This window comes from Paeniglutamicibacter terrestris (assembly GCF_012271785.1).
Lineage (GTDB): Bacteria > Actinomycetota > Actinomycetes > Actinomycetales > Micrococcaceae > Paeniglutamicibacter > Paeniglutamicibacter terrestris.
In genome coordinates this window covers 1-57,055 of record NZ_JAAWVT010000013.1, presented here as the reverse complement: position 1 = coordinate 57,055, position 57,055 = coordinate 1, and the positions used below count along the sequence as shown (strand labels likewise).

Annotated in this window: 52 protein-coding genes and 5 tRNA genes; 34 read left to right on the top strand and 23 right to left on the bottom strand. The window is 60.8% G+C overall.

Annotation, left to right across the window (positions count from 1 at the left end; genetic code table 11):
- Window positions 1-6: 6 nt before the first annotated feature.
- Entirely contained in the window at window positions 7-1,026 is a 1,020-nt protein-coding gene (locus tag HED64_RS18300) for a lactonase family protein (RefSeq protein ID WP_168153396.1), read from the top strand.
- A 305-nt stretch (window positions 1,027-1,331) separates the two neighbouring features.
- Entirely contained in the window at window positions 1,332-1,790 is a 459-nt protein-coding gene (locus tag HED64_RS18295; protein ID WP_168153395.1) for a hypothetical protein, read from the top strand.
- A gap of 105 nt (window positions 1,791-1,895) precedes the next feature.
- Here the strand turns inward: HED64_RS18295 and HED64_RS18290 are convergent.
- Window positions 1,896-1,972, bottom strand: a tRNA-Arg gene (locus HED64_RS18290).
- A 403-nt stretch (window positions 1,973-2,375) separates the two neighbouring features.
- Here HED64_RS18290 and HED64_RS18285 point away from each other — a divergent pair.
- From HED64_RS18285 to HED64_RS18255, 7 genes are all read left to right on the top strand, one after another.
- Entirely contained in the window at window positions 2,376-3,701 is a 1,326-nt protein-coding gene (locus tag HED64_RS18285; protein ID WP_168153394.1) for an ABC transporter substrate-binding protein, read from the top strand.
- A gap of 70 nt (window positions 3,702-3,771) precedes the next feature.
- The gene (locus tag HED64_RS18280; RefSeq protein WP_168153393.1) at window positions 3,772-4,887 is read left to right on the top strand and encodes a carbohydrate ABC transporter permease; all 1,116 of its coding nucleotides are present in this window, start codon (window positions 3,772-3,774) and stop codon (window positions 4,885-4,887) included.
- Window positions 4,884-5,780 carry a carbohydrate ABC transporter permease gene (locus HED64_RS18275; protein WP_168153392.1) on the top strand — a complete coding sequence of 299 codons (897 nt, stop codon included), beginning with the start codon at window positions 4,884-4,886 and terminating at the stop codon, window positions 5,778-5,780. The genes HED64_RS18280 and HED64_RS18275 overlap by 4 nt, the downstream gene beginning before the upstream one ends.
- Window positions 5,780-7,198 carry a GH1 family beta-glucosidase gene (locus HED64_RS18270; protein WP_168153391.1) on the top strand — a complete coding sequence of 473 codons (1,419 nt, stop codon included), beginning with the start codon at window positions 5,780-5,782 and terminating at the stop codon, window positions 7,196-7,198. The genes HED64_RS18275 and HED64_RS18270 overlap by 1 nt, the downstream gene beginning before the upstream one ends.
- Before the next feature lie 97 nt (window positions 7,199-7,295).
- The gene (locus tag HED64_RS18265; protein ID WP_168153390.1) at window positions 7,296-8,309 is read left to right on the top strand and encodes a LacI family DNA-binding transcriptional regulator; all 1,014 of its coding nucleotides are present in this window, start codon (window positions 7,296-7,298) and stop codon (window positions 8,307-8,309) included.
- 152 nt (window positions 8,310-8,461) lie between these two features.
- Window positions 8,462-9,475 carry a DUF2804 domain-containing protein gene (locus HED64_RS18260; RefSeq protein ID WP_210149965.1) on the top strand — a complete coding sequence of 338 codons (1,014 nt, stop codon included), beginning with the start codon at window positions 8,462-8,464 and terminating at the stop codon, window positions 9,473-9,475.
- A gap of 241 nt (window positions 9,476-9,716) precedes the next feature.
- The gene (locus tag HED64_RS18255; RefSeq protein ID WP_210149963.1) at window positions 9,717-10,133 is read left to right on the top strand and encodes a hypothetical protein; all 417 of its coding nucleotides are present in this window, start codon (window positions 9,717-9,719) and stop codon (window positions 10,131-10,133) included.
- A 145-nt stretch (window positions 10,134-10,278) separates the two neighbouring features.
- Here the strand turns inward: HED64_RS18255 and HED64_RS18250 are convergent, their stop codons facing one another.
- The 3 genes from HED64_RS18250 to HED64_RS18240 form a co-directional block, all read right to left on the bottom strand.
- Window positions 10,279-10,962 (bottom strand): DUF4166 domain-containing protein, encoded by a 684-nt coding sequence (locus HED64_RS18250; protein WP_168153388.1) that lies wholly within the window; start codon window positions 10,960-10,962, stop codon window positions 10,279-10,281.
- A 56-nt stretch (window positions 10,963-11,018) separates the two neighbouring features.
- Entirely contained in the window at window positions 11,019-11,489 is a 471-nt protein-coding gene (locus HED64_RS18245) for a GNAT family N-acetyltransferase (RefSeq protein ID WP_168153387.1), read from the bottom strand.
- Window positions 11,490-11,642: 153 nt separating this feature from the next.
- A tRNA-Arg gene (locus HED64_RS18240) sits at window positions 11,643-11,719 on the bottom strand.
- Window positions 11,720-12,028: 309 nt separating this feature from the next.
- Between HED64_RS18240 and HED64_RS18235 the strand changes: the two genes are divergently transcribed.
- The 3 genes from HED64_RS18235 to HED64_RS18225 all read left to right on the top strand — a co-directional run bounded on the left by HED64_RS18235 (window position 12,029) and on the right by HED64_RS18225 (window position 15,863).
- Window positions 12,029-13,858: a phosphoenolpyruvate carboxykinase (GTP) gene (locus tag HED64_RS18235; protein WP_168153386.1), complete on the top strand. Its 1,830-nt coding sequence runs from the start codon at window positions 12,029-12,031 to the stop codon at window positions 13,856-13,858.
- Between the two features lie 227 nt (window positions 13,859-14,085).
- Window positions 14,086-14,613: a PadR family transcriptional regulator gene (locus tag HED64_RS18230; RefSeq protein WP_168153385.1), complete on the top strand. Its 528-nt coding sequence runs from the start codon at window positions 14,086-14,088 to the stop codon at window positions 14,611-14,613.
- The gene (locus HED64_RS18225) at window positions 14,610-15,863 is read left to right on the top strand and encodes an alpha/beta fold hydrolase (protein ID WP_168153384.1); all 1,254 of its coding nucleotides are present in this window, start codon (window positions 14,610-14,612) and stop codon (window positions 15,861-15,863) included. The genes HED64_RS18230 and HED64_RS18225 overlap by 4 nt, the downstream gene beginning before the upstream one ends.
- A gap of 116 nt (window positions 15,864-15,979) precedes the next feature.
- Here HED64_RS18225 and HED64_RS18220 read toward each other — a convergent pair whose 3' ends face one another.
- The 4 genes from HED64_RS18220 to HED64_RS18205 form a co-directional block, all read right to left on the bottom strand.
- Window positions 15,980-17,161, bottom strand: coding sequence for a globin domain-containing protein (locus tag HED64_RS18220; protein ID WP_168153383.1), 1,182 nt, complete (start codon window positions 17,159-17,161; stop codon window positions 15,980-15,982).
- A 211-nt stretch (window positions 17,162-17,372) separates the two neighbouring features.
- Entirely contained in the window at window positions 17,373-17,810 is a 438-nt protein-coding gene (locus HED64_RS18215) for an RrF2 family transcriptional regulator (protein ID WP_168153382.1), read from the bottom strand.
- A gap of 151 nt (window positions 17,811-17,961) precedes the next feature.
- On the bottom strand, window positions 17,962-18,444 hold the full coding sequence (locus HED64_RS18210; protein WP_168153381.1) for a hypothetical protein: 483 nt from the start codon (window positions 18,442-18,444) through the stop codon (window positions 17,962-17,964).
- Window positions 18,441-19,856: a phosphomannomutase/phosphoglucomutase gene (locus tag HED64_RS18205; protein WP_168153380.1), complete on the bottom strand. Its 1,416-nt coding sequence runs from the start codon at window positions 19,854-19,856 to the stop codon at window positions 18,441-18,443. Before HED64_RS18205 ends, HED64_RS18210 begins: the two co-directional genes overlap by 4 nt.
- A 125-nt stretch (window positions 19,857-19,981) precedes the next feature.
- Here HED64_RS18205 and HED64_RS18200 point away from each other — a divergent pair, with 125 nt between their 5' ends.
- From HED64_RS18200 to HED64_RS18190, 3 genes are all read left to right on the top strand, one after another.
- Window positions 19,982-22,117, top strand: coding sequence for a RecQ family ATP-dependent DNA helicase (locus tag HED64_RS18200; protein WP_168153379.1), 2,136 nt, complete (start codon window positions 19,982-19,984; stop codon window positions 22,115-22,117).
- Between the two features lie 136 nt (window positions 22,118-22,253).
- Window positions 22,254-22,502 carry an SCO4226 family nickel-binding protein gene (locus HED64_RS18195; protein WP_132365203.1) on the top strand — a complete coding sequence of 83 codons (249 nt, stop codon included), beginning with the start codon at window positions 22,254-22,256 and terminating at the stop codon, window positions 22,500-22,502.
- 263 nt (window positions 22,503-22,765) lie between these two features.
- On the top strand, window positions 22,766-23,755 hold the full coding sequence (locus HED64_RS18190; protein ID WP_168153378.1) for a hypothetical protein: 990 nt from the start codon (window positions 22,766-22,768) through the stop codon (window positions 23,753-23,755).
- Between the two features lie 170 nt (window positions 23,756-23,925).
- Here the strand turns inward: HED64_RS18190 and HED64_RS18185 are convergent.
- Window positions 23,926-24,014, bottom strand: a tRNA-Ser gene (locus HED64_RS18185).
- A gap of 137 nt (window positions 24,015-24,151) precedes the next feature.
- On the opposite strand from HED64_RS18185, the gene HED64_RS18180 reads away from it, so the two are divergent.
- Window positions 24,152-24,544, top strand: coding sequence for a hypothetical protein (locus HED64_RS18180; protein ID WP_168153377.1), 393 nt, complete (start codon window positions 24,152-24,154; stop codon window positions 24,542-24,544).
- 37 nt (window positions 24,545-24,581) lie between these two features.
- Here HED64_RS18180 and HED64_RS18175 read toward each other — a convergent pair whose 3' ends face one another.
- Window positions 24,582-26,783 carry a prolyl oligopeptidase family serine peptidase gene (locus HED64_RS18175; RefSeq protein WP_168153376.1) on the bottom strand — a complete coding sequence of 734 codons (2,202 nt, stop codon included), beginning with the start codon at window positions 26,781-26,783 and terminating at the stop codon, window positions 24,582-24,584.
- Between the two features lie 83 nt (window positions 26,784-26,866).
- On the opposite strand from HED64_RS18175, the gene HED64_RS18170 reads away from it, so the two are divergent.
- Complete coding sequence (locus tag HED64_RS18170) at window positions 26,867-28,879, top strand: FAD/NAD(P)-binding protein (protein WP_342590773.1); 2,013 nt, start codon at window positions 26,867-26,869, stop codon at window positions 28,877-28,879.
- A gap of 83 nt (window positions 28,880-28,962) precedes the next feature.
- On the opposite strand, the gene HED64_RS18165 is transcribed toward HED64_RS18170, so the two are convergent.
- Together HED64_RS18165 and HED64_RS18160 are read right to left on the bottom strand one after the other, a co-directional pair.
- On the bottom strand, window positions 28,963-29,745 hold the full coding sequence (locus HED64_RS18165; RefSeq protein ID WP_168153375.1) for a VOC family protein: 783 nt from the start codon (window positions 29,743-29,745) through the stop codon (window positions 28,963-28,965).
- Window positions 29,746-29,910: 165 nt separating this feature from the next.
- A tRNA-Ser gene (locus tag HED64_RS18160) sits at window positions 29,911-29,998 on the bottom strand.
- A 200-nt stretch (window positions 29,999-30,198) separates the two neighbouring features.
- On the opposite strand from HED64_RS18160, the gene HED64_RS18155 reads away from it, so the two are divergent.
- From HED64_RS18155 to HED64_RS18130, 6 genes are all read left to right on the top strand, one after another.
- Window positions 30,199-31,176 (top strand): NAD(P)H-quinone oxidoreductase, encoded by a 978-nt coding sequence (locus HED64_RS18155; RefSeq protein WP_168153420.1) that lies wholly within the window; start codon window positions 30,199-30,201, stop codon window positions 31,174-31,176.
- A 121-nt stretch (window positions 31,177-31,297) separates the two neighbouring features.
- Window positions 31,298-33,544 carry a carbon starvation CstA family protein gene (locus HED64_RS18150; protein WP_168153374.1) on the top strand — a complete coding sequence of 749 codons (2,247 nt, stop codon included), beginning with the start codon at window positions 31,298-31,300 and terminating at the stop codon, window positions 33,542-33,544.
- Between the two features lie 2 nt (window positions 33,545-33,546).
- Window positions 33,547-33,756 (top strand): YbdD/YjiX family protein, encoded by a 210-nt coding sequence (locus HED64_RS18145; RefSeq protein ID WP_168153373.1) that lies wholly within the window; start codon window positions 33,547-33,549, stop codon window positions 33,754-33,756.
- Window positions 33,757-33,960: 204 nt separating this feature from the next.
- Window positions 33,961-34,674, top strand: coding sequence for a proteasome activator (locus tag HED64_RS18140; RefSeq protein WP_168153372.1), 714 nt, complete (start codon window positions 33,961-33,963; stop codon window positions 34,672-34,674).
- A 91-nt stretch (window positions 34,675-34,765) separates the two neighbouring features.
- Window positions 34,766-35,218 (top strand): hypothetical protein, encoded by a 453-nt coding sequence (locus HED64_RS18135; RefSeq protein WP_168153371.1) that lies wholly within the window; start codon window positions 34,766-34,768, stop codon window positions 35,216-35,218.
- A 119-nt stretch (window positions 35,219-35,337) separates the two neighbouring features.
- Window positions 35,338-36,192, top strand: coding sequence for an aldo/keto reductase (locus tag HED64_RS18130; RefSeq protein ID WP_425351815.1), 855 nt, complete (start codon window positions 35,338-35,340; stop codon window positions 36,190-36,192).
- An 88-nt stretch (window positions 36,193-36,280) separates the two neighbouring features.
- On the opposite strand, the gene HED64_RS18125 is transcribed toward HED64_RS18130, so the two are convergent.
- The 6 genes from HED64_RS18125 to tmk all read right to left on the bottom strand — a co-directional run bounded on the left by HED64_RS18125 (window position 36,281) and on the right by tmk (window position 41,020).
- On the bottom strand, window positions 36,281-36,850 hold the full coding sequence (locus HED64_RS18125) for a GNAT family N-acetyltransferase (RefSeq protein ID WP_168153369.1): 570 nt from the start codon (window positions 36,848-36,850) through the stop codon (window positions 36,281-36,283).
- A gap of 9 nt (window positions 36,851-36,859) precedes the next feature.
- The gene (locus HED64_RS18120) at window positions 36,860-37,363 is read right to left on the bottom strand and encodes a MepB family protein (RefSeq protein WP_168153368.1); all 504 of its coding nucleotides are present in this window, start codon (window positions 37,361-37,363) and stop codon (window positions 36,860-36,862) included.
- A 102-nt stretch (window positions 37,364-37,465) separates the two neighbouring features.
- Window positions 37,466-37,538: transfer RNA gene (locus HED64_RS18115), tRNA-Thr, on the bottom strand.
- An 80-nt stretch (window positions 37,539-37,618) separates the two neighbouring features.
- Window positions 37,619-39,148 (bottom strand): alpha/beta hydrolase, encoded by a 1,530-nt coding sequence (locus tag HED64_RS18110; RefSeq protein WP_168153367.1) that lies wholly within the window; start codon window positions 39,146-39,148, stop codon window positions 37,619-37,621.
- Window positions 39,149-39,194: 46 nt separating this feature from the next.
- On the bottom strand, window positions 39,195-40,343 hold the full coding sequence (locus HED64_RS18105) for a DNA polymerase III subunit delta' (RefSeq protein ID WP_168153366.1): 1,149 nt from the start codon (window positions 40,341-40,343) through the stop codon (window positions 39,195-39,197).
- 2 nt (window positions 40,344-40,345) lie between these two features.
- Window positions 40,346-41,020 (bottom strand): dTMP kinase, encoded by a 675-nt coding sequence (gene tmk, locus HED64_RS18100; protein WP_342590772.1) that lies wholly within the window; start codon window positions 41,018-41,020, stop codon window positions 40,346-40,348.
- A 116-nt stretch (window positions 41,021-41,136) separates the two neighbouring features.
- On the opposite strand from tmk, the gene HED64_RS18095 reads away from it, so the two are divergent.
- Both HED64_RS18095 and HED64_RS18090 read left to right on the top strand, forming a co-directional pair.
- The gene (locus HED64_RS18095) at window positions 41,137-42,282 is read left to right on the top strand and encodes a trans-sulfuration enzyme family protein (protein WP_168153364.1); all 1,146 of its coding nucleotides are present in this window, start codon (window positions 41,137-41,139) and stop codon (window positions 42,280-42,282) included.
- A gap of 9 nt (window positions 42,283-42,291) precedes the next feature.
- Entirely contained in the window at window positions 42,292-42,597 is a 306-nt protein-coding gene (locus HED64_RS18090) for a DUF2516 family protein (RefSeq protein ID WP_168153363.1), read from the top strand.
- Window positions 42,598-42,816: 219 nt separating this feature from the next.
- Here the strand turns inward: HED64_RS18090 and HED64_RS18085 are convergent, their stop codons facing one another.
- The 3 genes from HED64_RS18085 to HED64_RS18075 form a co-directional block, all read right to left on the bottom strand.
- Window positions 42,817-44,490: a DUF5671 domain-containing protein gene (locus tag HED64_RS18085; RefSeq protein WP_168153362.1), complete on the bottom strand. Its 1,674-nt coding sequence runs from the start codon at window positions 44,488-44,490 to the stop codon at window positions 42,817-42,819.
- Window positions 44,487-44,915 (bottom strand): LpqB family beta-propeller domain-containing protein, encoded by a 429-nt coding sequence (locus HED64_RS18080; RefSeq protein WP_245326087.1) that lies wholly within the window; start codon window positions 44,913-44,915, stop codon window positions 44,487-44,489. The genes HED64_RS18085 and HED64_RS18080 overlap by 4 nt, the downstream gene beginning before the upstream one ends.
- Before the next feature lie 105 nt (window positions 44,916-45,020).
- Window positions 45,021-45,878 carry a class I SAM-dependent methyltransferase gene (locus HED64_RS18075; RefSeq protein WP_168153360.1) on the bottom strand — a complete coding sequence of 286 codons (858 nt, stop codon included), beginning with the start codon at window positions 45,876-45,878 and terminating at the stop codon, window positions 45,021-45,023.
- A gap of 86 nt (window positions 45,879-45,964) precedes the next feature.
- On the opposite strand from HED64_RS18075, the gene HED64_RS18070 reads away from it, so the two are divergent.
- Both HED64_RS18070 and HED64_RS18065 read left to right on the top strand, forming a co-directional pair.
- Window positions 45,965-46,708 (top strand): phosphoglyceromutase, encoded by a 744-nt coding sequence (locus tag HED64_RS18070; RefSeq protein ID WP_168153359.1) that lies wholly within the window; start codon window positions 45,965-45,967, stop codon window positions 46,706-46,708.
- Between the two features lie 356 nt (window positions 46,709-47,064).
- Window positions 47,065-47,367, top strand: coding sequence for a DUF4193 domain-containing protein (locus HED64_RS18065; RefSeq protein ID WP_132365181.1), 303 nt, complete (start codon window positions 47,065-47,067; stop codon window positions 47,365-47,367).
- 204 nt (window positions 47,368-47,571) lie between these two features.
- Here the strand turns inward: HED64_RS18065 and phoU are convergent, their stop codons facing one another.
- The gene (phoU, locus tag HED64_RS18060) at window positions 47,572-48,231 is read right to left on the bottom strand and encodes a phosphate signaling complex protein PhoU (protein ID WP_168153358.1); all 660 of its coding nucleotides are present in this window, start codon (window positions 48,229-48,231) and stop codon (window positions 47,572-47,574) included.
- A gap of 181 nt (window positions 48,232-48,412) precedes the next feature.
- Between phoU and HED64_RS18055 the strand changes: the two genes are divergently transcribed.
- Window positions 48,413-49,630, top strand: coding sequence for an ATP-binding protein (locus tag HED64_RS18055; RefSeq protein WP_168153357.1), 1,218 nt, complete (start codon window positions 48,413-48,415; stop codon window positions 49,628-49,630).
- Window positions 49,627-50,307 carry a response regulator transcription factor gene (locus tag HED64_RS18050; protein WP_132365178.1) on the top strand — a complete coding sequence of 227 codons (681 nt, stop codon included), beginning with the start codon at window positions 49,627-49,629 and terminating at the stop codon, window positions 50,305-50,307. The genes HED64_RS18055 and HED64_RS18050 overlap by 4 nt, the downstream gene beginning before the upstream one ends.
- A 192-nt stretch (window positions 50,308-50,499) precedes the next feature.
- Here the strand turns inward: HED64_RS18050 and HED64_RS18045 are convergent, their stop codons facing one another.
- Entirely contained in the window at window positions 50,500-51,024 is a 525-nt protein-coding gene (locus tag HED64_RS18045) for a hypothetical protein (RefSeq protein ID WP_168153356.1), read from the bottom strand.
- Between the two features lie 312 nt (window positions 51,025-51,336).
- On the opposite strand from HED64_RS18045, the gene HED64_RS18040 reads away from it, so the two are divergent.
- The 5 genes from HED64_RS18040 to HED64_RS18020 all read left to right on the top strand — a co-directional run bounded on the left by HED64_RS18040 (window position 51,337) and on the right by HED64_RS18020 (window position 56,888).
- Window positions 51,337-51,819 carry a CarD family transcriptional regulator gene (locus HED64_RS18040; RefSeq protein ID WP_105551679.1) on the top strand — a complete coding sequence of 161 codons (483 nt, stop codon included), beginning with the start codon at window positions 51,337-51,339 and terminating at the stop codon, window positions 51,817-51,819.
- 147 nt (window positions 51,820-51,966) lie between these two features.
- Window positions 51,967-53,241: a 2-C-methyl-D-erythritol 4-phosphate cytidylyltransferase gene (ispD, locus tag HED64_RS18035; protein WP_342590771.1), complete on the top strand. Its 1,275-nt coding sequence runs from the start codon at window positions 51,967-51,969 to the stop codon at window positions 53,239-53,241.
- A gap of 53 nt (window positions 53,242-53,294) precedes the next feature.
- The gene (gene cysS / locus HED64_RS18030; protein WP_168153355.1) at window positions 53,295-54,764 is read left to right on the top strand and encodes a cysteine--tRNA ligase; all 1,470 of its coding nucleotides are present in this window, start codon (window positions 53,295-53,297) and stop codon (window positions 54,762-54,764) included.
- Between the two features lie 105 nt (window positions 54,765-54,869).
- The gene (rlmB, locus tag HED64_RS18025; protein ID WP_168153354.1) at window positions 54,870-55,880 is read left to right on the top strand and encodes a 23S rRNA (guanosine(2251)-2'-O)-methyltransferase RlmB; all 1,011 of its coding nucleotides are present in this window, start codon (window positions 54,870-54,872) and stop codon (window positions 55,878-55,880) included.
- A gap of 252 nt (window positions 55,881-56,132) precedes the next feature.
- The gene (locus HED64_RS18020; RefSeq protein ID WP_168153353.1) at window positions 56,133-56,888 is read left to right on the top strand and encodes a GlgB N-terminal domain-containing protein; all 756 of its coding nucleotides are present in this window, start codon (window positions 56,133-56,135) and stop codon (window positions 56,886-56,888) included.
- The last annotated feature ends 167 nt before the right edge of the window (window positions 56,889-57,055 follow it).

Below are 57,055 nucleotides of genomic sequence, written 5' to 3'. Positions count from 1 at the left end.
GGGGACATGATCAAGAGGTTTTGGGTTGGCGGATATTCGCCAGATGGTGGCGGTACCAGTCAGGGCATTCGAACGATGGGTATCAATAATGGGGTACTCACGGACCTCGGGTTGGCCCACGCCGCAGATTCCCCCTCGTGGTTGACCGTCCACCCGACACTGCCGGTGCTCTATGCGGCCCTCGAGCATCGGGGTGAGGTGGCTGCCTATACGATCGTGGGCACCGACCGGCTTGAACCTTTGGGGCATCCGGTTCCCGCCGGAGCGCTGGTATGTCACCTGGCCTTGACCGGAAGTCATCTCATCGCCAGCTGCTACGGCGACGGGAAGATCCTGATCTACCCGTTAGCCACCGATGGTTCGCTGGGACTGCCCAGCCTGGCGCCGGCCTCCAGGGATCCCTTTGCGGTCCCCGGTCATGAGGGGCGGGCATCGCATTCTCATCAAGCCACTGTGTTGCGTTCGGGAAGGATCATTACCACCGATCTTGGACATGATTCACTGCGCCTGTGGGAACTACATGATGGCCAATTACTGCTGCAACAAGTCATCGTCTTGCACAAGGGCGACGGCCCGCGACATCTGGTGGAGCATCCCTCGGGGTTCATTTATGTCGCTACCGAGCATGGCGCTGAAGTCATCACGCTGAGCCCCGACGCTTCGGGTGAATATCGTGAGGTGGCACGAACCGGCCTCGGTGAAGAGATTTTGCCCGGCGAGCATTTTCCTGCCGAATTGTCCTTGGACAAGTACCGAGACCGTCTTTACGTCGGTGTTCGTGGTGCCCAGAAGGTAGTGGTGCTTGGACTCAAGGCGGGAATTCCGGTGCTCGTGGGTAGTTCGGCCTGTGAAGGGGAGTGGCCGCGGCATCACCTGCAGGTGGGTGACTCGATGCTGGTGGCCAATCAGCTGTCCAATACGGTCGAGGCCTTTGAGCTGGACGCCGGGGATGGGATTCCTTCTGTACGTCTGGACTCCCTGGTGATGGAAAGTCCCACCTGCATCACCGCCCAAGTGGCACGCTGAGCCGGTCGCTTGTAGGGACTTCGTTCCTCGCCTGTGTCGATGGTTGTCTGTTGCGCTCGCGCGATGGCTGCTGCCCGGGTGTTGATCTTCGCGGTGCGGATCGGCCCTTGTGCCGTCGAAAGCTGGCCATCCAAAATCACGATCATCTGCCGTTGCTTCAATCCGCGGCAGAATCTAGCTTCTCGGGCCCGGCCTGATCCTGCTTCGCCTGCGGTGTCCCATCACGCGCGAAGCCCTAGAGCGTCAAAATAACATCTGTTATATTCGAGAAGTAGGACAAGTAATTTCGCGCTTTGGAGGTTGCCGTGAGCCAGAATATTGATCCACCACGTGACGCGGCTGTGGCGGCGCAGCTGTTGCGCTCCAGGGAACTTGCAGAAGTCGCTTTGCTTGACTACAAGCGGACCCTTAAAGCTGCGCGCCAGCAGATGACACAGGTTCAGATGGCCAAAGTGTTGCGCTTATCGCAGCCGGCGGTGGCCAAGGCGTTGCAACGTGCCGCGAAAGTGCCAGATGTCGTGGCGGGTTTTAATGCAGCCTCGCCGCATGAGCTCTGCCAGCGGTTTGCCGCGGGCATGATTGGCCGTGAAGAGGTGATCCTCGAGTTGGCAGCGTGGCCGTACCGCAGTGCCCCGAAGTTCAATGAATTTGGTGAGTTAGAAAGTGACATTGCCGGAACGTTCATCGACGTGGAAAATGCGGTATCTTTCGGATTGATCGATGAATCGATCTACGAGGATGTTCTTAATCGGCTCACCGCGTGAGGTTAATCCAGGAGAGTTCTCGTGGGGAGCAGTGACGAGATGGTTTCGCATGGCGATTCGGTCGTAGACCACAAAAAAGCCGCGATTTCTCGCGGCTTTTTCACTTGGTGCGCCCAAAGGGATTCGAACCCCTGACCTTCTGTTCCGTAGACAGATGCTCTATCCAGCTGAGCTATGGGCGCATATTTTATTGTTGATCCAGCCTCACGGCTCGACCTCGAACAACTATACATAGCTTTTGCCCGGCGGTCGATTCCATCCTCAGAATCGTGCCCGAACTCACCTTCTGATCTGTCGCGAGCAGGGTGTTAGGTATCGCCAGCGGGTGAACTTCACCTGTTTTGAGCGGTGGCGCTCGGCTCAAAGCCGGGAGGTGTTCGGTGTTGACATTTGTTGAAAGCCGTGGAATCTTGTATCTAGCGATCTTGTGAGAGCGCTCACACTTCTGGGTGAGAGCGCTCTCAGTATTCGACGAATCCCTGGTATGGCTTGCGAAGGGTGCTCGTCGGCATGAAATGAGAGCGCTCTCATTTTGATCTAACTCCATTCACACGCAGCACCACCGACGCATACAAAGGAGTGAACGTGAAGAATTCACGCCACACTAAGACCGCCGCGGCCCTCGCAGGAGCGGCAGCCTTCGCACTTTTGGCAGTGGGGTGCTCTTCCGGAGCCTCCTCGGCCGAGCCGGCATCAAGCGATAACCCGGTGACACTGACCGTCACCACGTTCGGAACCATGGGACTCGACGGCCTGTACAAGCAGTACGAAGCCGATCACCCGGGCATCACCATCAAGGCCACCAACATCGACACCGGCGGAAACGCGCTGACCGATTGGAAGACGAAGCAGGCCGCCGGGGCCGGGCTGCCGGATGTCCAGGCCGTTGAAGAAGGCTGGCTCGGTCAGGTCATGGCCGTCTCGGACTCCTTCACCGACCTCGGCCAGTACGGTGCGGCAGACATCAAGGACCGCTGGGTTTCATGGAAGACCGAACAAGCCACCGACTCAAAGGACCGCGTGATCGCCTACGGCACCGATATCGGTCCGGTCGGCCTGTGCTACAACAAGAAACTCTTCAAGGAAGCAGGGCTTCCCACCGATCGCACCGAGGTTGCTGCCGCGCTGGGCGGGGACGACGCCACCTGGGCCAACTACTTCGAGACCGGCAAGAAATACAAGGCAGCCACCGGCAAATCCTGGTACGACCAGTCCGGCTTCGTCTGGAACTCGATGGTCAATCAGCTGCCCGAGGGCTACTACAAGGCAGATGGCTCGTTGAACATCGAGGGAAATACCGCACTGGCAGAACGCTGGGATGAACTGGCCGGCGGCGCAGCAGCGGGTCTCTCCTCGGGTCAGACTCAGTGGGACTGGGGCAAGGGCAAGGCCTTTGTCGACGGATCCTTCGCCACCTCCGTCTGCCCGGGATGGATGCTCGGTGTCGTCCAAGGTCAGATCGAAGCTGCCGGTGGCAACGCCGACTCAGGATGGGACTTTGCCGATGTCTTCCCCGGTGGTCCCACCAACTGGGGCGGAACCTTCCTGACGGTACCCACTACATCCAAGCACCCGGCCGAAGCTGCCGAACTTGCCACGTACCTGACCGACGCAAAGTCACAGGTCGCAGCCTTCCAAGCAGCGGGAACCTTCCCGAGTGTGACAGCTGCCCAAACCGATCCGGGCGTCACCGGCAGCAATGAATTGAGCAAGTTCTTCAACGATGCACCGGTCGGCGAGATTCTGGCCTCGCGTTCGGAAGGAGTCAAGGCCCAATTCAAGGGAGCCAACGACTCGGTCATTCAGGAGCAGGTCTTCGGCCCGGCAACCATCGCGCTGGATAAGGGAACCGACGGAAAGAGCGCATGGAATGACGCGTTGACCACCTTGAAGAACCTCGACCTCAAATAATCCACCACGCAGTTCGGAGGCTCGGCATACACGTTGTGCCGAGCCTCCGTCCCACTGGGAGAAGAATCTCATGACCAGCATCATCAGCCCGCCTTCGGCGCCGCAGCAAAAGCATGGCAGGCCCGACGCGGAAAGCACCGGTGCCCCCAGCTCCGGAAACAGCCCGCGTCCCTCGCTTCGAGCAAAGTTTGGCGCACTCGACGTTAAGGTATCGCCCTACCTCTACATCGCCCCGTTCTTTATCCTCTTCGCCTTGGTGGGACTTTTCCCGCTGGTCTATACCTTTATCGTTTCCATTAACGACTGGGATCTGCTCTCGGGCGCGGGGGACTGGGTCGGCCTGGAGAACTACGTCACCGAACTCACGGATCCGTACTTCTGGAACTCGCTGTTTAACACCTTCAGCATCTTCCTACTCTCGGCCATCCCGCAGCTCATCGCGGCAACGTTCATCGCCGCCATCTTGGATCAGAATTTACGAGCCAAGACCTTCTGGCGCATGAGTATCCTCCTGCCCTACGTTGTTACTCCGGTGGCGGTGACGTTGATTTTCTCGAGCGCTTTCGACGAAAAATACGGTCTCATCAACAACATCCTGCAACTGCTCAACCTTGATCCCGTCGCGTGGAAGTCCGAGGTTTTCCCCTCCCATATCGCCATCGCCTCGATGGTGAACTGGCGCTGGACGGGCTACAACGCGCTGATCCTCCTGGCAGCCATGCAGGCCGTTCCGCGTGAACTCCACGAATCGGCCGCTCTAGATGGTGCCGGAGCCTTCCGGCGCTTCTTCTCCATCACGTTGCCGGGTATCCGCCCGTCCATGATCTTCGTGATCATCACCGCGACGGTCGGCGGTCTGCAGATCTTCACCGAGCCGAAACTCTTTAATCCCAGCAGCTCGACGCTGGGCGGACCCAACCGTGAATACCAGACCACCGTTTTGTACCTCTGGGACTTGGCCTTCAACCGCGGGGACTTCGGCAAAGCGTCCGCCGTGGCTTGGCTGCTCTTCCTGATCATCATCCTGGTCGGGCTACTGAACTTCCTCATTTCCCGCTCCATTGCCTCCTCCGGTGGCGGTAGGGGCGAGAAAATCGGCCGCGCGGCACGACGTTCAGCACGAAAAAACGCTCAGCTACTCGCCCGCGAAGCCGCGCAGGAAAACTTGAAGGAGCATCGGTCATGAGCCTAAAAACCGCGATACCCCCGGCTAAAAATAGCAACGTTGTACCGGCCAAACCGGGACGCAAGCGTTCCTTCGGTCTGGACCGGCGGCCAGGCTTTCTCACCTATGGCTTGTTGCTCGCCTTCTTCCTCGGCGGGGCATACCCGTTGTGGTGGTCATTTGTCACAGGATCCAGCTCCGGCGGCGCCTTTGAAGGTTCGTTGCCGCCCATCTTCCCCGGCGAGGCCTTCTTGTCCAACGTCTCGGAGGTCTTCACGACCATCGACTTCTGGTCAGCCCTGGGCAACAGCATTATCGTTTCGAGCATCATCACGATTTCGGTTGTCGGATTCTCCACGCTCGCCGGCTACTCCTTCGCGAAACTGCGCTTTCGCGGCAAACAGGGACTGATGGTCTTTGTGATCGCGACCCTGGCCGTGCCAACACAGCTGGGCATCATCCCGCTGTTCATGATGATGAAGCAGTTCGGCTGGACTGGATCTCTGGGGGCCATCATGGTTCCGACGCTGGTCACCGCGTTCGGCGTGTTCTTTATGCGCCAGTATTTAGTGGATGTCATCCCGGACGAATTGATCGAGGCGGCGCGTGTTGACGGAGCCAGCATGATCCAGACCTTCTGGCATGTGGGCGTCCCCGCGGCACGTCCGGCGATGGCGATCCTGGGTCTGTTCACCTTCATGACGGCCTGGACCGACTACCTCTGGCCACTGCTGGTAGCACCGCAAAATCCAACGTTGCAGGTGGCCCTGAGCCAACTGCAATCAGCCAAGTACGTTGACCACACCATCGTGATGGCAGGTGCCGTGATGGCCACCATCCCGCTGTTGCTGCTCTTCGTAGTGGCCGGCAAACAACTTGTTTCGGGAATCATGGCAGGAGCAGTAAAAGGCTAATGAGCATCAACAAATTGCACGACTTTTCATGGCCCTCGGGATTCCTTTGGGGATCCGCAACGGCCGCAGCGCAGATCGAAGGCGCGGCACACCTTGACGGCAAGGAGGATTCCATTTGGGATGCCTTCGCCCGCGTACCCAACGCCATTGCCGGTGGTGATCATCTGGAAGTGGCGGTTGACCACTACCACCGGTACACCGAAGACGTGGGCATCATGAAGAACCTGGGGCTGGATTCTTACCGGTTCTCCACATCGTGGGCTCGAGTGGTTCCCGGCGGCGGAAGCGTTAATGCCAAGGGGCTGGATTTCTACAGCCGCCTCGTTGATGAGCTGTTGGAAGCCAACATCCTGCCGTGGCTGACCCTCTATCACTGGGATCTTCCACAGGCTTTGGAGGAGCGTGGTGGCTGGGCCCACCGCGACACCGCCTATCGCTTTGTGGAATATGCTCAGGCGGTCCACGGCGTGCTCGGGGACCGCGTCACGCACTGGACGACATTTAATGAACCGCTTTGTTCCTCACTGATCGGCTATGCGGCAGGTGAACATGCGCCGGGTCGCCGCGAACCACGTGCAGCACTGGCAGCGATGCATCATCAGCATTTGGCCCATGGCCTTGCCACGTCCGAGTTGCGCGGGCTCGGGGTGGAAAAGATCGGCATTACATTGAACCTGACTAACGCCGTGCCGAATGATCCGAACGATCCGGTGGATCTGGATGCCGCCCGGCGCATCGATGCCCTGTGGAACCGCATGTACCTTGACCCGATTCTGCGTGGTTCCTACCCCGCGGACTTGCTCGAGGACGTGAAAGAGTACGGTCTGGCCGAACTCATTAAGCCCGGTGATTTGGCTGCCATTCACCAACCCATCGATTTCTTGGGTGTGAATCACTATCACGATGACAGTGTCAGCGGTCACCCTGTCTCGGCACAGGCTGCCCCGGCAGTCGTTCCCACCAATAGTCCCAAGAGCTCGCCGTTTGTCGGCAGCGAACATGTCTCCTTCCCCGCCCGGGACCTGCCGCTGACCGCCATGGGCTGGGAAGTGAACCCCGCGGGACTGCGCACCTTGCTGAACCGGTTGAAGGCCGACTATTCAAATCTGCCCCCGCTGTACATCACCGAAAATGGGGCGGCCTATGAGGACACCGTGGAAGCGGACGGTTCCGTGGCAGATAACGAGCGCGCGGCCTACATCCTTGACCACATTGGAGCCGTTGCCGAGGCCATCGAAGACGGGGTGGATGTCCGTGGCTACTTCGTCTGGTCGCTGCTGGATAACTTCGAGTGGGCGTGGGGATACGCCAAACGCTTCGGCATTGTCAGGGTGGACTATGACACGCAGGAGAGAACCATTAAGGACAGTGGGCTTGCCTACGGCAAGCTGATCGCGGCGAGTCGTACACTGGCATAAACCGGATGCCGCGGAATACTTCGTGTTCCGCGGCATTTCTCCGTCGCCGTGACGGAAGAGTCGAGCCGGTAGTTGACAGCGAAAGTGGGAAAAGCGAATGGGCGAGAGCGCTAAACCACAGCCAACGCTGGAATTGGTGGCTGCCCGGGCGGGGGTCTCGCGCGCCACGGTGTCTCGCGTCGTAAATGGCTCCACCAAGGTCAGCGCCGAGGTCAACGAGCAGGTCAATAAGGCCATTGCCGAACTCAAGTACGTTCCCAATAGGGCCGCGCGCTCACTGGCCAATGGGCGAACCAATTCCATTGCCCTAGTCATCCCGGAAAACGCGGCCAAGTTCTTCTCGGACCCCTATTTCGCCACCGTCATTCAAGGCGCTGCCATGTACCTGGCCGACACCGAGTTCACTCTCACCTTGTTGATTGCCACCGAGGCCGACCCCGCCAAGACCGGACGCTACCTTCGCGGAGGCAATGTGGATGGCGCGCTGATCCTTTCGCACCACAGTGATGACCGTTCCTATGTGGAACTTGCCGGCTCACTGCCGATGGTCTTTGGTGGCAGGCCCATGAGTAATGAAAGCGGCGAACTGCACGTGGTTGACGTGGACAATGTCGCCGCTGCCACCACCGCAACACGCACCATCCTGGAATCCGGACGCAGCAGGGTCGCCACGATTGCTGGTCCGCAAAACATGGGTGCCGGGCAGGACCGGCTCCAGGGTTGGCGGGAAGCTTTGGAGCCCGTGGGACTGGCAACGGATCTGATTGAATATGGCGACTTCACCCCACCGGGTGGTGAAGCGGCGATGATTTCCCTGCTCGAGCGGGGAGTGGATATTGACGGGATTTTCATTGCCAGCGCTCAGATGGCCTTTGGAGCGCTGAAGATCCTCCATGAGCGCGGTATCCGGGTGCCGGAAGACATTTCGATCACCACTGTCGATAACGACTCGTATGCGCAAAGTGCTTCACCGCCGCTGACCACCATCGAGCAACCGGCCGAGCGCCAGGGCGCCATGATGGCCCAGCTACTGGTCACGCTGATCGCCGGCGGCCAAGTCCCCGAGCGCACCATCATTAACACGGTGCTGATCAAGCGCGGTTCGCACTAGTCGAAGGCAAGGGGCTGTTGACCTATGGCGGAAGCGTATTCATGACTTGCGTCTTGCTAATGCGCAAGGCCAATAACGAAAATGGCCGCCGCTTTGCCGCGTTAAACGGGACCACTAGCTCCTCAGCACGTGCTTCAAAAGACGAGGAACCCATGAGCAAAATGTTGGTGGAACGGGAAATTACCGAGCCCGTCGTCCTACTGCGAGCCGACGGAACACTGAACCCGGACGCCGTCGGATTCAGCCGAACACCGCTTCACGATACCTCCGGCATTGGTGCCGGCCGTATCGCGTGGGGGAGGAACAAGCGCTGGGAGTATTGGGCAGTTACGACGCCCGAGTACATCATTGCCCTCACGGTCTCATCGCTCGACTATGCGGCAGTGCATGCGGTCATGGTGTACGAACGGTCAACAGGCAAGGTCCTGGAACGCGATGCCGTCGCTCCACTGGCCGGTACCGCCAAGCTTCCTGCCTCGGCCGGGGCAGGCCCCGCCCGGGCGACCACTAAGAAATTGCGGATCGCCATCGACGAGGTGCCCGGCGGCACTCAGTTGCGTGCGAATGCTTCAGGGGTCTCATTTGAGATGATGGCGCATCGTCCGGCAGGCCACCAAGCCTTGGGCGTGGTGGTTCCCTTCTCCAAAAACCGCTTTCAATACACGCTCAAAGATGTAGCAAGACCCGCCACGGGTTGGCTTGAGATAGCGGGTACCCGCCACGAGATCCCCGAGGGCGAGAGCTGGGCAGTGCTCGATCACGGGCGTGGACGCTGGCCCTACAAAATGACATGGAACTGGGGTGCCGCGTCCGGGAAGCTGAACGGCGAAACGCTCGGTCTTCAAATAGGTGGCAAATGGACCGATGGCAGCGGATCCACGGAGAATTCCCTCCTTATCGACGGAACGCTTCACAAGATCAGCGAAGAACTCGATTGGCAGTACAACACCTCCGACTGGTTGGCACCGTGGAGCATTACCGGGGAGAGCGTCCAGCTGAAATTTGAACCATTCTGGGACAGAAGCAGTAGCACCGAGCTGGTGGTGTTCGGAAGTCGTGGTCACCAATGCTTTGGCCACTACTCCGGGTGGGTGCAGGTGGGGGAGCGCCGGATCCAGATCGCGGGGCTGCTCGGCTGGGCCGAGGAGATGCGCAACAGATGGTAGAGCTGAAGCGGCTCTCAGGAGCCCCAGGAATCAAAAAACGTGGCGGCGCTCGCCGGGTGTCCAACCGAACTGTTACCAACGTCGTTAGTGGTCATCTTTACCTAAGAGACCAAACCCGGATGCGGGTTGACGCTCCCCGCGCCGAGCACGCCCTGTCCAGGTTGAGCAGGATTCAAGAAGCAGTCCCGGGCCCTGTGCGCCTAGAGTGAATCTCAAGAGCAAACCAATGAAAGGAAACACCATGAGCACCACCTTCAGTAAAGAGGAAAAGGCAGCGATGCGTGCCGCAGCGGCAGAAGCAAAGGCCGCAAAGCTAGGTGCAGATCTGGAGGCGGCCTGCCTCGGCGCGATTGCCGAGATGACCGGCACGGACAAAGAACTGGCCGAGACCCTGCACCAGATGGTCCAGAAGAACACCGATTTGGGTGCGAAGACGTGGTACGGAATGCCTGCCTATGCCAACGCAGAGGGCAAGGTTGTGGTGTTTTTCCAAAGCGCCGCCAAGTTCAAGGTGCGCTATGCGACCATTGGTTTCCAGCCCGACGCCATGCTGGACGAAGGCAACTTGTGGCCGACCTCCTTCGCCGTCACCGAGCTGAGCGCAGCGGATCAGGACCGCCTTGTGGAACTGCTCAAGAAGGCAGTGAACAGGGCTTAGCCTCCCGACGGTACATCAGCGCCCCTATTAGAACCGGGTGCTGATGTATTGAGCCTGAACTTTCAGCGGAAACATTAGCCCGACTCATGGTGCACAGGAGTTGCTGGACTGTAACGGCAAGACACTGGAGTGAGGGGAACGGCGGCTAGTCGCGCAGTTCTTCCCTCAGCGGTTTTAGCGCCTGCGGGATGGGTGCCTCGACTAGCGAGGGAAACGTGCAGGTGAACTCGCCGCGGTAGCCGAAAAGGAATCCGAAGTGAGGATTACGTACCTGCATCTGTACGGTGAAGACGCCTCGTTGATCATCAAAGCTCTCGTATAAATCTGCCGTGCCGGTGAAAGCGGCAGGAAACGTGAATGCCAGAGGACCCTCATAGAAGCGCTGGGCAGTGGTCTGTAAGTGAAGAGTTCCATCTGCCAGGACGTCGAGCATGAGATCGGTGGCCAGATGCTGGTGTGTGCCAAGGTAGTCAACAATCCGGCCCCGTTGCGGGCTGTACACCATCGTGGCATCGAAGCGGCGCTTTTTGGAACGTGAAACGTTGAGGGTCCGAACAAAAGTAACGGTAGGTCGGGAAAACCCGTCGAGGTAGGGATAGTTTTCGATGGTGAAGCGGATGTTATTTCCCTGATCCGGAAACAAGATGTTGCGGTAGGCGCCTAGTGCCAGAAAGGGCAACGTCCACCAAGCCCCGCGCCGTACCTCCGTAAAGACTCCGCTGCCAATACAGGCATAACCGGATTCCACATCAACGCCGAAACGCTTCTGGAGCATCGGATGCAGACGATGAAAGTCGTCGCCTAATGCCAATTCAAAAATTGAGGCCATTGCTCATCCCGTTTCTTCGTTTGATGACCATGATGCCATCCTCGCACCCCGTCGTATCAACAGGTGGGCGTTACGGGTCTTCGCGGAGTGAGTCCACGGGCAACCATGAAAACGTCTATGGGGTCCGAGGTATCAACAACAAAACCGTGGCGTAGATAAAGCCGCTGTGCCGGGCTTCCTGCCAGCACGTTGAGGCGGAAGGGGCGAGTATCGGCATGCCGCCGCATGAGGTCGGCCAGTACCGAACCGCCCAGTCCCTTGCCCTGATGCTGCGGATCGATGTAGAAGTGTTCGAGCCATTGACTATCTGAGGTTGGCCGCAGGGCGAGGCTTCCCGCAGCAAGTCCATCCAATGTGATGATCTTCGTGTGCTCGGGCCGGAATTCGTTGAGAAAGCGTTGGCGCACACGCACGGGATCGTAGCGATCGAGGCGTTCAAGATCATTTTTCAGCACGACCGCACGTAACTCAGCAATCCATTGTGCGTCGGATTCTGTGGCTGCCCTGAGCTCGAATGGGGTCTGCATGAATCAAGTCAAGTAGAGAATAAGCGGGCGTGCAAGTTGTGGCGATTAACGCGCCAGCGGGTCGTTTCACCCCAAACACCGCTTTCAGATTCGCGCTGTTGAGTTGGTCTACGTGACATGCAAAAAGCCACGATTTCTCGTGGCTTTTTCATTTGGTGCGCCCAAAGGGATTCGAACCCCTGACCTTCTGTTCCGTAGACAGATGCTCTATCCAGCTGAGCTATGGGCGCATATTCTTATTTTGGTAGCAACCTTGCGGTTCGACCTCGAATAACTATACAGACGAATGGGCCTCGTGCAAAATCCGTTGGCACTTCGTGCGGTGTGTCGTTAGGTCACGTTCCATGAAGTATACCGGTCTACGTGTCCTTCGTCACTTAAGGCCTCGGTGAACTCCTGCCCGAAGCCCGAAAAGTCGGGCTTTTTGTTGAAACTAAATCACAAAAGAGGAAATTGGGCGATCTGGATCACAGGAGGCCGCGACCTTGGCCCCCGTAGCATCGACATATTGCAAATTCAGCCCAATGGAGGGAATGGACATGAGCGAGAGCTCGGACCAGAAGGTCATCGACGCAGCACCGACCACGCACGCAAAGCTAGCCGCTTGGGTGCAGGAAGTCGCGGAACTGACGAAGCCTGACCATGTCTATTGGGTAGACGGCTCGCAGGAGGAGAATGATCGCCTCACCGCCGAGCTGGTTAAGTCCGGCACGCTGCAGAAGCTCACGGATCCTACGTTCCCGAATTCCTTCGCTGCCTTCTCGGACCCCAAAGATGTGGCCCGCGTTGAGGAGCGTACCTTCATCTGCTCCGAAGACAAGAAGGATGCAGGCTTCACCAATAACTGGGAAGAACCAGTCAAGATGAAGTCCATGCTGACCGGGATCTTCGACGGTGCCATGCGTGGTCGCACCATGTACGTCATCCCGTTTGTCATGGGTCCGCTTGATGCCGAAGCGCCGCAGTACGGCGTGGAGCTTACTGACTCCGCCTACGTGGTCACCTCCATGCGCATCATGGCTCGCATTGGCGATGATGTGTTGCGCAAGATGGAAACCGAAGACGCGTTCTTCGTTCCGGCACTGCACTCCGTTGGCGCCCCACTGGCTGATGGCCAGGAAGATGTCGCATGGCCGTGCAACGCGGAGAAGTGGATTGTTCACTTCCCCGAGGAGCGCTCCATCTGGTCCTACGGCTCGGGCTACGGCGGAAACGCATTGCTGGGCAAGAAGTGCTACGCGCTGCGCATCGCCTCGGTGATGGCTCGCGACGAGGGCTGGCTGGCCGAGCACATGCTCATCCTTAAGCTCACCAACCCGGAAGGCAAGAGCTACAACGTAGCAGCGGCCTTCCCGTCGGCCTGTGGCAAGACCAACCTGGCTCTCTTGGACCCGACCATTGATGGTTGGAAGGCAGAGACCCTGGGCGATGACATTAACTGGATGCGCATCGGCAAGGAAGGCGAGCTTCGCGGCGTTAACCCGGAATACGGCCTCTTCGGCGTCGCACCGGGTACCGGCTGGTCCACCAACCCCAACGCCATGCGCGCTATCACCAAGGGCAACTCGATCTTCACCAACGTGGCACTCACCGACGAAGGTGGCGTGTGGTGGGAAGGTATGACGGATGAAGCTCCGGCACACCTGACCGACTGGTTGGGCAATGACTGGACCCCGGATTCGGGCCGCCCCGCCGCACACCCGAACTCGCGTTTCTGCACGCCGATCTCACAGGTCGATATGCTGGCCCAGGAGTACTACAGCCCGGATGGCGTAGAGATCCACGCGATTCTCTTCGGCGGACGTCGCAAGACCACCATTCCTTTGGTGACTCAGGCACGTAGCTGGACCAACGGCATCTTCATGGGTTCCACCCTGTCCTCGGAAACCACTGCAGCAGCAGCCGGTGCCGTTGGCGTGGTTCGCCGCGACCCGATGGCCATGCTTCCGTTCATTGGCTACAACGCCGGTGACTACCTCAACCACTGGGATTCGATCGAGTCCAAGGCCAACCCGGAACGCCTGCCCAAGATCTTCTTGGTCAACTGGTTCCGACGTAATGCCGAAGGCGGCTTCGCTTGGCCCGGATTCGGGGACAACTCCCGCGTGCTGAAGTGGGCCATCGATCGCATCGAGGGCAAGGCAGACGCCGTGGAGACCCCGATCGGCTTCGTACCGACCGGCGATTCGATTGACCTGACCGGACTGGATATGACCCCAGCCGAGGTTGAAGCGGCAGTGGCCGTGGACAAGGACGAATGGGACACCGAGCTGGCCAGCATCGAGGAGTGGTACGCCAAGTTCGGCGAGGCACTGCCCGTATCGCTGCGCGGCGAGCTTGACGGTCTGAAGGAGCGCTTGGGCGCCTAATAGCCTCCCAACGCTAACAGTAGACAGTTTAAGGGCTCCGTCATCACCACCTTCACCCGAATTCGGGAATACGAAGGAAGTGCTGACGGGGCCCTGTCTTTATGTCCTACATTGCTTCAAAGGGCAGCCTCATCACCAGCGTTCAGGGCGGAGTGGCCACGACCGCGTCGGAGGTTTAACGCGTGGCTGCTGGAACAATCCTCTAGTGGATGTGTCAGGATGAAAGCATGATTCTTGCGCGTTTGATCCTCGGGCTCTTGAGTTTGTCACCGATGACAGGGTACGAGTTGAAGAAGCACTTCGACTCGTCAATCAATCATTTCTGGAATGCCGACAAGGCCCAGATCTATCGCACCCTGTCGCAGCTGGTGAAGGATGGACACGCCACCGTCACCACCATCGCCCAGGACAACTACCCGGATCGCCAAGAACACCACATCACCGAGTCCGGGCGCCAAGCGCTGGTGGAATGGCTGGGCGGTGACGTTACTGCGCACACCCCGCGGGAACCCTTTCTGGCCCGCGTGTTTTTCGCCGCGGAACTGGACCGCGAAGAGGTGTTGGAATTGATCCAGTCCCGCCGCGGTGCAACACAAGAAGTACTCGACGACTACCTCTCCCAGCGTGAGGATATTGATATGCGAGCAGCAGCTGACCGCCGCAGTTTCCTGATGGCGGCAACCCTCGACAACGGCATCCGCCATGCCGAGGCAGAACTTGAATGGCTTGATGCCGTGGCGGAGTACCTGCCATGAGCCAGAACGAAAACATGTCCGGCAACGATGCGGGAACCGACGAAGAATTTGTTGACCCGATCGAGCCGGATCAGCCAGATACCCAGCCTCCAGCCCCGAAGTCGGGCAAGCCAGCCCGAGCTCCGAAGGTGACTAATCCGAAGCGGGTGCCCAAGGAGAGTAAGGCTCACACCGAGAATCGCCCCGAGGATCCCGCAGCGGTGGGCCAGAGCTGGGAAAAGGACGCGTCGGCGGTTCCCGGCCAGCAGGCGCCCGTCAAGGAGAGCCCGGCACAGAGCGGTGCTGGTGCCAAGGACAAGCGCTCGCCGCATCAAAAGCAGGCGAGGCCCATTAAATCGCCCAAGCAATCTCGGCCCACCGAGCCGCAGCCACCAGCCGCGTCCCACCGCCCAGCCGTGCCGGCCACGGGCACAGTCGGCGCCTCAGTTGAGGCCAAGACTCCACGTGACCCCGGTGGATACCCCGAATTCCATGCGCCGACCCGTGCCCGCAAGGACGGAAAAAGAGCGCAAACGATCGTCTTCCTCCACGGTGGAAACGTGGCGAACTGGAGCTGGGATCCGCAGGTTCGCGCCTTTGGTGACTATGAGGTTCTCACCCCGCACCTTCCAGGGTTCGGAGCGAGGTCGCAGGAAGACTGGGCGGGACTTGATAGTGCCGCCGACGATGTTGCAGCGGTCATCGCTGACGAGGTGTCCAACGGAGGCGCTCACTTGGTGGGCATTTCCTTGGGTGGTGTCATCGCCCTGCGTGTTCTGGCCAGGCACCCCGAACTCGTCGAATCGGTGCTCATTTCCGGTGTGCCGGCGGCCGGGGTCTCTGCCTCGATGCGCACCATGAGCCGCATGCAATTGCGGCTCTTCGGCAGTGAGTGGTATTGGCGCTTCCAGGCCGGCGCCTACGGTATGGTCGCCGATGAAAAGGAACTGTTCACCGAGCATGGCACCCAACTGCGGGCGGATAATATGCGTGCCATCATGGACGAGGTTGATCCGGGTGGCGTTCCCTCCAAGCTCGGGGCCTATCAGGGACCGGCGCTGGTGATTGCCGGTGGCAAGGAACCCAAGTTGGTGGCAAAGTCTTTCCCGGCGCTGGCCAAGGCCCTGCCCCAGGCGCAATTCCGTACCGCGGCCGGAATGCACCACCAGTGGAACATCGAGGACCCGATCCTCTTCAACGCCACCGTGCGCGCCTGGGTCGAAAAGGGCACCGCACACCCGCGGTTGCAGGAGCAGACTACACAGCAGTAGGGAACGTGAAGGCGCATGAGTCGTAAATCTTGCACCGATATGACCCTGTTTACCCAAGAAAGTGGGCGGCCACCGAACATCGGTAGCCGCCCACTTTTTGGGTTTCTGATTCCTCGTTAAGCAGCAAGCCACAGGTCGGGGCCGAAGACCTCGTAGTGGATGTTGGTGGCAGGAATTCCCGCATCGATCGCCTGCGAGCGGACGGCGCGCATGAACGGCAGTGGGCCACACAGGTACAGGCGCGCATTTGCCGGCAGATCGAGGTTGGCCAGGGACATGTAGCCCTCTGTGGCTTCGGTGCCTTCGGCCTTCGCGTTGATGTCCTCGAGCCACAGCTTCAGCTCGGCGTTGGGCAGGGAATCGACCGACTCGAGCATCTGTTTCTTGAGTGCCCAAGCGTCCTCGGTGGCTTCGGCGTGCAGGACCAGGACCTGACGGTCCGAGCCTGCGGCTACCAGGGTGGCCAGTGCGGAGGCGCTGGGGGTGCAGCCAATACCCGCGGTGGCCAAGATGATGGGAGCGCCGGTGGTGTCGATGGTCAGATCGCCGTAGGGGTTGGAGAGCTCAATGACATCTCCGACATTCAGGTGCTGGTGCATGAACGGGGAGACCTCGCCGCCGCCGTCGAACTTGGTGGTGATCACGCGCTCGGTCGTGGAGGTGACCGAATCGCTGAGGGTGTACTGGCGGCACTGGCGCAGTCCGTCCAGCAGCGGGACCCGCACCGAGACGAACTGGCCGGCCTTAGCCACCGTCACCGGGGTGTCATCCGCCGGGACGAAGCGGAAGGTGACCGAACCGGTCCCGGCGGCTTCCTTGGCCACAAGCTTCCAGTTGGTCCAGATCTTGTCGTTGGCCTGCTGCTTGTAGAGACCCTTTTCGATCTTGACCAAGGCATCGGCCATGAGCCAGTAGACCTCACTCCAGGCCTCGGCGACCTCGGGGGTCACGGCCTCGCCCAGATCCTCGACGATGGCGGCGAAAAGGTGCTCGTAGACGATGGCGTACTGTTCCTCAACGATGCCCAATGAGGTGTGCTTGTGGGCGATGCGGGAGAGCACTGCCTCGGGGAGGGTTCCGGGGTTGTTGACCAGGTGGGTGGCGAAGGCGGCGATGGATCCGGCCAGGGCCTGCTGCTGTGTGCCGTTCTTCTGGTTGGAGCGGGAGAAGAGTCCGTCAAGGAGTTCCGGGCGGGCCGCGAACATCCGGTCGTAGAACTTCGGGGTGATGTGGGAGATCCGCTCGCCAATGATTGGCAGCGTGGCTTCGATGACCGGGCGGGACTTGTCGGAAAGCATCTTGTGGCTCCTTGACGAAGGGTGACTCTTATCTTGCATCTGTAATGCAAGATTGATATTTCATTTCTACCGTTAGTAGAACTCGGATGCAAATCGAGTGGCTTCGTGACCGAGACGTGGGGGAGTCTCGGGCGTCTAGAAACCGGGAGGAGTCATCGTTGGGCGGAGCCAAGAACGCCAGGACTGTGAGGTGAAACGCGCCTTTCAGAAACTACGGAAAGAGCGGGAAGGGCAATGACGTGCTTCCCTGCTGCGAGGTGAGGTCTTGGACACGTAGCGCGTCCAACTCCGCATAGAACGCCTCGCGGGCCCGGCGCAGAGCACCACGTAACTTGCACGTGGCCAGCAAGGGACAAGGGATCCCTGCCTCGGAAACGCATTCAACAACGTCCTCACGGACATCCAGATCGCGCATGAGTGCGCCTACTCGTAATTCCAAGCCCACGTTGGTGATTTGTGAACCACCATAACGTCCGCGGGTCACATCGAGGGCTCCGCGATTGCGTAATTCCACGATGGCCTTCGCGACGTGGTTGTAGGGCACACCGATCGCCTCGGCGATATCTTTGGTGGTGACCTGCTGGTCGCGACGGGAGCCGAGAAACATCAAGGTGCGCAGACATACGTCGGCAAAGGCGCTGAGTTTCACGCTTCCATTCTCGCAGGTGTTTGGTCCGAGCGAGATGAGCTCAAGCCCAGCCGCCTAGAATTCGCCCCTCGCCAACATTGCCAATTAAAGACCTGTGGCCCGAAAACGCGTGCTGCGTTACCGGGCCACGGGCCAAATACCAGCGAAGAAACTAGCCCCAGACTTGAATCTGGCCGCCCTCGGCGCTGGGCTCGGAGAACTCCCAGATCCCGGTTTCCGGATCGGGTGCGGTGTACGGCTGCACGATGGCAATCGAAGCCCCATCACGGTGCTCGGCCAAAACGTGGACGGCATCCTTGCCGTCATCAAGCAAGGTGACATCCGAAACGAAGGCCACGGCGTTGAAGGAATCGCGCTGGTCGCTCAGTAGCTGGACCAGGTCCTGCATCATGACTTCGGCATCGATGTCGGCTTCCGGGTCATCCAGGTCCTCGGTCGGCTGAACGGCCAGCAGGCGCAGTTCCGGCTCGGCGTTTTCCTCGGTGGCCGGCTCAACGGCGATGGCGAAGGGCAGGAATACGCCCTGCTCTTCGAGCTGTTCGCGGGCCACACCTAGCGCGGTGCCTAGGACCTTGTTCAGCTCCGCCTGTGCGGCGGCGTCGAGTTCGGTGATCTTGTTTTCTGGGGTGCTCATGCGTTGCTCCTGACGATCTTCAGAACTCCGTCACGGACGAGTTCCATGGTCTTACGGTCGACTGCTTCTCCATTAAAGCGGAGGAAGGGTTCGGTATTGGATGGGCGAAGGTTGAACCAGAAGGAACCGTCCGTGGCTGTTACGGTGGTGCCGTCCATGGTGCTTACGTCTACCGGTTCGCTGGCGTAGGCGGCCAGCACGCGCTGAACGGCGCCGGCTTTGTCTTGAACCTCTGAGTTGATTTCGCCCGAGGAGACATACGGCTCGTACTCGGCAGCAAATTCGCTCAGCGGGGTTTGCTGGTGACCCAGCGCAGCCAAGACGTGCATCGCAGCCAGCATGCCGGTGTCAGCATTGTAGAAGTCGCGGAAGTAATAGTGAGCCGAGTGCTCGCCGCCGAAGACCGCTCCTTCGTCGGCCATGACGGCCTTGATGAAGGAATGCCCCACGCGGGTGACCACCGGGCGCCCACCTGCTGCCACCACTGCCTCGGGCACAGCGCGGGAAGTGATCAAGTTGTGAATGATGACCGGAGTCTGTTCTCCGGCCCCCTGGGCGCGAGCGATCTCGCGCACTGCCACCAAAGCGGTGATGGCGGAGGGGGAAACGGGGTTGCCCAACTCATCGATCACGAAACAGCGATCGGCGTCGCCATCAAAGGCCAGACCAATATCGGCGCCGTGCTTGACGACGGCAGCCTGCAAATCGCGCAGGTTCTCCGGCTCCAGAGGGTTAGCCGGGTGATTGGGGAAGGTGCCATCAAGTTCGAAGTACAGATCAACGATCTCCAGGGGAAGACCCGGCAAGATCGCATCCCCCAGCACCGCCGGGGTGGTGAGCCCACCCATGCCATTGCCGGCGTCAACAACCACCTTCAGCGGGCGAATGTCAGATAGGTCTACCAGCGAGCGCAGGTAGGCGGCGTAGTCGGCCAGCACATCAAGCTGCGTGGTGGTACCTTCCGGAGCCTCGGTGGATACCGGCAAACCCTCATCGAGGTAACTCTGAGCCAGGTCGCGGATCTGATAAAGCCCGGTGTCAGAAGACACCGGCACGGCGCCGGCCTTGGACATCTTGATGCCGTTATAGCCCGCTGGGTTGTGGCTGGCGGTAAACACCACGCCGGCACAATCCAGCGAACCTGCGGCGAAGTACAGCTCGTCGGTGGAAATGAGCCCCAGCATCTTCGGGTTCGCACCACGGTAAGCGGCTCCGCGGGCAAAAGCCGCGGAAAACTCGGGTGAAGATGGTCGCATGTCACCGCCGATGAGAACGTCTTGGCCGGCCAGGCCCAACACGTCAACAAATGCGGCACCAATGGCCTCTACTGCCTCGGCGGTAATGGTGGCCCCGACGATGCCGCGCACGTCATAGGCCTTGAAGGACTCAGAAAGATCAATTTCCACATTCACACTGTTGAGCTTATCCGGTTGGCGCGTCACGGCAGGGATTTGAGACTGCGAAGGTGAGTAGTTACATAGGGGCCTGACGCGGCAGGATGCGCACAACTGTCGGTGGACACTGGGATACTGGGGCCATGGACGCCTTTACACCCAGCATCGATGCGGACCTGCGTTCCGCTGCCACTTCCATTCTGCGCTCCTTGGTGGGGCGGGATGACGCCGAGTTCCATGATGGGCAGTTCGAAGCGATTGAGGCCCTGGTAGCAGGGGGCCGTCGCGCCCTCGTGGTGCAACGCACCGGCTGGGGAAAATCTGCGGTGTACTTCGTGGCGTCGCTGCTCTTGCGTGCTCGCGGCGCGGGACCCACATTAATTGTTTCTCCGCTTTTGGCACTGATGCGCGACCAGGTTGCTGCCGCGGCACGGGCCGGGGTGCGGGCCGAAGCGATCAACTCGGCCAACGCGCTGGACTGGGCGTCCATAGCCCAAAAGCTCGACAACGATGAGCTGGACGTGCTGTTGGTATCCCCGGAACGGTTGAACAATCCCGTCTTCCGAGACACCCAGCTGCCGGCTCTGGTGGAGCGAATGGGCCTGCTGGTGATTGATGAAGCGCATTGCATCTCCGACTGGGGACACGACTTCCGCCCGGACTACCGCCGCATCAAGGACCTCATCAACGCGCTGCCGGGCACCGTTCCTGTGCTGGCAACCACCGCGACGGCCAACGAGCGCGTGGTTCAGGATGTGCGCGAACAGCTGGCCGTGGGTGGCGCCGATGTCTTCACGCTGCGCGGCGCGCTGGCCCGCGATTCCCTGCGACTTGGTGTGCTGCGCCTGCCCTCACCGCGGTCGCAATTTGCCTGGCTGCTCACGCACCTCAATGATTTCCACGGGTCGGGCATCATTTACACGCTCACCGTCTCGGCGGCTGAAGATATCACCCGACTGCTGGCCGAGGCCGGGCACAAGGTGCTCGCGTACTCGGGACGCACCGACACCGAGGAACGGCACCGAGCCGAAATTGCGCTGAAGAACAATGAGGTCAAGGCGTTGGTGGCCACCAGCGCACTGGGTATGGGCTTTGACAAACCTGACCTCGGCTTTGTCATCCACGTGGGGGCACCAAGCTCCCCGGTGGCGTACTACCAGCAGGTGGGCCGTGCCGGTCGTGGCAGCATCAACGCCGACGTGCTGCTGTTGCCTGGCCCGGAGGACCGGGAGATCTGGCGTTACTTCGCCACCAGCTCCATGCCGGACGAGCAGAAGGCGCATGCAGTCCTGCAGGAACTTGGCGCCACGCAGGGACCGCTGTCGGTACCTGCGCTCGAATCACGTGTCAATATCAAGCGCACCCCGCTCGAGCTGCTGCTAAAGGTATTGGCGGTCGACGGCGCGGTGGAACGGGTCTCGGGCGGCTGGATCCGCTCCGATGCCCAGTGGTACTACGATGCCGAGCGCTACACCCGGGTTGCCGCAGCCCGTGTCGCGGAGCAGAACTCCATGCTGGACTACGAACACCTGACAACCTGCCGCATGGAATTCTTGTCCAAGGCACTGGACGATCCGGCCGCGGCACCTTGTGGGCGCTGCGATAACTGCGCCGGGGTCTGGTTCAGCGACGAAATCCAACAGGTCGCCAAGGACTCCGCCCAGACGGCGTTGGGGCGCGTGGGGGCGCTGCTGGAAGCGCGTCGGATGTACCCCGGTGGGATGGAAAAGCTTGGGGTGCAGCTCAAGGGCAAGATCAAGCCGGAGTTCCAGGCCGAGGACGGCCGCGCGCTGGCCCGCCTGACCGACCTTGGGTGGGGTGGACGTTTGCGTGCCTTGCTGGAGAATCCGGATGAGCCTGATGCGCCCATCTCACCGGCCATGTTGGATGCCTGTGTGAAGGTGCTCAGCGAGTGGAAGTGGTCCACCCGACCGGTCGCCGTGGTGTCCATGCCTTCGCGCACTCGCCCGCAATTGGTGGGGTCCTTCGCCCAGGGCATTTCCACCATCGGTCGCCTCCCATACCTTGGACAGCTTGAATATCGGGACCATGGTCCGCGCGGTGGTTCGGGTGGTAACTCGGCCTTCCGCTTAGCTGCGGTCTGGGACCAGTTTGTTGTGCCCGCCGAGATGGCCGCGAAGCTGGCGGATGCACCGGGCCCGATCCTGCTGCTCGATGACTTGGCAGATAGTCGGTGGACGTTGACCGAGGTGGCTCGCATCCTGCGTGTTGCAGGTGCCCCCGGAGTGCTTCCATTTGTGTTGGGTGTAGCTGGCTGACCCGTCACCGAGGCAGCAATTGTTATTCATGGGTTTATTGATGTTTTCCTAGTATTTTCATCCTTCACTGCAACTCCTATGATGAGGTGAACGCAGGGTCATGAGTGCGTTCAGCACAATTCAAGGAAGTGTAGCAATGGCTGAATTCATGGATGTACACAACCACATGCAGGGACTATCTGCAGCCGATCTGACGGCCGCTCACGCGGCTGATCTTGCCATCCAGGGCGAGGAAAACGTTGAATTCAAAAAGGCATGGGCAGATCCGGTGAGCGGGAAGGTTTTCTGTCTCTCGGAGGGTCCCTCTGCCGAGGCCGTTCAGCGGGTTCACGAGCGGGCCGGCCACCTAGCCGATGAAATTTACGCCGTGCCGTTGGTCGTCTAGTCCGTTTCCAACTCGCAGCAGAATCCACAAAGACGTGGCGAAAATTTCGAAAAGTGGGCCGTGTTGTGACCCGAAAATGGGTGGCGACACGGCCCTTCTGCTCCGAAGACTCAATGCGCCCAATTTGGCCGTTGGCATAAATGGTGCCGGAGACACTGGCACGGTAAATGACAAGGGCCGCTGATCCCCGGTATGCCTTGATCCAAGCAACGCATCGGTGCGAAAGTTCCGCACTGGCTCCCGTGTGGCCGTAGGCTAGAGACATGGAAATACTGCTTTGGGTCCTTGTCCCGCTGCTCATTCTCGGACTAGCGTGGCTGGGACTGAAGAAGCTTCGTGTCAAAAACTCTGCCGAGGTTTCGGCCGCGATCACCCAAGAATCCGCCGAGCTGGCCAATACGCGACTGACAGCCGATGCCCATCGCGCCGTATACAAGTCCCTAGCCCAGGGTGACTTCATGGCCGCGGTGCAAAACTACAAGGCCATGACCGGTGAAGGCTACAAGGCCAGCATTATTGCCGTGCGAAGCTTGGAACGCTTCCCGCAGGTTCGCAAGGCGCCAACCACCGGACCGACCATCGCTCAACAGCTTGCCGCCGAACGCGAGGCTGATCAGGCGGCGGAACCGGAAGCGGCAAAGCCGCAAGCACCAAGTGCTGCTGCCGGGATCCCCCTGCCGATAGGCGATTCTGCCCCAGCTGAGCAGGTGCTATCCCAGCCCCTTGCCAAGACCTCGGAAGAAGCAGAGAAGTCCGAGGATCCCTGGATGGTCCCGAGCGAATGGGCCGACGAATTTGGTTCTAGCGCCGAACGCAGCTCAACGCAGTTCAAGGTTTCCTACCTGGTTGACGGGGAAGAGCACGAATTCGCGAGTGAAGACCTTCCTCCAGCCGAATACGACCAGTTCCTTTCGTTGGTACGCGATGAGGACCTGCACGGTGCCGCGTCACTCATCGCCAAGCACTCGGGCCTGGCCGAAGAAGAAATCTTTCGGATGCTTGTTGCTTCGCCGCTAGGTGGCGGGCAGGCACCAACAGCCAACATCGCCGATTTCAGCTTTGAGGGCCAGGGCCCCGATGGTGCCGTGAAATTCAGCATCAACGATCTGGGGGAGCCTGAACGCTCGAAGCTACTTGACCATTTGCGTCTGGGTGAACTTGATGAGGCCACCAGCATTGTTGCCCGGCATACCGGCCTGCCCGATGAAATGGTGCGCACCCTGCTCAATGCCTTTGGCGACGGAGAGAAGTAGACTCTGGCGGAGTAAACGCCGAACGACGTAGCTAAGCGACCGTGTGTTCTTCTCCCGTCAGGGGCAGGGACATGCGGTCCTTTTTGTTCACTCCGTGGCTGCTCAATAATCGAAGCGAGTGAACTGGATATTAAGACGAAAAAACCCCTACCGAAGTAGGGGTTTTTCAGCGGACACGGGGAGATTTGAACTCCCGGTCGAGTTTAACCCCGACACTTCATTAGCAGTGAAGCCCATTCGGCCGCTCTGGCACGTGTCCATTCTGCTGTTTCCAGCTCCCCTAGACTACCCAAAGCTAGCGCGCCACACAAAACGACGTATCTATGGTGAAGAAAAACCCCGGAAGTACGCGGATTATTACGGCCTGCTATCCCTCTCAGAGGTAGCATTCGGGACATGAGAACTGCCAGCAGCCTGGTTACCAGCGCCGATATTGACGACAATGCGACTCCGCAAGAGCAAATTTCTGTCAGCGCACGGCTTGAACTTGTGCTGACAGACGGAGAACGAATCGTGCTGCTGGATGATCGTGGCTGGGGAACGAGCGGAAGCTGGGAGAGCACCACTCACGAAGAGCTGCGGGAAACCGCTTTGAGCGTGGTGGGACCGGATGAACCATGGGGCAATGAAACCGCTGAGCAAGCCGTTCATGGCTACTGGGCATACCTCAGTGAGATCTTGAAGAACCCAGGAATCTTGATCAACGCGGAAAAACTCCAGCGATTACCCAACGTTGTAGAGCTGAGCCCGCGGCTACTGGCACGCACCGGCGATACCTCCCCGGGCTAGGTCGGAGGTTCGCCGGTGCCTTGCAGCAGATGCAGGATTAGGAGCTGATGTGCCGCCAGAGGAACTCGTAGCTGGTGGCCAACATGGTGGCGGACGCCTTGTTGTCACTGGCCCCGGCATGACCGCCGTCGAGGGACTCGTGGTAACGGACGTCCCTCACGCCCTGGCTCATCATCTTTGCAGCCATCTTGCGAGCCTGGACCGGACCAACCCGGTCATCGCTCGTGGCACTCCAAATCAAAGATGCCGGGTAATCGACACCTTCGGGTAGAGCGTCATCCAGGCGATGATAGGGCGAAAATGTCTTCACGAATTCCCAGTCCTCTGGCACCTCCGGATCACCATATTCCGCGATCCACGAATGCCCCGCTGCCAGACGGGTATACCTGCGCATGTCCAAGAGTGGGACACCGCAGGAGACCGCGCCGAAGAGCTCGGGATAGCCGGTGATCATGTTGCCCATCAGCAGTCCGCCGTTCGAGCGCCCGGTGGCTGCCAGATGCTCGCGTCTGGTGACGCCTCGGGAGATGAGGTCTCGAGCAATAGCAGCGAAGTCTTCATAGGCGCGGTGCCGGTTCTCGCGCAATGCTGCGCGGTGCCAGCGCGGACCGTACTCGCCACCACCACGAATATTGGCCACCACATAAGTGCCGCGTCGCCCCGTTTCAGTGCGCCGCACCAACCAGCCGGGACCCAGAGCACCAAGGTATCCGGGGGTGAGACTCGTCTGGAATCCGCCATAGCCATTCATGAGCACCGGGTTCTTGCCATCGAGCGGCAAATCTTGTGGGGAGATCTGGAAGTAGGGGACGCGGGTTCCGTCGTCGGAAACGGCAAAATGTTGCGAGACCTCAAAGTCAGCGGCGTCGAACCGTGAAGGCGCGCTCTTGATGACTCGTGGTGCGTCGTCGTTGTCGCTGACCTTTCCGCGGGCCAGAGACGTCGGGGTCAGGAAACCGGTGAGCGTCAGCCAGAAGTCATCCCCGCCCGTAGCCGCCTCATCATCGACGGCCGAAGCGCTGAAGCTATGCAAGGGGGAGCCAATATCCAGGGGGCGTAGGGCGAAGTCGTTCGCCGGATCGCAGATGTAGATGTGCGAGGCGACGTCCTGTAAAACGTTGAGCAGGATGTAGTTGGCAGTGAAATCGATGGATTGCAGAGACGTGGATTCGCTCGGAACAAAGATCTCTCGCAGGGTGGCTGTGCCCGCCATGAACTCTTCAAGGTCTGCTAATAGCAGTGTGCCGGGAACATGGGTGGTTCCCTCATGTGTCCATTGAGTCTGCGGTGAGAAAAGTACCCAGTCGCGGTGCAGTGAGACTCCAACGTCGGTGGGCACCTCGATGGGTAGCCACACGTCGTGACGGCGGAGGAAAGTTTTGGAGTTGTAGAAGTCGATGACGTCATGGGCGACATCGCGTTCGAACCCCGGAGTTGAATCATGGGAAACGAAGGCCAAGACGTGGGAGGGGTCAATGGCGAAGATCTCTGGGGACTGCGCAAGATCCTGGCCGCGGGATAGTCTGCGGACGGTGCGTGCATACGACGAAAGTGTCAGCGATCCTTCACCGACGTCCGTGGCGACTAACAAGGTGTCGGAATCTGCCCAGGAGACCTTAGTTTTGGCCACCGGCAAATCAAAGCCGCCCGGGACGAAGGATAAGGTGGGCAGGTCAAACTCCCGCACACGGACCTGGTCTCCGCCATCGGGGGACAGCTTGATCAAAGCGCGCTCATAGGGTTGGTTGGCCGCGGGGCGAAGCATCTGTGCCCCAGAAAAGACCCACTCGATATTCTCTGCTGCGGCCAAGGCATCAATATCCAGCAGAATTTCCCACACGGGGTCATTTTCAAGGTAGGACTCCCAGCTGGTGCGCCGCCACAGGCCCTTGGGATGCTGGGAATCGCGCCAGAAGTTGTAATAGTGCTCTCCTCGCTTGGTCACCATGGGGATCCTGTCGGTGGCATCCAGCACCTCAAGAATGCCGGCCCGGGTGGCCTCAAAATCGTTGTCGAAAAGTTCGGCCTCGGTGCGGTTATTCTGTCCCACGACCCAATCCATGGCCCGCTGCGAATCCAGCTCCTCGAGCCAGAGGAAGGGATCCTCGGACGAGTCTCCGTCCTGGGCATTGGTGATCTGGGCACCGGATGCCCAGGTGGGGGAGGAAGCGTTGATGACTGTTGTTGTGCTCAGGCCGGGGCTGTTCGCATCGGATTCACGAGGATTAGATGAACTCATGGGCACAGTCTCTCATGGCGTACATGGAGTGTTTCGGAGCTTAGCGCACGGCGATCAGCTGCCGTGCAGACTAGGCTGATTCCGTGAGTGAAAAGCAGAATTCTGGACGCGAACCGTACGTCATAGCAGTTGTCGGAGCAGGACCCCGGGGAACCTCCACTTTGGAGCGTCTGGAGTCCGAATTGCGGCGTACCCAAAATTACTCACGCAAGATCACCGTGGTGGTCTTTGACGTCCATGATCCGGGGGCCGGACACGTCTGGTCCACGGCGCAGTCACGACACTTCCTGATGAATACCCCGGCCGGGTTCCCGACAGTGGCCCCGGAACGCACTCACGCCGAAGATCCGGGACTGAGCTTCGACCAGTGGCGCGCGCTCGGTGGTGACGGAGCGGCGCTGAGCAGCGTTGAAGCCGAGGAACTGGCAGCGATGGAAAGAGGCTCCTACCCACCCCGGGCCCTCTACGGTCGCTACCTGCGCCATGTCTTCGAGGCAGCGGTGTCGGCATTACGCAGCCACGAAGCGGTGGTGGAAGTGCGTATCGAACGGGCCGAGGTGACAGCCTTGCACCGCGGCGATGCCGACTACCTGCTCTACGCCCACCCCGTTGCGGCGGGTCATCCGCACCCCAAACGGTCGGGGGAACAATTCTCACTACACGCTCACGCTGTTGTTTTGGCCGTTGGGCACGTTCCTGCACACCTGAACCCGGCGCAAAAGGCCATGGCCCTCGCCGCGTCCGAAGCCGGATTAACCTACCAGGGCCCCAACGTGCCTGGCGATGTTGCGTGGGACAAGATCCCGGCCGGGGAAACCGTCTTGGTGCGCGGATTGGGACTGAATTTCTTTGATGCCATGGCCGCGCTAACGGTGGGGCGCGGTGGTCAGTTCAATGAGGTTAATGGTGGGCCGGGCCGGGCGTTGGAATATTGGCCTTCGGGCCGCGAACCGCGCATCGTCGCCGCATCGCGCCGCGGAACCCCGTACCGGGCCAAGTCCTGCATCGAGGAGTTCATTCCAGCATCCGTCACCCTGCGCTATCTGGATGCGGAGTTGATTATCCAGAAGATCGCAGAGGCCCGGGTGCTGAACCCCGGAGCCACCGCGCGCTTTGACGCCCACGTGTGGCCGTTGCTGCATCGCGATGTGTTGTTGGCCTATTACAGTTTTGCCGCACGGCGTCATCCCGCACGGTTCAACGTCGAGCCGGAACAGTTCGTTAAATCGCTCACCGAGGTTCTCGACGCCGAACATCAGGCCGGGTCCCAGGTCTGGCTCCAGAGCGCCCGGCAGCTTGTTGAGAAATATGCTCCGGAGATGGGTTTCCTTGACGTTCCGCTGCTCGGGCGTCCCTTTGACCAAAATGGGTTTTCCTCGATGAGCGACTACCAGGTAGCCGTCAAGGAGTACCTCGAATACGACGCCATTTCTTCGCACGAGGGTGAAAAGAACCCGCTGAAGATGGCCATCGCCACGCTGAATGCCGGGCGCATGGTCGTCAAGGACATGATTGCCGAGGGGCTCATCTCCGATGAATCGCGATTAGGCGAGGTACAGGGTTGGTTTGAACCGTTGGTCGAGGGCCTCGCCTCGGGTCCTCCGGTGCAGCGCATCGAGGAACTCGCGGCGTTGGCTAGGGCCAACATTGTGGAATTTATTGGCCCGGACCCGGAATTCGCGATCGATGCTCCCACCGGGATGTTTACGGTATCTTCACCGTGGGTAGACGCTCCCGCCTGCACCGGACGCACCCTGGTTGAAGCCATGATGCCAGCCAACCGTGTGCTGCAGACGGCCTCGCCGCTCTTGCGACAACTGATCGATGACGGCTTGGCCGCAGCATTCACCATGCATAACGACCAGGGCGAACCGATCCCCGGACAGGGTCTGGACGTAAAGGGCGAGCCGTACCGGATGGTTGATGGGCGCGGGGTGCCACACCGTGCAATCTTCGTACTCGGCTTGCAGCTTTCCTCGGTTCAATGGGGCACCGCGATCGCAGCGCAGGCGGGCGCCGCTCTCGACGGAGCGGCTAGAACACTGGGCGACGCCCAGAACGCCGCTCGGGAACTGCTGCGACTCAGCCAGGTCTAAGAGCTGAACCGGCCGCGCTGAAACCGCAACGCGGCGCGGGTGCTGGCAGTACCGCCCGCACCCGCGCCGCGGCAGGGAAGAAGCTAGCTTTGCTGCACACCGACCAGCTTCAGGGCTGCTCCGCAGCAGTCGGTGATGGCGGCAACCCGGCCGAACTCCGAGTCCTGCGGGCCCTCGGTCACGGTGCCGCCGTTGGCCACAGCCGTCGCGCAGGCTGCATCCACATCATCCACGCCCCAGTAGGTCACCCAGAACCCGGGGACCTCGGCCGGCAGGAACCCCGAGGCATCCATCAGCCCGGCGCGCGCATCGTCGCCCTGCCCGTAAGTTGTGTACTTGAATTCCGGGGCATCTGACATCACGTGTGTGTCCCACCCAAAGGCCTTGGAGTAGAACTCCACAGCCGCGAGGTAGTTCTTGGAAAGTAACTCGTGCCATGCGGGGGCCCCGTGCTGGGAATCGACGCCGAAACCCTGGTGCTCTTGCGGCTGCCATACACCGAAGGCGGCTCCACCACCATCAAGGAAGATGCCCATGTGGCCGTAGGGCACCACGTGCATCGGCGGTATCAGGACCTGGCCGCCGGCACCCTGGACGCTGGCCTGAGTGGCGGTGATGTCGTCGCTCTTCAAGTAGAGCGACCAAATGTTGGGAATACCACCAAACTCGGGCTGGTAGGGCGAGAGCCCAGCGACCAGGTGCCCCTGCCGCGTGGCACTGAGGTATCCGCCGTATTCCTCGGAGGTCGGTTCCTCAAATTCCCAGCCGAAGAGCTCGGTGTAGAACTTTTTGCTTGCTTCGATGTCGGTCGTCATGATGTCGGTCCATACCGGGCTTCCGGCGGGAGTGCTGATGCGCTGAGACATTGTTGAAAGCTTCCTGTCGTGGAGTTGTACCGTGGTTCGGGAACCGGGGCACTTGCCTGCCCTGATGAATGGAAGCCTACTCGCCAGCAACGTGCCTGAAGATGGCCGGAGCATGAATGCAAAGAGGCGGTTCCCGTGAACACGGGAACCGCCTCTTTCATTGAGCGGATGGTAAGAGATTTGAACTCTTGGTACGGGGTTACCGCACACTGGTTTTCAAGACCAGCTCCTTAGGCCGCTCGGACAACCATCCAGACCAAAAAAGTATACGCCAGAGTGAGAGTGCAAAAGGACAACGGGGCCCCTGAGCAGGAAATTAGTGCAACAATTTCTTGCCGGTAGAGTGGCCCCAACAAGGTTAAACGCGTGTTCTTTGGGTCCCACGACAACGGTTGGGGAGCCGAAATGCTCGCAAGAATGGCCAAAAACGGTGAGGAGAATCCCATGACAACAATGCGTGCCTTTGAGTATCAGGGTGCTGGTGGCCCCGAGGTGCTGGTGGAGGTAGATCGGCCCAAACCGGCGGCCGGCGCCGGTGAGGTATTGATCAAGGTGGCTGCATTTGGGCTAAACCGTGCCGATGTACAGCAGCGCCGTGGAGTCTACCCGCCTCCAGCCGGGGCAAGCGACATTCCCGGGCTTGAGGTTTCGGGCACCATCGAGGCGTTGGGGGAGGGAACACTTGGCTTCACCGTGGGACAGAACGTCTGCGCCCTGTTATCCGGTGGCGGCTACGCCCAATATGTGAGCGTCCCTGCCGGGCATGTCCTCGAGGTCCCCGAGAATGTTGACGTGGTGGATGCCGCAGGGTTCATGGAGGTAGCGGGCACAGTAGTCTCCAACCTTTTCCTGGAGGCTAACCTTGCTCCGGGTGAGACAGTGCTCCTGCACGGCGGAGCCGGTGGGATCGGTTCCATGGCGATCCAGCTGGCCGTCGCCGCCGGCGCCAAGGTTCTAGTGACGGCGTCAAGCGCACAAAAAATTGAGCATTGTCTGGCGCTGGGTGCCACCGCTGGCATCAATTACCGCGAGGAAGACTTCGTTGAGCGTGTTGCCGAGCTGACCGGTGGCGCTGGCGTCGATGTGATTTTGGATGTGGTGGGAGCTAAATACCTCGGACAGAATCTGCGTGCCATGGCCGTTGGTGGACGACTGGTGGTGATCGGACTGCAGGGCGGGGCCACAGGCGAGCTCAACCTCGGCACCCTGATGGCCAAGCGTGCCAGAGTCATTGGCACCACGCTGCGAGCACGGCCACTGGAGCAGAAAGCCGAAATTGTTGCCGCGGTGAAGTCTCATGCCTTACCACTGCTCGCTGCGGGAGCACTTGAACTGTCGATCGACCGACGTTTCCCCTTCACAGACACCCGTTCGGCGCATGAATACTTCGATTCGGGGATACATACAGGAAAAATCGTCGTCAAGCACTGAAACTGTTTTTCCCACGGACTACGGTGTATCACAGGAGTAGGTGTCGCGGAGCACGTAATGCGCGGCGCCTACTCAATGACCATTCGCATCTACCCAAGCATTAGTCACGTGAGAGGAAAACATGAGCAAGCCTCAATCTTCGGCTCCAGAGCTTCCACCGGCAGCCGTTGACCCGCAAGTTGCGGAAGCCGAGGAACGAAAATGGACACCGGGAAAGATTGTCCTCTGGGCAGCGATTTCGCTGCTCGGTGCCGTCGCCTGGGCCATTTTGGCATTTTCCCGCGGGGAAACCATCAATGCCATCTGGTTCGTCTTCGCTGCGATCTGTACTTATTTGGTCGCCTACCGTTTTTACTCCAAGTTCATTGAACGTAAGATCGCCAAGCCCAACGATTTCCGGGCCACCCCGGCCGAATACAACAACAACGGCCGCGACTTCATGCCCACGGACCGCCGGGTGCTCTTCGGACACCACTTCGCCGCCATCGCCGGCGCCGGTCCGCTGGTTGGCCCCATCCTTGCCGCTCAGATGGGCTACCTCCCGGGAACCATCTGGATCATCATCGGTGTAGTTCTGGCCGGAGCAGTTCAGGACTACCTCGTCATGTTCTTCTCGATGCGTCGAGGTGGACGCTCGCTGGGACAGATGGCTCGTGAAGAGCTCGGTGTCATTGGTGGCACCGCGGCCCTGATCGCAACGCTGGCCATCATGGTTATCATCGTCGCTATCCTTGCCCTCGTGGTGGTTAATGCGCTGGGCGAATCCGCCTGGGGCGTCTACTCGGTGGGCCTGACCATCCCGATCGCCCTCTTCATGGGTGTTTACCTGCGCTTCATCCGCCCGGGCAAGGTTATGGAAATTTCCGTCATCGGCTTCGTACTGCTGATGTTCGCCATCATCTCCGGTCGCTGGGTTGCCGAATCCGCATGGGGTGCCGAGTTCTTCCACATGGACCGCACCACCCTGGCCTGGTTCATTATCATTTACGGTTTCATTGCCGCGGTACTCCCGGTATGGCTGCTGTTGGCACCGCGTGATTACCTCTCCACCTTTATGAAGATCGGTGTCATTGGTCTGCTGGCCGCTGCCATCATCGTGGTCCGCCCGGAGATCAGTGTTCCGGCCATCTCCGAATTTGCCGGTTCCGACAAGGGCCCGGTGGTTGCGGGGCATCTGTTCCCCTTCCTCTTTGTCACCATTGCCTGTGGAGCGCTCTCCGGCTTCCACGCGCTGATTGCCTCCGGAACCACCCCAAAGATGGTGGAAAAAGAGAAGCAGACCCGCTTCCTGGGTTACGGCGGCATGCTGATGGAATCCTTCGTGGCCATCATGGCTTTGGTTGCAGCAATCTCCATTGATCGTGGCATCTACTTCGCGATGAACTCCTCGGCAGCCGCCACCGGCGGAACCGTGGAAGGCGCCGTGGCGTTTGTGAACTCGCTGGGCCTGACGGGTGTCAACCTGACTCCCCGCATGCTCACCGATCTAGCCGCCAGCGTGGGAGAAGAATCGGTGGTCTCGCGCACCGGCGGTGCCCCGACCCTCGCGGTGGGCATCGCCCACATCATGCAGCAGTGGTTCGGCGGAGCCGCTATGGCAAGCTTCTGGTACCACTTCGCCATCATGTTCGAGGCCCTGTTTATCCTCACCGCCGTGGATGCCGGAACCCGGGTGGCGCGCTTCATGCTGCAGGACACCATTGGCAACGTCTTCCCGAAGTTCAAGGACACCTCCTGGCGCCCAGGAGCCTGGATATGTACGGCCATCATGGTCGCTGCTTGGGGGTACATCCTGATTCTGGGGGTCACCGATCCGCTCGGTGGCATCAATACCTTCTTCCCGCTCTTCGGCATCTCCAACCAGCTGCTGGCGGCCATCGCCCTGGCCGTGGTGATGACCATCGTGGCCAAGCGCGGAAACTTCAAGTACCTGTGGATCATTGTGCTGCCGCTGGCGTTCGCCACCGTGGTCACCGTGTACGCATCGTTCCTGAAGATCTTCTCCACCGTCCCGGCCGTGGGCTACTTCGCGCAGCACAACGCGCACAAGGGCGCGCTGGAACGCGGGGAAACCAGCTTCGGTTCCGCCAAGAACGTCGAGGCCATGGAGGCAGTGGTTCGCAATACCGGCGTTCAGGGTTGGCTCTCGGTGATCTTCTTGGCGCTTTCGCTGATCGTGATCATCTCCGCCATCATCGCCACCATCCGGGCCTACCCCAACGGCGGTGGCAAGAACACCGAGGATCCGGAAATCCCCTCGAAGATCTACGCACCGAGTGGGTTGGTCTCTTCCCCGGCGGAGAAGGAGCTGGAGAAGGCTTGGAAGAAGGTCCCTGCGGAGCACCAGATCGTCCGCGGAGGACACTGATCATGGGCGCTACGCGACCACTGGCCGTGCTGGGAAACACGGCACGTGGACTGGTGCGTTATCTCGAGGGAGTGCTGGGTGCCGATAAATACCGGGTGTACCTCGAACACCAGGGACGGGATCATCCGGGCATCACTCCCATGACTGAACGCGAATTCTGGCGCGACTACACCGACTGGCAGGAAAAGAACCCGCAGGGTCGGTGCTGCTAAGGCGTTAAGGCGCCACAGGTAGACAAGGGGCCGATGGCCGGTGGAACGCATCCACCGGCCATCGGCCTTAGCCGTCGGTAGGGGTGCCGTCTAAACCGTCATCAGCGGCCGATGGTGGGCGAAGGCCTTGCCGTTCGCGCCCGGCGTTTGACCAACATCGAAATCTTCGGGCCACGGCGAAGATCCGCATGGCAAGATGGAGCCATGAGCGAGCACAGTGCACAGATCCCAGATCCGACCGCTGCAACGAACACTCCTGCATCTGGCGATACGCCGTGGCCATTCCCGGTAGCCGCAGAGTCGGGCACCCCGAGCGGTGGATCCGCCACGGGCTCCGCCCAGCAGGCAGGGGAAGCAGCCCCCGAGGACCAGGCTCCGCATGCTTCTGGCAAGGGCAACGCGCGAGTGACGGGCATCGGGGAACCCGCCAAACTGATGCGCATCGGTGGAATGATCAAGCAGCTACTTGACGAAGTGCGCGCCGCTCCACTGGACGCCGAAGCCCGGACCCGGATGGCGGACATTCATGAGCGCTCCGTCCGCGAGCTGGAAACGGGGCTCTCCCCTGAACTTGCCGAAGAGCTACACCGCATTCGTTTGCCCTTCGCCGATGGCCAGACGCCCTCGGAGGCCGAGCTGCGGGTAGCTCAGGCTCAATTGGTGGGATGGCTGGAGGGCGTGTTCCACGGGCTGCAGGCAGCCATGGCCGCCCAGCAACTGGCCAATCAGCAGTTGGCCCAGCGCATGGCGATGCGTCAGCTTCCCCCGGGTACACAGGTAGCCCCGGGGATTGTCATCAATGAGCAGGGTGAACCCGAACGCATCACCCAAGGTGGTCCCGGCGCGCCGGCGCCACCCGAGCGTCAGGCAGCCAGCCCTGCCACCGAGGGCGATGGCGGCTTTGGGCAGTACCTCTAGACTGGAAAATGGCAATACTGTCAGCAACGTGTTCCTCGGTAGCTCAGAAGTGCCGGGGGACCTCATCGTTATAACAAAGGCAAACACGTAGATGGGATTATTCTCCGCCGCTCGCGAAGCACGCCGCGACACCAAGGAGCTCGGTGACGGGGTATGGCGACGTGCCTACGACAGGTTTGGCCGTTCCCTGGATCGGGTGCACCAAATCCTCGAGGGCATCGAGGACAATGATCTGCACAACGCCCTGATCATGATCGCCAATCATCTGGCGGATCTCCAAGCGCGGGTGCGCGTGGTGTGTGTGAGTGCCCAGGAGAAATCCCCCAGTACCGGGGCGGACATTCCCCACGAGCTGTATGCCGTGCACAGGTTGCTTTCCAAAGCAGCCAACGACTTGGCCACCACGGCCCAAGTCGCAGCCATGGCCCGCTTAGATGGGGAACGCTGGGGCTTTGCCTCTGCCGGATTAGAAAACGTTGCCATGCGTGCGGACCTGGTCGCCGATGGCATCAGTGCCGCCGAGATTGAATTGGCGAAACACTAGGGGGAGGTTCCTGGCACCCGAGCAGAACGCCGTGACATGGGTGGCGGCAGATATTCCGGGTTTCGCCGAACGCTGATCATTCTCAGCAGAGCCAATTCCCTTCAATACATGGTGGCAGGATGGGGAACATGACGAACCTTGTATCCCCAGTGACCACTTTCCACGACGGCAACACCATTCCCCAGCTTGGTTACGGGGTCTGGAAGGTTGAAAATGACGTCGCCAACGATGTTGTCCAGCAGGCCTTTGCCGCCGGATACCGCCACATCGACACCGCGCGCATCTACGGCAACGAGGAAGGCGTCGGACGCGCCATCGCGGCCACCGATGTGGCTCGCGAAGACATGTTCATCACCACCAAGGTCTGGAACGCGGATCAGGGCTTTGAAGAAACGCTGGCAGCCTTTGACGCGTCCATGGAACGCCTGGGCCTTCAATACCTTGACCTCTACCTGATCCACTGGCTGCAGCCGAAGCAGGGTAAATACGTAGACACGTGGAAGGCTCTGATCGAGCTGCAGAAGTCGGGTCGCGTGAAGTCCATCGGCGTCTGCAACTTCACCATCGAGGCGCTCGCCGAACTCGAAGAAGCCACCGGTGTCCTGCCGGTGATCAACCAGGTCGAAACCCACCCGTACTTCCCACAGACGGCACTGCGCGAGTTCGAGGCATCCAAGAACATCGCCCACGAGTCGTGGTCCCCACTGGGCCAGGGCAGCGAATTGCTCAGCGATCCCGTCTTGGTAGCCATCGCCGAAAAGCACGATGCCAGTGTTGCGCAGGTTGTTATCGCCTGGCACCTGGCTCTGGGCAACGTGGTTATCCCGAAGTCGGTCACACCTTCACGCATCGTGGAGAACTTCGCGGGTCAGAGTGTATCGCTGGATGCGCAGGACATCGCCGCGATCAACGCTCTGGATAAGGGTGCGGAGGGGCGCATCGCGGCCGATCCGGCCGTGAGTGACTTCGCCTAAAGTACCTATGTCGCTGCCCGCACTAGCGGGAGCCGAAGGCATAAAACGTGTGGGGATCCGGTGACGGGTCCCCACACGTTTATGCGCGTTAATCGAGGATCGGCCACTTCTGGGCATTGCGATCATCGGTGGACAGTAGTCCGGCCGCCCAATCATCACGCAGTTCTCCACGTAAAGCAGCGCCCAGCCGTGCCGTTCCCTCAAAGTGGAACCCCAACTTTTGCGCGATGCGGGCCGAACCGATATTTCCCGCGTAGGCATTCCAGCCCACACGAGCCAGGCCCAGCCCCTGCGGCGCGGGCCCAAAAGCAAAATCGAGAACTTCACGACACGCCTCGGTGAGAAACCCGCGGCCGCGAAATGCCGGATCCATCCAAAAGCCCAAGTCCGCCGAGGAGTTGGCGACTCGATAGAGCCCCACCACCCCGGCAAGCTGGGAGGATGAACGAATGGTCCAGGTGAATTCGGTGCCAGCCTCCCACGTCTGTTCCGTATGGACGGTCGCGTACTCCAAGGCATCTTCATACCGGTACGGCACCGGAATCGGAACCCAGTGTTGAATCTCCGGATCCTGACAGGCGGAGCGAATGGCCTCCACATCGTCGCTGCAGGGCGGGACTAATTCCAAACGTGTCGTGTGCAGGGACAGCTTCTTCATCCCAGAAGACTAACGCGCCAAGACCGTGAAGCAATGTTGTTGCCACGACCAGGTGTTCTGCGCTGTGCGGTTCAGCGATGTGTCCCACGGTGTGTAGAGACGGAATCCGCGTTTTCCCGCCGATGCGTCACCGGCCAAGATTTTTGCTTTCAGAAGATCTGCGGCAGTGAACCTGAAGTAGCCGTAGCCGTCTGCGGTGTGTGCCGCCACATAGAGCACATCGATGCCGTCGGTTGCGCGGTAGGGTCGGGTTTGCCCATCTGTGCCGCGGATCCACAGTGTCACAAAAAGTCCCGCTTTGGTGGGAGTCACCTTGGCTGCGCGGAACACCGCTCGGGTTTGCTTGCCGGTTGTCTCGGTGAGTACAAGGGAACACCCGGAGTATGCGGCGGCCTGGGGATGTGGATCAGTACAAACCTCGGAGAGTTCGTGTTCGGCCAAAAGGCCGGAGGCCGCCAGGAAGTGTGTCAGTTCTGCGGGGTAAAGAGACGCGGAGGATGCTGGCTGCGGCACGTTGATTTCCTGAGGTTCTGCCCCACTATGGGGACCAGCTGACGGGGACACGCGAAAGGGTCCGTCACCTTGGCGGTAACGGACCCTCACGTCGTTTCGACGAGCCTCCTGCCAGAATCGAACTGGCGACCTTTTCATTACGAGTGAAACGCTCTACCAACTGAGCTAAGGAGGCACCGCGGCGCATAAGCACCACAAGTGAACACTTTATAGGAGTGGGTCCTCAGCGGTCAAAACGAGGGGAAAATGCGTTCCTCAGCAGGTTAATCCGTCGGTCGGAACTTTACCTTCAAGGAGGTAAGATTCCACGGCGTCGCTCACGCAACCATTGGAACGCCCATAGGCGGTGTGCCCGTGTCCCTGATAGGTGACCAGGGATCCCGAATCCAGTGACTTGGCCAGTGACTGGCTCCAGGCATAAGGGGTGGCGGGGTCTCCGGTGGTGCCGATGACCACGATGGGTGCTGCGCCCTTGGCCGTCAGTTCTCCCGGTTTGCCGGTGGCCTTAAACTCCCAGTCTTGACACCCGACCGCGCCGAAGGCCAGATACTTACCGATGGTGGGTGCCGCCTTGGTCAACGTCGCGGCGTCGGCGCGCATGGTGGCCACGTCGGCATTCATCGGGTAATCAAGGCAGTTGATGGCGGTGAAGGAGGCTGCTCCGTTGCCCGAGTAGGTGCCCTCTGAGGTGCGTCCGGCGGAAAGATCGGCGAAGTATTCGATGGTGTCCACATCTCCATCCATGACCGAGCTCAGGGCCTGGGTCAGGGTGGGCCAACTGGCATTGTCGTAGAGCGGAATGATGAAGCCGTTGACAAAGTCGATGATCGGCACACTGCGTCCGTCACTGGCTACCATCGGGTTCGCTTCGACGCTATCCAAGAGTGCACGCAGCTGGGTTAGGGCATCATCCAAAGAGCCAGTGAAGGGGCAGTCGCCGGACGCGAGGCAATCTTGGAGGTAGGCGCGAATTTCGTTTTCGAATCCCACCGCCTGACCCAGGGTGATCTCCTCGTTGGAGAGTGCCGGATCTAGGGCTCCGTCGAGCACCAACCGACCGACGTTTTTCGGGAACATCTCTGCATAGTGGGCGCCCAACGAGGTTCCGTAGGAGAAGCCCAGAAAATTCAACTTTTCATCCCCCAACACCGCGCGCATCACATCCATGTCGCGGGCCGCGGAAACGGTATCAACAAAGCCTAGAGCCGCGCCGGTGCGTTCCGCGCAGAGGGCAGCATAGTCGGCGCTGGAGGCGCGCATGGAAGCCAGACCGGCGTCGGTGGAGGTATCAAATTGCACCTGGCGGCCGGCATCTTGCTCGGCGGCGTCCTCACATTTCACCGGGCTGGAGGAAGCTACCCCGCGCGGGTCAAAGCCCACGATGTCAAAGCCGTCTTGTAGCGAACGGCCAAACATCTGCGGCACCGAGTCGCGCACCAGATCTAGCCCGGAGGCGCCGGGGCCACCGGGATTCACCAACAAGGAACCCTGTACGGTGCCGCTGCCGGGGCGCTTGTTGAGCTTCAGGCTTAGCGTTTCCCCGGCAGGGTTGGCATAGTCCATCGGTACGCTCAGCTCGGCGCACTTCAGCGATCCGTCGCAGGAGTTCCATTCCAAATTCTGCGTGTAAAACTTTTCCAGGCCCTTGGGGGCCTTGGCCGCAGTACCTGGCGCCGTGGCGGTGGACTCGCTGACGGGGGTCGTGGTCACCGAGCATCCGCTCAGCAACAGGGCCATCGACGCTAGCAAGGACATCACACTCAGGTGGCGGCGGGGTGCTCTCATACGGTGCTGGTACTCCTTGGATGGTCCGAGTGGGTGGATAAACGCCTTAGGCGGCGGGACGCAGCGAGACCATCATGGCCTCCATGGCCAACAGTGGAGCCACATTGGCTCCGATGCGCGCCCGGGCCTCGGCGATGGCATCGATCTTCGCGATCGTCGCCTCCGGGTGCGAGGCGTTGGCGTAGGCGTGCAGCGGATCGGCGAGGTAGTCGTTGACCAGCTCGCTACCGCTCTTGAGCTGCAGCAGCAACACATCGCGGAAGAACGTGGTCAGATCGATCAGCGAACGATCCAACGCATCGTGGGTGGCGCGCCGGGCTCGGCGCTTCGCATTTTCCTCGAGTGCCTTGAACGCGCTGCGTTGTTGGGGTGGCACCGGGGACTCGGCATCCAGGCCCAGCGATGTGCGCAGGGCGGCCGACTCGGCCTCGGCGCGCTCGGCGGCCGACGCTGTGGCCTCGGCGGTGGAGAGTTCCACCAGTTCGGCGGCGGCCATCACCGCATCGGAGACCGAGCGGATGCGCAGTGGTAGCCGCACCGTGGTGTCGCGGCGACGGCGCGCCTCGGCATCGCGGGCCAGCCGCCGAGCAATGCCAATATGAGATTGGGAGATGCGTGCGGCAAATTCGGCCTGTTCCGCCGAAAGCCCGTCGCGGCGCACCAGCAGCGCGGCCACCGATTCGCGGGTGGGCACGGCCAGGGACACAGAACGGCAGCGCGAGCGAATGGTCACCAAGACGTCGGCGGGGGATGGCGCACACAGGATCCACACCGTGTGAGGAGGTGGCTCCTCAATGGATTTGAGCAGCACGTTGGTGGTGCGCTCGGTCATCCGGTCGGCATCCTCCACGATGATGACTCGCCAGGGCGCGGTGGAAGGCCGGTCTTGCGCCTTGGTGATTAGCTCACGAACGTCATCAATCTGGTAATTGACCTTCTCCGTGGCGATCAGCGCTACATCCGGGTGGGTTCCGGCCAGGACCGTCACACAGGCCTTGCAGACACCGCAGCCACGCTTTTCCGGATCGGTGAGTTGGCATTGCAGTGCGGCGGCAAAGGCCCGCGCGGCGTTGGAGCGCCCGGAGCCCGGCGGACCGGTGAACAACCAAGCATGTGCCGGGGCACCCTCGGCCACGGCTCGGCGTAGCGCGGTGATGGCCTTTTCCTGACCGGGCAGGTCCTCCCAGACATCCACGGTTAGGACCTTGGCCCGTTTAGTAGATTCGACACGGTGCCAAAGATCGCTTCGGCTAGCTCCGTGATGCCGGTGGTGGCATCAAGGACCAGATAGCGCGCTGGTTCCCGGGTAGCAAAGTGTACAAAGGCGTCGCGGATCAGTAAGTGGAAGGAATCCGGTTCGGATTCCAGACGATCTTCGCTCACCGACTGTCCGTCCGCGTCAACGATGCGTCGCGAACGTCCGGCGGCGGGGGAGACATCCAAGAGCACCGTGAGGTCCGGCAGCAGCCCGCCGGTGGCAAATTCGTTGATGGCTCGCACGGCATCTTCGCCGAGTTCCCGGCCAATGCCCTGATACGCCAGGGATGAATCGATGAATCTGTCGCAGATCACCATGGTGCCGGCGGCCAGGGCGGGGCGGATGACCTGTTCGACGTGAGCGGCACGGGCCGCCGCGTACATCAGTGCCTCGGTGCGCGCATCAACAGTGCCCTGCCCATGGTCAAGAACCAGCGAACGCAATTTCTCCCCGATGGGGGTGCCACCTGGTTCCCGGGTGTGCAGCACCGTATGACCGCGTTCGCGCAGCGCCTTGGCAAGCAGTGCCGCCTGCGTCGATTTGCCGGCACCGTCACCACCTTCAAAGACTATGAAGCGGCCGGTGTGCTGAAGGTTCTGCTGCGCGTCATTCACACCTACCAGCCTATCTTCCCCACGGCTCGCATCGAGACAGGCAAGCGACGGTGATCCGCTCGAAACCCACGTCATCAGAGTGGGAGCAACGGGGGTGGGAAGGTAATCTAAAAATCATGACCCGTCCTGATTTCGCGCCGCTGGCCCCGGACACCGTTGTGGTGTCCGCCGGGCGCCCGCCGCATGCCGTTGACCAGCCAGTGAACCCGCCCATCGTGCTTTCCTCCACGTTCTATTCGCTGGGTGTGCCCGGCGCGGGAGAAAAGGTGTACGGGCGATTCACGAATCCCACCTGGGATCCGCTGGAAGAAATGATTGCCACGCTCGAGGACTGTGATCTGCCGGCCCTGGCTTATGCCTCGGGCATGGCGGCGGTGGCCGCGGGCCTGTCGCTGCTGGCACCCGGGAACACCATCGTGATCCCCTCTCACGCTTACAACGGATCACTGGCCCTAGTCGCCGAACTTGAAGTCACGCTGGGCTTAAGTGTTCGCCGGGTGGATCTTGCCGACACCAATGCGGTGCTCGCAGCCCTGGTGGGTGCCGATATGGCCTGGCTGGAGTCACCCACCAACCCGATGCTTGAGGTCGCCGATTTGCCGGTATTGCTGAAAGCGGCCAAGGAAGCCGGAGTCCTGACGGTAGTGGATAACACCTTCTCCACGCCGCTGCGCCAACGCCCACTGCAGCAAGGTGCGGACGTCGTGGTGCATTCCGCTACCAAGTACATGGGTGGACACTCGGATGTGGTCCTCGGTGCCGTGGTGACGCGCAACCCGGAACTACACGCCCGTCTGCACTCCATGCGGACCCTGCACGGTGCGATCCCCGGGCCCTTTGAGGCTTGGCTGACGTTGCGTGGCATCCGCACCATGGCCCTGCGTCTGGATAAGGCCGAGGCGAACGCCGGGGAACTGGCGCGGCGTCTGGCCGAGCACCCTGCCATTTCACTGGTGCGTTACCCGGGCCTGCCGCAGGACCCGGGGTACGCCCGGGCTGCGGAACAGCTTGATGGTTTTGGCGCGATCATCGGCATCGAGATCGCCGCCGGCCCGGAGGCTGCCGATCGGATGCTTGCTGCGCTGCAGCTGTGGACCCCCGCCACGTCGCTGGGTGGGGTCGAATCCCTGGCCGAGAGGCGTCGGCGTCATCCGGGGGAACCAGGCACCGTGCCCGAAAATTTGGTGCGGCTGAGCGTCGGCATCGAAAATGTGGAGGACTTGTATGCCGATCTTGAAGCGGCGCTGAGCGATTCCCGCTAGGCTAGAACCATGATTTATGCCCACATGTTCGACCGTTACCTCATGCTTGCGCTCGGTGTAGTTGCCGTGGTGCTGGCCGTTATGGCGCTGGCTGACGCGGTGCGGCGTCCGGCAGCCAACTTCCAGCGCGAAAACAAGCGCACCAAGCAGTTCTGGATGGGCATGAGCGCCGCAGCCACCTTGGTCTGCCTGCTTTCGTTGTTCTCGGGCGGCGGCGGCGGAATGTTCCAGCTCATCGGTGCCTGCATTGCCTGCGTGTATCTGGCGGACGTGAAGCCGGCAGTTTCCGGCAAGGGTGGCTACTACCCGTACTAGGGCTACCGTGGGGCTAAGCGCCCGCGCAATAGCTTCAAAGGGGTGCGATACTGCGGATTTGTCGCGGCATCGCGCCCTTTTTGTGCCTCATTTCCGCTGCAGGAGAATCCCGCCACGGCCACCTGCCCACGCCGTTGATCGGCGTGGACACCGGCGAATCGAAGTGGGGGACGCCGCGCTAGGTGTGGCGCTCACACAGCGTTACGCTACCGAGAATTTTTACCCGGAACCGATCATCGGCAAGTCATTGGCCAGCGCGGTGACCTCCAGCCGGTCTCCCGGACCCACCAGCAGCAGGATCCGCCGCGCACCGTGGCCGCGCAGGCTCTGGAGGACCTGCTCCACGGAGAGCGTCGTACCGGCCGGCTCCTGGCGCAGCAACACCGTGACACGGGCGCCGGTGTGCGCCCGGATCACCGCGGCGAGATCCGGGGCATCGGCACCGGCCACTAGCACCACCTCGGCGAGACCGAGCTTGGGTCTGCTCCCCGGGACGCCCGGTGCTTCGGCGTGCTCGGTGAGCTCACGGGCATGGCGCCACAGTACAAAGTGGTAGCCGGCCACCAGTGCAGTGGCGACCAACAGACCCAACGGCGCCCTGACGCGCTCAAGCAGTCCCGATGTACTCGTATCTCCCAAGATGAACTCAAAGAGCCGGAAGCCGATCACTAGCAGCGTCACCAGGGATACCACCGCGCTGATTCCAAAGACCAGAACTAGATAGATGCGCCGACCTTGCTGGTCAAAGGACCGGGCCGAACGCCAGGAGAACCACCACAACGGAGCGCCCACGGCCAACGAACTGAGTCCAGCCAAGAGCAGCTGCAACGAATCGGTGCCACCCAAACGGGTGGTGGCCGTGGACAGACCCGCATTCACCACCACGCCTAGACCGGAAGCCCACGCGATCAGGGTGACTCCGGAAATGGCGAGTCCTGCGGCTGCCGGAAGAGGTGCCGGCCGGTTACTCACGATCCTTGCGTGGTAGAGCCAGGAGAGCAGCCCCAGTAAACCCGCAGCCAGCGCCTCGGGGGCAGGATCCAACACGATGGGCAGCGGATCGCTGCGATCCAGCCCCAACCGCAGCAGCACAAAAAGCACGATCCCCACGCCGCCCAGGGCCAAGATGCTTGAGACCCCCACCCCCAGGGACACCACCGCTACCCCGGCCAGAGTGGTGTGCAGCGTGCTGGCCCCAGAGCGGAACCAATGCCACCACCAGATCACCGCTCCGCCAACGGCCCAAACCAACAGTCCTAGGGCGCCGCGCCACCAGGGGCTCCCAACGACCGCCAGATCCTCTTGCGCCCCCAGGGCTCGGTCAAAGAGCAACCCCAAGGCGTTGCTGGCGGCCCCAAGGCCAAGAACCAGCCCGAACGCCCAACCGAGGAGCGTGGGCACCGTGGCCAGGGCCACCGGCCCGCGCGTGCTGTGGACCAGCATCCACCGGTGCCAGCACCACACCGCTGCCCAACCCAGCCCCTGCCCCAGCGAGGTTTTGACGGATCCGGTGTCCCCGCCGATCCAGTGGGCCAATCCACCGAGGATGAAACTGGAGGCGGTGATCAGCGAGGTGATGTACATGGCGGAGAAGTAAACCCCCCACGCCGTGGAGCGCCGTTCCGCCGGAGAGCGCAGCAGTCGCCAACTGGCCCAGAAGGCTACGGCGCCCAGCGGGCCGCCCACCAAGGTCAGCGCTAGTGCAAGCGCCAGCGAGGAAGAGTCCGCGGCAACCAGCACATCGCCGGCGGTAAACGCCCAGCCCAAGAGCGAGCCAACGCCGGAGGCGGTGATGGAGAGAAGAGCAAAGAGCAAGATGTACAAGATGATGCGCCGCAGTGTGCCTAAGGCTGGAGCCACCGGCCGGATGCCCGTTTCACGGTCGGCGCTCATGGTTTGAACCCCTCATCTGCACAGACCAGCAGGGGCCACGGCGCACTGGAGATGCGCCAAGTGCCAGCAACCCGGTCTAACTCGAAGGATTCCTCGTTAGCGTATTCGGGGCTGCCGAAGGGTCCCGAGACGTTGCTGTAGGAAATGGAAACTACCACGTCGGCGGTGGCTTCGTGCTGGGTGGTGCGCACCAGGGCAACCCTGATGTTCCGCTCGGGGGCCACCGATTCATACCCGTCGCAGCGTTTGTCGTCTACGTCGGTGAGAAATTTGCGTGCGGTGTCCTCGTCGCCGTTCACCACGGCGGTGACATACCCCTGAACCACCCCGGCAGGACTGTGCACATCAAGCGGCTTCGACGCGCCACGGGTCAAGACAACAACCAGCGATACCAGCACCAACAACACGATCACGCACAGCAGCATCAGCATTTGCTTTCCGCTTCGTGCAGCACCAAGGACCATGGCTCAATTATCTATCGACACGAGCTCTTCTGTACCACTTGTAGGTACGGATAAATCCGTTGCTGGCTAGTTCTCTTCGACGCGGGCTAAGGCTCCGCTGCGCGGTGCCACGGCGTCCCATAAAACCGTCATTTCGCCCAAGCGCCAGCGTGCTGCCGAATCGCAGATGGGCCAGCCGTCTTCACGAAGGGCGCGACACATGGCCACAAAGCGTTGGCTGTTTCCGAAGGTGGCCAGTGGGGACGCGGTTAACCAGGCGGCATCGGCGGCACCAAGAAATTCGTGAATGCGTTCCCCGGTGATGTTGCGGTGGATCAGTGCCTTGGGCAGCCGCTCCGCCACATCGGAGGGCAGCTCGAAGGCGCCAAAGCGCAGTGAGATGCTCAGTGTTTGGGGGCCGTCCTTGGTCACCGCCACCCAGCTGCTGCGCCGGCCGATCTCATCGCAGGTGCCCTCGATCAGCACACCGGTGGTGGTGAGGCGCGAGGCCATGGTGTCCCAGATGCCCGGCACATCCGCCTCGTCATACTGCCGCAGCACATTAAAGGCGCGGATCACGCTCACCTGAGCAGCAACGGGGATTTCGAAGCCACCGAGCATAAAGTCCAGGCCCTCGAGTTCAAGAGCCACACCGCGGGCCACCCGTTCGGGTTCAATCTCGATGCCGACAACACGTGCAGACGGTGACACGGCGCGAATGCGCTCGAAGAATTCAACAGCGGTTCTCGGGGATGCCCCGTAGCCAAGATCCACGGCGATGGGCGGGGCACCGGTGACCGCGGGGCGTAGGCGCCAACCCTGGGGTCCGGTTAACCAGCGGTCAACGCGGCGCATGCGATTGGGGTTCGTGGTTCCGCGGGTGGTATTACCCAGGGGGCGACCGGTCCGGGACCGTCCGCCAAGCCGAGTCGCTTTCTGAACCATTGCTTCAAGCCTAAAGTGTCGCGCACCGCGCCGGGAACACGTCACGGAATAAAGTAAGGCACTTCACGCGTCCTAGAATGGGAACTATGACTTACACCCTGATCCTGCTGCGCCACGGGCAAAGCGAGTGGAACGAAAAGAACCTGTTCACCGGTTGGTACGACGTATCGCTCACCGAGAAAGGCCGTGCCGAAGCTACCCGCGGAGGCCAGCTGCTCACCGAGGCAGGACTGGTCCCGGCCGTCCTGCACACCTCGTTGCTCAAGCGCGCCATCATCACCGCCAACCTGGCCCTCGAGTCGGCCGACTTGTCCTGGATCCCGGTCAAGCGCAACTGGCGCCTGAACGAGCGCCACTACGGTGCGCTGCAGGGCAAGGACAAGGCGGCAACCCTGGCCGAATACGGCGAGGAGCAGTTTATGGAATGGCGTCGTAGCTACGACACCCCGCCGCCGGCGCTGAATGATGACTCGGAGTTCAGCCAGATCAACGATCCGCGGTACGCGGATCTCGGTGATGCTGCCCCGCGCACCGAATGCCTCAAGGATGTTCTGGATCGCATGCTCCCGTACTGGGAAAATGAGATCAAGCCCGACCTAGTCGCCAGCAAGACGGTACTGGTCACCGCGCACGGCAACTCGCTGCGCGCACTGGTTAAGCACCTCGATGGCATCAGCGACGAGGACATCGCGTCGCTGAACATCCCCACCGGCATCCCGCTGGTCTACGAATTGAATGAGGACTTCACCCCGGTCACCCGCGGAGGACAGTACCTTGATGCGGACGCAGCCGCCGACGCCATCAAGGCCGTGGCCAACCAGGGCCGCTAAGCCACCGGTTCTTACCTCGCTCCGAAATCACTATCCACGGGGCAGCTATCGGGGCCCTGCGCCGGCACTCCACTATTTTGTGGCGGTGCTGGGGCAGGGCCCCTTTTGCGTTAAGCACCTCGTGCTCCGGGCACTGCCCGCGGACTAACTCAGCAGGGCTTTTGGGCTTCATTGAGGCGACGCGCGCACTGTGCCGTGGGCCATGGATGAAGTACGAAGAAGTGGGGCCAAAAGGTATGCCTTGTCACAATCTGTGCGCGAGAGGCGTAAAAACAGCCGCTGGCACTTGCGCACTCGGGTTCATGCTGTACTGTGTCGTCTCGACGTACCCCTGAATCACGTAAGGATTGCATTTCGTGGCAACTGATTATGACGAGGTCCGGCCCGACGTAGCCGAGGCCCGTAAAGCCTCCCTGGAAGCGGTAAAGTCCGCCAACGCCCCCGACGCACGTAGCGTGTCTCGGGACCTAGACGAGGAAGATACCTCGGATGGTGTTGAACTGGCCGGTGCCGACCTGTCGAACGAGGAACTGACGGTTACCGTCATTCCGCAGAAGGAAGACGAGTTCCTTTGCGGATCCTGCTTCCTGATCCGCCACCGCACGCTGCTGGCGCGCGAATCAAATGGCGTGGCCTACTGCCGCGACTGCGAGGGCTAAGGAGCCGATTCGGCTTCCTGCGCCACGAACACTGCCGCTGCACCGTAATTCCCCGCTGGCCCTTGGGCCACCGGTGAGATACGTGTGGCGGTTTGGCGTTTAAATGGCGCCTCGGTGTATTTGGTGGACCCGAAGAACGCTATTAACAAGGAAGCGAGCCCGCCGAATGGCGGGCTCGCTTCCTTAGTACTGAACTTTATTGGTTTAGAAGAGCGAGATATCCGGATCCCACTCGCCGGTCACCAGGTAGGAAACCTTGCGAGCAACAGACACCCCGTGGTCGCCAAAGCGCTCTAGGTAGCGGCTGGTCAGGGTGACATCGGCTGTCGTCGGTCCGGAGTAGGTCCACTCGGGAGCCGCCACGATGCGGAAGATCGAGGCGTGCAGCTCATCAATCTTGGTATTCAGCTCGATGATCTCGCGTGCCAGTGACAGATCGCGGGTGTCCAGCAACTGACCGACCTTGCCGACGATCTGAATGTCGAGCTCTGCCATGGCCTTGAAGGTGGGGGCGATGGATTCGGGAACGACCTGCTGCGGGAAGCGCAGGCGAGCCAGCTGGGCGACGTGGCGAGCCAAATCTCCCATGCGTTCCAGCGAGGCACTCATGCGCAGCGAACCGACGATCATCCGCAGGTCCGAGGCCACCGGGCCCTGGAGCGCCAAGACGTCGATGGCGCGCTCGTCCAGCTGGTTCTGCAGGAAATCAATTTTCGCGTCCTCGGCGATAACTTCCTGCGCCAGCTCGATATCCGCATTCGCAAACGACTCGTAGGCGCGATCCATCGCCGAAGCCACCAAACGTGACATCTCGATGAGTTCTTCTCCGATTTGTTGCAGATCGGCCTGGAAAACCTTACGCACGCGGGCGTCCTTTCGCTACGGTGGAGCACCGCGTCCGGCACGGACCACGGAACTGTTCATGTCCATTGTTACAGCACCGGGTGAACCGTTCACTCCAACGAAGTGAACGTTTCGTGAACGCGTCGTATAAACACGCGTAAGTGCACGGATCGCGGGCTCCGCCACCGTTAGGCTAGGAGGCGTGAATGATGTCTTGTTATCCGTTGTTGCGGGCCTCGTCGGGCTGGCCCTAGGCATTGTGGGCATCATGGCGTACTGGGGCTCCCGGCGATCGCGCCGTGGGCTCCCGGTCGTGGGTGAACCTACACTGCCCGAAGGTTCCGCCGAAGTGCTCTCTGTCATTGGCCGTGCCTTCGTGATTCTTGATGAGGTCGACGGGGTGGTGCGAGCCAATCCCGCTTCCTATGCATACGGACTGGTCCGCGGCCATACGCTGATTCACGACGAGTTGCGCACCCTGGCCAGCCAGGTCCGCGGCGATGGGGTGATTGCCGAACGCGAGTTCGAGCTGCAGCGCGGTGCGATGGGCGCCGCCAATATGGTGGTTCATGTGCGCATCGCCCCTTTGGGTGAGGAATACATCCTGCTGCTGGCCGATGACCGCACCGAGATCACTCGCACGGCCGCGGTACGCAACGACTTCGTTGCCAACGTCTCCCACGAGCTCAAGACTCCCGTCGGCGCGATCTCCCTGCTGGCCGAGGCCATCGATGGAGCGGCCGACGACGAGGTGGCAGTGCGCCGTTTCACCACGCGGTTGTACAAGGAATCCGCCCGTCTGGCGGCATTGGTCCAGGACATCATCGAACTGTCCCGACTGCAGGGGACCGACGTGGTGTTGGCCGGTGAACGGGTGGACATTAATGATGTCCTGGCCGAGGCGGTTGACCGCAACAAGCTGCCGGCCGAGGAGAAGAACATTAAGATCTCCGTGGGAGGCAACGTTGACCACGATGTCTTTGGCGACAGGGACCTGCTCATGACCGCGCTGCGGAACCTGATTGACAACGCCATCCGGTATTCACCGGAAGACACGACGGTTGGGGTGGGCTTGCGCCAGCGCGATGGCTTGGTTCAGGTTTCCGTCACCGATCAGGGCCCGGGCATCGCCCCGGATGAACAAGACCGGATCTTCGAGCGGTTCTACCGTATTGATGCCGCCCGCTCCCGCCACACCGGCGGCACCGGGCTGGGCCTGAGCATTGTTAAGCACGTGGTGGCCAACCACGGTGGAGAAATCACCCTCTGGTCACAGCCCGGTCAGGGCTCAACATTCACCGTGCGACTGCCGATGGTTGACGACACAGGCACTGAAGAGAATTCGGCTCCCCTCCGGGGCGAGCACACACACAACACGGCCCTCGCTCACGGCGCGGCGTCGGAAGGAGGACGGGGATGACCCGTATTTTGCTTGTCGAGGACGAAGAGTCACTCTCAGATCCACTGACTTACCTGCTGGAGAAGGAGGGCTTTGAGGTCCGGGTGGCAGACAACGGGCTTGACGCCGTCACCGAGTTTGAACGTCATGGAGCCGATCTGGTGCTCCTGGATTTGATGCTCCCGGGGCAGCCGGGTACCGAAGTTTTCCGGCAGCTGCGCACCGTTTCTCAGGTTCCGGTCATCATGCTGACGGCCAAGGATTCGGAAATCGACAAGGTCGTCGGGCTGGAACTGGGTGCCGATGACTATGTCACCAAACCGTACTCTTCCCGTGAACTGGTCGCCCGCATCCGTGCAGTGCTGCGTCGTCAGGGCGAAGGCGAAGAATTGGTGAGCAATGTTGTTGCCGCCGGCCCGGTGCGTATGGACGTGGAGCGTCACGTGGTCTCGGTACGCAACGATGAGGTGTCGATGCCGCTGAAGGAATTTGAGCTCTTGGAGATGCTGCTGCGCAACGCCGGCCGGGTGTTGACTCGCGGGCAACTGATCGACCGTGTGTGGGGATCGGATTATGTGGGGGACACCAAGACCCTTGACGTGCATGTGAAGCGCTTGCGCTCAAAGATCGAGCCGGAGCCGGCGACCCCGGTGCACCTGGTGACGGTGCGCGGACTGGGCTACAAGTTCGAGGCCTAGGCTCACGCACTCAACGCAGTAACACCCTCATGGCCCCGCGGGGCGCCGGAAAAATGGCGCGCGCGGGGCCATGCTTTTCTCCGGTGAGGTACCCCGAGAGGCGCAAAAACAAAAAGGTGCTGGGCCAGAAAAAATTCTTCTGGCCCAACACCTTTATGAGTTTGTTGCTGACGGCGTAGCGCCGAAGCCGGTTTAGTGGTGTTCTTCGGTCTTCGGTTCCGGGGTCAGGTGTTCGAGGCTGTGCTCGTCGAAGCCGCCGGGAACGAATTCGCGGTATTCCTCGAGGGTTCCGTCAATCACCGGGATGGTGATGCCGTCCGAGCTGGACCCAACGCTCAAGGTTGCCTCGACCCGGCTACCGGGAAGCACTCCGGTGGACGGCAGGACCTTCTCGATCTCTTCAAGCTTCACGGTGGTCTTGGCCGGGACACTGATGGACACGGAGCCGGTCGAGAGCTCAACCTTCAAGGTCTGGGCGGCGTCGGTGGAGTTAACCAGCGAGCCGATCAGGCGGGCCTTGTCGGTGGCGCTCTTGGTCACGATCAACAGGTTACGGACATTTAGGTCACCGACGTTGAGTACGATTCCATCGGAAGCGGCGTACTGGAAGGTCGTCGCTTGTTCGTTGATGGCGCCACAACCGGTAGCGCCAAGGGTCAACATGGCAATTGCGGCTGCTGCAGCGGCGCGGCGTCCACGGTTCTTCTGTGCGGTCATCACGGCACAAACTCCTCATTCAGGTTCGAGTTCGGGTGAGCTCGTGGGCGCACGGGATGCACCCGAGGGAGCCACTCTCGTCCACTAGCCTAATAGGTTTTGCCCCGAATGTATGATTCGGCCCTCGGCTTAAGCGTCATCAAGTACGTGATCACTGCCCCGATTCGCCCCTCAGAGCACCTTTTACATAGCAGGAGAATCATCGCTTGGGAAGGGGTAAAACCGCGTCATTGCTAGGGAGTAGGCTACGGCCCCGAACTGATTTACCCAGTAAACGTGATAAACTCGAAGGTGGGAAAGGGGTTTATCCACATGGTTTTTGAGGTTGGCGAGACAGTTGTCTATCCGCACCACGGTGCAGCAATGATCGAAGAGATCAAGATGCGCACCATCAAGGGCGAAGAGAAGATGTATCTCAAGCTTAAGGTTGCCCAAGGTGATCTGACCATCGAGGTTCCGGCAGAGAATGTCGATCTCGTTGGTGTGCGTGACGTAGTTGGTCAGGAAGGCTTGGACCACGTCTTTGACGTGCTGCGAGCCGAGTTCACGGAAGAGCCTACCAACTGGTCCCGCCGTTACAAGGCGAACCTGGAAAAGCTTGCTTCGGGCGATGTCATTAAGGTTGCAGAGGTCGTTCGAGACCTCTGGCGCCGTGACAACGACCGCGGTCTTTCCGCAGGCGAAAAGCGTATGTTGGCAAAGGCCCGCCAGATCTTGATCAGCGAACTTGCGCTGGCCAAGAAGCTGGACGAGGAAAAGGCCGAGAGCGTGCTTGACGAGGTTTTGGCCTCGTAGTAGCCACGAGTTCTAAATAGTTTGTACTCCGGTGGGGGTTCGGAACGCCAGAAGGCGCACCGAACCCCCACCGTCGTTTAATCCCGACCTTCTGATTTGAGCCGAAGAATCGGCGGCTCGAGCACGAACCCCGATAAGGTGTACTGCGTGAGTGACCCGAGTATTTTCAGTGTCCAAGAGATCCACCAAACCGCCATCATCGTTGTAGCTGCCGGCTCCGGCACACGCTTGGGCTATGGCATCCCCAAGGCGCTGGTGCCGCTGGGTGGCCGCACCCTGCTGGAGCACGCACTGGACCGCATTCAGCTTGCGGGCTGCGCGGCACAGGTGATCGCGGTGCTCCCGGAAAACGATGAAGGGCTCGCCGACCACGCGGCACATCACCCACTGCACCCGCACATCGTCATGGGGGGAGCCACCCGAACCGACTCGGTCCGCGCCGGCTTGGGCGCGCTGGGCCCCGATATCCAGCGCGTGCTCATCCACGATGCCGCGCGCGCGCTCACCCCGCCGGAAACTTTCCGCGAGGTGACCGCGGCCCTGCTCGCCGGTGCCCACGCGGTGATTCCCGTGCTGCCGGTCATTGACACCATCAAATCTGTCACCACCGATCCGGGTGCCCTACAGCCACATGTCACGGGTACCCCCGCGCGGCAGAACCTACGGGCCGTGCAAACCCCGCAAGGCTTCGACGCCCCCATACTCTTGGCGGCGCACCGCGCCGCCGCACACTGGGATCAGGATCGGGCAGAGGCCGTCACCGACGACGCCATGCTCATGGAAATGATCGGCGAACGAGTCGACACCGTCCCGGGCACGGCCCAGGGACTGAAAATCACCACCGCGCCGGATCTTGCGCTGGCCGAATCCATGTTGTCCGCTTCCACTCCAAAGGCTTCACTCATGACCCAGCAAGAATCCGGTGCATCGGCCCCGCTGATCCCACGAACCGGAATCGGTATCGACGTCCATGCCGTTGCAGATCCCTCCGAACCGCGCGAAATGTGGCTAGCCGGATTGCGCTTCCCCGATGACCAGGGTCTCTCCGGGCACTCCGATGGTGACGCCGTGGCGCACGCCGCCTGTGACGCGCTCTTCTCCGCGGCGGGGATCGGAGACCTCGGAACGCACTTTGGCACTGACCGTCCCGAGTATGCGGGCGCCTCCGGAACGACGCTGCTGCGCGAGGCGGCGCGTCTGGTGCGGGCAGCTGGCTTTGAGATTGGCAACGTTGCCGTGCAATTCGTGGGCAGGCGCCCCAAATTCGCCGATCGCCGGCTGGAGGCCGACGCCGTGCTCAGCGAAGCGGCCGGTGCACCCATCACCGTCACCGCCACCACCTCCGATGGGCTGGGCTACGAGGGTAGCGGCACTGGCATCACCGCCTACGCCACGGCGCTGGTGTATTCCCCACGGCACTGAATCGTCACCGGGCTGCGCACAACTCGGTTGACCGGCTCGGATAACCTTGTGTGGTGAGCATCCGTTTTTACGACACCAAGCAGGCAGCGACCCGGGACTTCGTCCCCCTGATAGAGGGCAAGGTCGGGCTGTACTATTGCGGCGCCACCGTCCAGGGGCTCCCGCACGTGGGCCACGTGCGCAGCGCCATCGCCTTTGACATCCTCACCCGCTGGTTGGAAAACCGCGGCTTTGAGGTCACGGTGATCCGCAATGTCACCGACATCGACGACAAGATCCTGGAAAAGTCTGCGGCCTCATTTGCCGAGGATTTCGAAGAAAACGAAGATTACTTAGCGCGTGAGCCATGGTTCGCACTGGCGTACCGCTTCGAGCAGGAATTCGCTTCGGCCTATGACACCCTTGGTGTTCGCCGGCCCACCTATGAGCCGCGCGCTACCGGGCACATCCCGGAGATGCACCGGCTCATCACCGAACTAATCAATGCTGGCCACGCCTACCCTGCGCTTGATGACTCCGGCGACGTCTACTTCGACGTCCGATCCTTCCCGGCCTACGGCAGCCTGACGCACCAAAACGTTGACGATATGCAGGGCGCCCCGGACGCAGATCCGCGTGGCAAAAAGGATCCCCGCGACTTCGCGCTCTGGAAGGGACACAAGGATTCCGATCCGCTCTCCGCTTCCTGGGCCAGCCCCTGGGGCACTGGACGTCCGGGGTGGCACCTAGAATGCTCGGCCATGGTCACCAAATACCTCGGCACCTCCTTTGACATTCACGGTGGCGGCCTTGACCTGCGTTTCCCGCACCACGAAAACGAGATGGCGCAGTCGATGGCTGCCGGCCACGACTTCGCCAACTTCTGGATGCACAACGGCATGGTCACCTACGAGGGTGAAAAAATGTCCAAGTCCATTGGCAACACCATCTCTCCGACACAAATGCTGGAGCTGGCTACCCCTCGGGTGGTTCGTTACTTCTTGGGACAGGCGCACTACCGCTCGCAATTGGACTACCGTCCCGACTCGTTGCCCGAGGCCGCAGCGGCGGTGGAACGGATCGACGGATTTGTGACCAACGCGTTGGCTCGCATCCATGGCGTGGGTCCTACCGAAGACTTTGACATCGATATGCACCACTTTGAGGTCACCGAGGCGTTTGCCAACGCCATGAACGATGACCTCAACGTTCCTCAGGCCCTTGCCGCACTTCATGAGACCGTGCGCCGGGGCAATACCGCTCTGGCCGCGGGGGATATGGACACAGCCGATGAGGCGATGCAGCAGGTCATGGCCATGACCTACGCGTTAGGTTTGGATGACACCATCGAGTCCGCGGGTTCTGCCGATGCTGCCCAAAGTGCCGCACTCGATGTGCTGGTTGCTGCGCAATTGACCGAACGTGCTGCGGCTCGCGAGGCCAAGGACTGGGCTCGATCTGACGCCATCAGAGACACTCTGGCCGCGGCCGGAATCGTTGTTGAAGATTCCGCCGATGGAGCTCGTTGGAGCCTCAAAGCGTAAGTTGGCCCACAAAGAACAAGGAATATACGTTCCTTGTCGCTAAAATAGGCGGGGCGGCGAGTCAAATCGCCGTGCTGTCCGCCCCGATCCTAGGAAAAAACCATCATGTCTGCTGCACCAAAGCGTTCCGGCGCCATACGCAAGAGCAAGAAGGGCCCCTCCGTCGGAACCGGCGGATATGGCCGTAAGGCACTCGAAGGCAAGGGCCCCACGCCCAAGGCCGAGGACCGCACGTACCACAAGGCCTTCAAAAACAAGGAGCTCGCAGAGCGCTCCGCCGCCAAGCGCGGCGGTTCCCCCGCCCGTGGCGGAAGCTCCGCACCGCGCGGCCGCAGCACCGGTGGCCGCTCAAAGAACAGCGAAGAGCTTGTTACCGGTCGTAACTCGGTTGTTGAGGCCCTGCGCGCCGGCATTCCGGCCAAGGCTTTGTACGTTGGCATCCGTATCGACGTGGACGAGCGTGTCCGCGAAGTCTTGAAGATCGCTGCCGAGCGCAGCATCCCGGTGATGGAAACCGGCAAGCCAGAACTGGACCGGATGACCGACGAGGCCATTCACCAGGGCTTGGTCCTTCAGGTACCGCCGTACAACTACGCCGATGCGCTGGAAACCGTCAACGCCACCATCTCCAAGTTCAAGAAGGGCCACGTCAAGAACGCGCCGCTCTTCATCGCCTTGGACGGAATCACCGACCCGCGTAACCTCGGTGCCATCATTCGTTCGGCCTCGGCTTTCAACGCCCACGCGGTAATTGTTCCCGAGCGTCGCTCGGTGGGCATGACCGCCTCGGCATGGAAGACCAGCGCCGGTGCCGCGGTACGTGTCCCGGTCACGCGTGCTCCGAACCTGACTGCAACCCTCAAGGGCATCAAGGAAGCCGGCGTGTTTGTCATCGGACTTGATGGCGAAGGCGACGTTTCGCTTCCGGATCTTGCTCTGGCCACAGATCCGCTGTGCATCGTTGTAGGTTCCGAGGGCAAGGGCCTCTCCCGCCTGGTGCGCGAGAACTGCGACCTGATCGTCTCGATCCCGATCAACTCCAACATGGAGTCGTTGAACGCATCGATGGCAGTTGGCATCACCCTCTACGAGGTTTCGCGCAAGCGCAGCGTATAACGCGACCCTGTGTCATCGGGAAGTATCCGGTGACATAGGCCCGCTGAGAAAGTGGTTCGGCGATTCCCCAAGGAATCTGCCGGGCCACTTTCTTCGTTAATGCCGGGCCAAGTCGTTCTCCACTGACACGATGAGTCGCCTATTCCCAAGCCCGCTGAAACTCGATAGCGTGAGTCCAACGGGGAGACTACGTGGCGTCCAAGGCCGCCGGCGGAACTCCTTTTGCTTCAACCAGTGGGATGGAGAGAAACCATGGGTCAGACTCAGCTCGAGGCCAAGGACCACCCGACGCGTGGATCCGAGAAGCTTTTAGGGGCTGCCTTGCCCGTGAACCCCCAAGTCCTTGAATCCGTTGAACGCGGAGAAGACAAATCCCCACATGCGGTGTTAGGTCCCCATCTCAATAGATTCGGCCAAGTGGGTGTGCGGACATTGCAACGCCACGTACTGGCGGTGGACATCCTGACCTCCACCGAGACCGTTCCCATGGTCAGGGAACTGGGCGACATATGGGTAGGACTACTTGAAGCCAAGGAGATTGGGCGCGTTCCGGACTACCGGATCCAACGAGTCGAACGCGAGGGAACCCGTGTAGTTGATGATCCTTATCGGCATACCCCGCGTCTGGGTGAGTTGGAGCTGCACCGATTGCGGACCGGAGGAGCAACCGTGCAGGAATCTCTGCTCGGCGCTCACCCTCAGCATTACTCCTCGCCCATGGGTGAAGTGGAAGGCACCGGTTTTGTAGTTCGGCAGGACGAAGCTGCCGCGGTACGGGTCTGTGGAGACTTCAATATCTGGAACGGGTCCTCGCATGCTATGCGTCAGCTCGGGAACAGTGGCATTTGGGAAATCTTTATCCCTGGTGTTGGTCATGGAACAAAATACCGTTTTGAATATCTTGAGCCCACCGGTACCTGGATCGAGTACGCGGATCCGGTTGGCCACTATTCGACCGAGGACCCTGACTCCATATGTGTGGTCCAGCCCGAGGGATTTGAGGCTTAGGTTCAATTGTTCAGCTGATGGACGGGCATCAAAGCGCCTGTGCGTCAGTTCACAATCACCGTTTGTCGCCGTTTCTGGGCATTTGACGGTCCAAAAGCACCGGTAAGCCGGGGTTTTTCGGGGGTTTTTGGTGCTGTGGTGCAGGTACTCGCCGTTTGGACAATGGT

Bases quoted from the DNA above. Each gene is read 5' to 3' on its own strand.
- HED64_RS18300 (WP_168153396.1), top strand. From the start codon at position 7: ATGATCAAGAGGTTTTGGGTTGGCGGATATTCGCCAGATGGTGGCGGT.
- HED64_RS18280 (WP_168153393.1), top strand. From the start codon at position 3,772: ATGACCAGCATCATCAGCCCGCCTTCGGCGCCGCAGCAAAAGCATGGC.
- HED64_RS18275 (WP_168153392.1), top strand. From the start codon at position 4,884: ATGAGCCTAAAAACCGCGATACCCCCGGCTAAAAATAGCAACGTTGTA.
- HED64_RS18270 (WP_168153391.1), top strand. From the start codon at position 5,780: ATGAGCATCAACAAATTGCACGACTTTTCATGGCCCTCGGGATTCCTT.
- HED64_RS18265 (WP_168153390.1), top strand. From the start codon at position 7,296: ATGGGCGAGAGCGCTAAACCACAGCCAACGCTGGAATTGGTGGCTGCC.
- HED64_RS18260 (WP_210149965.1), top strand. From the start codon at position 8,462: ATGAGCAAAATGTTGGTGGAACGGGAAATTACCGAGCCCGTCGTCCTA.
- HED64_RS18255 (WP_210149963.1), top strand. From the start codon at position 9,717: ATGAGCACCACCTTCAGTAAAGAGGAAAAGGCAGCGATGCGTGCCGCA.
- HED64_RS18250 (WP_168153388.1), bottom strand. From the start codon at position 10,962: ATGGCCTCAATTTTTGAATTGGCATTAGGCGACGACTTTCATCGTCTG.
- HED64_RS18245 (WP_168153387.1), bottom strand. From the start codon at position 11,489: ATGCAGACCCCATTCGAGCTCAGGGCAGCCACAGAATCCGACGCACAA.
- HED64_RS18235 (WP_168153386.1), top strand. From the start codon at position 12,029: ATGAGCGAGAGCTCGGACCAGAAGGTCATCGACGCAGCACCGACCACG.
- HED64_RS18230 (WP_168153385.1), top strand. From the start codon at position 14,086: ATGATTCTTGCGCGTTTGATCCTCGGGCTCTTGAGTTTGTCACCGATG.
- HED64_RS18225 (WP_168153384.1), top strand. From the start codon at position 14,610: ATGAGCCAGAACGAAAACATGTCCGGCAACGATGCGGGAACCGACGAA.
- HED64_RS18220 (WP_168153383.1), bottom strand. From the start codon at position 17,161: ATGCTTTCCGACAAGTCCCGCCCGGTCATCGAAGCCACGCTGCCAATC.
- HED64_RS18210 (WP_168153381.1), bottom strand. From the start codon at position 18,444: ATGAGCACCCCAGAAAACAAGATCACCGAACTCGACGCCGCCGCACAG.
- HED64_RS18200 (WP_168153379.1), top strand. From the start codon at position 19,982: ATGGACGCCTTTACACCCAGCATCGATGCGGACCTGCGTTCCGCTGCC.
- HED64_RS18195 (WP_132365203.1), top strand. From the start codon at position 22,254: ATGGCTGAATTCATGGATGTACACAACCACATGCAGGGACTATCTGCA.
- HED64_RS18190 (WP_168153378.1), top strand. From the start codon at position 22,766: ATGGAAATACTGCTTTGGGTCCTTGTCCCGCTGCTCATTCTCGGACTA.
- HED64_RS18180 (WP_168153377.1), top strand. From the start codon at position 24,152: ATGAGAACTGCCAGCAGCCTGGTTACCAGCGCCGATATTGACGACAAT.
- HED64_RS18175 (WP_168153376.1), bottom strand. From the start codon at position 26,783: ATGAGTTCATCTAATCCTCGTGAATCCGATGCGAACAGCCCCGGCCTG.
- HED64_RS18165 (WP_168153375.1), bottom strand. From the start codon at position 29,745: ATGTCTCAGCGCATCAGCACTCCCGCCGGAAGCCCGGTATGGACCGAC.
- HED64_RS18155 (WP_168153420.1), top strand. From the start codon at position 30,199: ATGCGTGCCTTTGAGTATCAGGGTGCTGGTGGCCCCGAGGTGCTGGTG.
- HED64_RS18150 (WP_168153374.1), top strand. From the start codon at position 31,298: ATGAGCAAGCCTCAATCTTCGGCTCCAGAGCTTCCACCGGCAGCCGTT.
- HED64_RS18145 (WP_168153373.1), top strand. From the start codon at position 33,547: ATGGGCGCTACGCGACCACTGGCCGTGCTGGGAAACACGGCACGTGGA.
- HED64_RS18140 (WP_168153372.1), top strand. From the start codon at position 33,961: ATGAGCGAGCACAGTGCACAGATCCCAGATCCGACCGCTGCAACGAAC.
- HED64_RS18135 (WP_168153371.1), top strand. From the start codon at position 34,766: ATGGGATTATTCTCCGCCGCTCGCGAAGCACGCCGCGACACCAAGGAG.
- HED64_RS18130 (WP_425351815.1), top strand. From the start codon at position 35,338: ATGGGGAACATGACGAACCTTGTATCCCCAGTGACCACTTTCCACGAC.
- HED64_RS18125 (WP_168153369.1), bottom strand. From the start codon at position 36,850: ATGAAGAAGCTGTCCCTGCACACGACACGTTTGGAATTAGTCCCGCCC.
- HED64_RS18110 (WP_168153367.1), bottom strand. From the start codon at position 39,148: ATGAGAGCACCCCGCCGCCACCTGAGTGTGATGTCCTTGCTAGCGTCG.
- HED64_RS18095 (WP_168153364.1), top strand. From the start codon at position 41,137: ATGACCCGTCCTGATTTCGCGCCGCTGGCCCCGGACACCGTTGTGGTG.
- HED64_RS18090 (WP_168153363.1), top strand. From the start codon at position 42,292: ATGATTTATGCCCACATGTTCGACCGTTACCTCATGCTTGCGCTCGGT.
- HED64_RS18085 (WP_168153362.1), bottom strand. From the start codon at position 44,490: ATGAGCGCCGACCGTGAAACGGGCATCCGGCCGGTGGCTCCAGCCTTA.
- HED64_RS18080 (WP_245326087.1), bottom strand. From the start codon at position 44,915: ATGCTGCTGTGCGTGATCGTGTTGTTGGTGCTGGTATCGCTGGTTGTT.
- HED64_RS18075 (WP_168153360.1), bottom strand. From the start codon at position 45,878: ATGGTTCAGAAAGCGACTCGGCTTGGCGGACGGTCCCGGACCGGTCGC.
- HED64_RS18070 (WP_168153359.1), top strand. From the start codon at position 45,965: ATGACTTACACCCTGATCCTGCTGCGCCACGGGCAAAGCGAGTGGAAC.
- HED64_RS18050 (WP_132365178.1), top strand. From the start codon at position 49,627: ATGACCCGTATTTTGCTTGTCGAGGACGAAGAGTCACTCTCAGATCCA.
- HED64_RS18045 (WP_168153356.1), bottom strand. From the start codon at position 51,024: ATGACCGCACAGAAGAACCGTGGACGCCGCGCCGCTGCAGCAGCCGCA.
- HED64_RS18040 (WP_105551679.1), top strand. From the start codon at position 51,337: ATGGTTTTTGAGGTTGGCGAGACAGTTGTCTATCCGCACCACGGTGCA.
- rlmB (WP_168153354.1), top strand. From the start codon at position 54,870: ATGTCTGCTGCACCAAAGCGTTCCGGCGCCATACGCAAGAGCAAGAAG.
- HED64_RS18020 (WP_168153353.1), top strand. From the start codon at position 56,133: ATGGGTCAGACTCAGCTCGAGGCCAAGGACCACCCGACGCGTGGATCC.